This is a genomic window from Azospirillum sp. HJ39 (genome assembly GCF_041507355.1).
GTDB lineage: Bacteria > Pseudomonadota > Alphaproteobacteria > Azospirillales > Azospirillaceae > Azospirillum > Azospirillum thiophilum.
Window position 1 is genome coordinate 1,815,044 of record NZ_CP167911.1, and the last position, 55,758, is coordinate 1,870,801.

The following is a 55,758-nucleotide window of genomic DNA, read 5'->3' on the forward strand; positions in this document are numbered from 1 at the left end:
TCGGTCTTGGCCGCCGGGTTGGTCACGTCGTTGGCGCCGATGACGAAGGCGACGTCCGCCGTGCCGAACTCCCGGTTGATGTCCTCCAGCTCGAACACCTCATCGTAGGGGACGTTGGCCTCGGCCAGCAGCACGTTCATGTGGCCGGGCATGCGGCCCGCCACCGGGTGGATGGCGTATTTGACGCTGACGCCTTCATGCTTGAGGGTGTCGGCCATCTCGCGCAGCGCATGCTGGGCCTGGGCCACCGCCATGCCATAGCCGGGGACGATGATCACCGACTGGGCGTTCTTCATGATGTAGGCGGCATCCTCCGCCGAGCCGGCCTTGACCGAGCCCTGCGGACCCTTGGCCCCAGCCACGGCACCCGCCGCCTCGCCGCCGAAGCCGCCGAGGATGACGTTGAAGATCGAGCGGTTCATGCCCTTGCACATGATGTAGGACAGGATCGCACCCGAAGAACCCACCAGCGCGCCGGTGATGATCAGCAGGTTGTTCTGCAGCGTGAAGCCGATGCCGCAGGCCGCCCAACCCGAATAGCTGTTCAGCATCGAGATGACCACCGGCATGTCCGCCCCGCCGATGGGGAGGATCAGCAGGAAGCCCAGCGCCAGCGCCACCAGGACGATCATCCACATGGCGGCGGTCGAGTTCGACTGCACCAGCCAGACGATCAGGATGACGGTCAGCACGCCGAGCGCCGCGTTCAGCGGGTGCTGCATCGGGAAGACCAGCGGCTTGCCGGTGACCAGCCCCTGGAGCTTGGCGAAGGCGACGATGGAACCGGTGAAGGTGATGGCGCCGATGGCGGTGCCGAGCGCCATCTCGACCAGCGAGCCCTTGGCGATGGCGCCGGCCGTGCCGATGCCGTAGGCCTCCGGGGAATAGAAGGCGGCCAGCGCGACGAACACCGCGGCAAGGCCGACCAGCGAGTGGAAGGCGGCGACCAGCTGGGGCAGCGCCGTCATCTCGATCTTCTTGGCGACGACATAGCCGATGGCGCCGCCGATGGCGATGCCGAGCACGATCATCCAGTAGGACTGGACGATGGGCGAGGCCAGCGTGGTCAGGATGGCGATGGTCATGCCGACCATGCCGTAGATGTTGCCCTGGCGCGAGGTTTCCGGGCTGGAGAGCCCGCGCAGCGCCATGATGAAGCAGATCGAGGCGATCAGATAGAGAAGGGCCGACAAGGTTTCCATGGTCTTACTTGCCCTTCTTCTTGAACATGGAGAGCATGCGCTGGGTCACCAGGAAGCCGCCGAAGATATTGACGGACGCCAGGATGACGGCGAGGAAGCCGAGGACCTTGGAGAAGCCGAAACCGGCCGGGCCGGCGGCGACCAGGGCGCCGACGATGATGACCGACGACACCGCGTTGGTGACGGCCATCAGCGGCGAATGCAGGGCCGGGGTGACGCGCCAGACGACGTAATAGCCGACGAAGCAGGCCAGCACGAGCACGGTCAGGCCGGTGACGAAGAAGCTGCCATGGCCGCCGGCGGCTTCCGCCGCCGGCTGGGCGGCATGGGCGACCTGGGCGGCGAGCTGGTCGGCCTGCTGGCCGAGCGCCGCGAGGTTCGCCTTGAGCTCGGCGATACGGGCGGACAGTTGGGTCTGGTCCATTGCGATTGTCTCCTCGGGCGCCCGGTCAGCCGGCGAAGGCGGGGTGAACGACGGCGCCGTCGCGGGTCAGCGCGATGGCCTTGACGACCTCGTCGTCCCAGTTGACGGCCACGCCCGTCTCCTTGCCGTGCAGCGACGTCAGCAGCGCCAGCAGGTTCTTGGCGTAGAGCAGCGACGCGCTCTCGGCGATGCGGCTGGCGTAGTTGGCATGGCCGACGATCTTCACGCCGTTGGCCGTGGTCACCACCTCGCCCAGCTTGGCGCCCTCGACGTTGCCGCCCTGCTCGACCGCGAGATCGATCAGGACCGAGCCCGGCTTCATCGACGCCACATGCTCCGCCGTCACCAGGATCGGCGCCTTGCGGCCGGGGATCAGCGCCGTGGTGATGACGATGTCCTGCTTCTTGATGTGCTCGGCGACCAGCGCCGCCTGCTGGCGCTTGTAGTCGTCCGACATCTCCTTGGCATAGCCGCCGGCGGTCTCGGCCTGTTTGAACTCGTCGTTCTCGACCGCGACGAAGCTGCCGCCCAGCGACTGCACCTGCTCCTTCACCGCCGGGCGCACGTCGGTGGCCGAGACGATGGCGCCGAGGCGCTTGGCGGTGGCGATGGCCTGCAGCCCGGCGACGCCGACGCCCATGATGAAGGCGCGGGCCGGCGGCACGGTGCCGGCCGCGGTCATCATCATCGGGAAGGCGCGGCCATACTCGCTGGCCGCATCGACGACGGCCTTGTAGCCGGCGAGGTTGGCCTGGGAGGACAGCACGTCCATGACCTGGGCGCGGGTGATGCGCGGCATGAACTCCATGGCGAAGGCGTTCACGCCGGCATCGGCATAGGCCTTCACATGGTCGCGGCTGTTGTACGGGTTGAGGATGGCGAACAGCAGCGCGCCTTTGCGGATCAGCGCCAGCTCGTCCTCGCCGCCCTCGGCAGCAATGAGCGGCCGCTGCACCTTGAGCACGATGTCGGCATCGGCCAGCGCCGAGGCGGCATCGGCGGCGATGGCGGCACCCGCCGCCTCGAACGCGGCGTCGGTGATGCTGGAGCCGAGCCCGGCCCCGCTCTCAACCACCACGTCCAGTCCCAACCCCTTCAGTTTCTTCACCGTTTCCGGTGATGCGGCCACGCGAAGTTCGCCCGCACGTCGCTCCTTTGGAATGGCGACTTTCATTGAATACAACTCCCCTGCCTCAGATACGCCGATCCCGGCACCCCCCCTGGGTTATCGGCCCAGACGACGCGCATTCATGCCGGATCCGTGTGACTTTGTGAAGCCGAACACACCGATGGTAATACCAGCCTATACACCGCATCGCAACAAAGGGAATGGCCGCGTGCATCCATCGTACGATTGTTTCAGAAGGTAAGACAAATCAGCCACGAGCTGTTCACATGCCGGATGGATTCGGGGTTGTACGAAGGACCGGCCGCGACCCGGTGTCGCAGGCGGCAGCCCCTTCCCGGCCCCTGCCCCGGCCGCTGCATCCCCGAGCCGCGCATCGTCCGCTTGCCATTCCCCCCGCCCGCCGATATCGTCCCGCCCCGTTTACGAACACCCCCATCGTTTGAGGTTTTGCCATGTCCGACGTCGGCGGCATCGCGGCGGATCGCCTGAAATCCTTTGTCGAGCGCATCGAGCGTCTCGAGGAGGAGAAGCGCGGTCTCCAGGAAGACATCAAGGAAGTCTATGCCGAGGCCAAGGGCACCGGCTTCGACACCAAGATCATCCGCCAGATCATCCGCCTGCGGAAGATGGACAAGGCCGACCGCCAGGAACAGGAAGCGATCCTGGAACTGTACAAGGAAGCGCTGGGGATGGTCGAGTAACGGGCGGCGACCGGTTTCCGTCACCGCCCGCCCGACAGTCTGCCGGTATGCCGCGGCGGCCCTCAGGCCGCCGCTTCGCATTCCAGAACCGGCTCCTTGCGGCGCCCGGCCAGCGTTGCCATGACGTTGCCGATCAACGCCAGACCATGCCCGCCATCCAGGGTCAGGATCGATTCGGGATGGAACTGCACAGCCGCCAACGGCAGGCTGCGGTGTTCGACCGCCATGACGGTTCCATCCCCGGTTTCCGCCGTTACCAAAAGGTCCGAGGGCAGGCTGTCGCGCTTCGCCACCAGCGAATGGTAGCGGCCGACCCGCATTCCCTGAGGCAACCCGTCGAACAGCGCCCCGCCCCGGTGCAGCAGGGCCGAAGCCTTGCCGTGCATCGGCTCCGGCAACCGCTCCAGCGTCGCACCCAGATGCTCGGCCATGCCCTGCAGGCCCAGGCAGACGCCGAAGACCGGCACGCCGAGATCCAGCGCGGCCCGAACGCTGCCGCCGACGTCGAAATCCTCCGGGCGGCCCGGTCCCGGCGACAGCACCAGCAAGTCGGGCGGATCGCTGCGCAGGGCCGCCCGCGCATGGGTATGGCGCAGGGTCGTCACCATCGCGCCGGTCTGGCGGAAATAGTCGGCCAGCGTGTGGACGAAGCTGTCGTCATGGTCGATCAGCAGCACCCGCCTCCCCAGCCCGCTCTGCCGCCCGACCTCCGGTCTGTCCACCTGCGGAACGGACGGCGGCCGCCCGTCCGCGGCCGAGCGTACGGCATCGCGGAAGGCAGACGCCTTCAGGTGGCATTCGGCATCCTCCGCGTCCGGATCGCTGTCGGATAGCAGGGTGGCGCCGGCACGGATGAAGGCGATGCCGTCCTTCATGCGGATGGTGCGCAGCGTCAGCCCGGTGTCCATGCTGCCGTCGAAGCCGATGCGGCCGAAGGCCCCGCCATACCAGCGGCGCGGCGAGCGTTCGGTATCCTCCAGGAACTGCATCGCCCAGCGCTTCGGCGCGCCGGTCACCGTCACCGCCCAACTGTGGGTGAGGAAGGCGTCGAGTGCGTCGAAGCCGGTGCGCAACCGTCCTTCCACATGGTCCACCGTGTGGATCAGGCGGGAATAGAGCTCGATCATCCGCCGGCCGATGATGCGCACCGACCCCGGCTCGCACACCCGTGCCTTGTCGTTGCGGTCGACGTCGGTGCACATCGTCAGTTCCGCCGCGTCCTTGGCCGAGTTCAGCAGCGTCAGGATCTGCGCGGCATCGCCGAGCGCGTCGGCCCCGCGCGCGACCGTACCGGAAATCGGGCAGGTCTCCACCCGGCCCCGTGCGGCACCGGTGCCGACGCGGACAAACATCTCCGGACTGGCGGCGACCAGGAACTCGCCGTCGCCCAGATTGATCAGCGCCTCGTAGGGTGCCGGGTTGGCGGCGCGCAGACGGCGGAAAATCGTCGAGGGGCTGTCGGCACAGGGCTCGGCAAAGGTCTGGCCGGGCACCACCTCGAACAGGTCGCCGCGTCGGAAGGCCTCCTTGGCTGCCTCGACCACCTGCCGGTAGTCGCCCGGGGCATGGTCGCACCCCGCGGCGGCATTTGTGTCGGGCCGGTAGCCATGGACCCGACCGCCGCCGGCGACGCCATCGGTCGAGACGCCGTCCACCACGAACTCATAGGCGAAGCGGCGCGTCACCCCGGCGGCATGGTCGACCACCAGCAGCCGGTCGGGCAAATACAGGACGAGATCGCGCTGGTCGTCCGGCCGCTCCAGCCGCCGCCGGATCGGCTCGAACTGGAAGGCCAGATCGTAGCCGAAGGCGCCATAGAGCCCCAGGAACGGCTCGTCCGGGCTGGCGAACAGCGCCATCAGCGCCCGCAGCACGCTGAAGACGGAGGGCTGGCGGCTGCGTTCCTCCTCGGCGAAGACGCTGGACGGGCGACGGACCAGGGCGGTGACGCGCCCCTCCGCGACCTCCAGCCCCACCAGGGCCTCATGCCCGTCGAGTGCACGGACCACCGCCGGCAGCAGCAGCCGGCCGCGCGGGTTCAACCCATCGATGCGCACGGTGCGGCCGCGGGCAGTCACTGACAGCGGTGGATCGACGAAGCCCAGCGCCTGGCGGCGATAACGGCCGGGCGCCTCGACCCCGCCGGAGAGCAGCAGGCCGCGCCGCTCGTCCAGCGCCACGGCGAGCGCATCGAGTGCATCGGCTGGCTGCGCAACGGCCGGTTCGGCGCTGCGGTGGACCTCCAGCCCGCCGCCGGTTCGGGCGGCGAAGGGTTCGAGAAGGACCGGGTCTGCGAGGAAGAGATCGGGCGGGATCATGGCGGCGGGACTCCGGATGGGATGTCTGTCGGGGTGACGCCGCCCGGTGCTTCCGCTTGCCTGTCCGTCTTCCGCTGCATGACCCGCGATTGGGGGTCAGGAAAAAGGCCGCTCCGGATGCACCGGGCGGCCTTTTCGTTCAATCCGCGCTCACACGCGTCGCCAGGCCGGCCCGATCTGGACGGGCCGCCACCAACGCTGCGACAGGAGGAGCGAGGACATGTTCATGGGCCTTAGCCAGCCACAGACCCGCGGCTCCTGTCAAGCCGTCCCGCTCACTCGCTCTTTTGCGGCCCCTCCTGAACCGGAGCGACGGCATAGCTGCTGAGATCCTCCTTGCGGCGTTCGTCCGACGGCAGCCGGCCCTTGACCAGGAAGCTGATGTTCTCCGCCACGTTGGTGGCGTGGTCGCCGATGCGCTCTATCGACTTGGCGGCGAACAGCAGGTGGGTGCAGCCGGTGATCTGGGCCGGCGACTCCATCATGTAGGTCAGGAACTCGCGGAACAGGCTGGTGTAGGCGGCATCGACCTCACCGTCGCACTCGCGGACGGAAGCCGCGAGATCGGCGTCCTGCAGGCTGTAGGCCCGCCGCATGTCGCCGATCATCGCCTGCACCATGCGGCCCATCCGGATCAGCGAGGCGACCGGCGGAGCCACCGGCAAGGTCGAGAGCGTAACCGCCCGCTTGGCGACCGAGCCGGCGAAGTCGCCCATCCGCTCCAGGTTCGAGGCGATCTTCAACGCCGCGACGATCTCGCGCAGATCCTTCGCCATCGGTTGGCGGAGCGCCAGCAGGCGGACGGTCATCGCCTCCACCTCCATCTCCAGCCGGTCGATCTCGGTATCGCCCTTCAGCACCTCGGCCGCAAGGTCGGCATCGGGACCGGCCAGCGAATCGAGCGCCAGGGCGACCTGTCTTTCGACCAGTTCGCCCATGCGGTCGACGGCGGTCCGCAGGGCCGTAAGCTCGGCATCGAACGCCGCGATCGTATGTCCACCCGACATGGTCCCCAACTCCTTGCAGTGACAGGCATTCGGACACCCGCCGCCCCGGAGATGGGATCGCGGTGCCGCCGCGCCAAGCGGCTTCCGGAACTGGAGGCTCCTTAACCTTTGTCATAGATTATTCAGGGACACTGGTCTATCGATGGACCATGCAACCAGGCAGACCGGACGAAACCGATGACGCCGCACGAGTTGGTTGCCGTGCTTGAAAAGCACGAGCGCTGGCTGAAGAACAAATCCGGCGGTTCACGCGCCAACCTGACCATGGCGAACATGGAAGGCTCCAACCTGTCCGGGGTGAACCTGGCGCAGGGAAAGCTGTCGGGCGCCAACCTGTCCCATTGCGACCTGTCGAACGCCAATCTCAGCACGGCCGACCTGTTCGCCGCCCATCTGACGAAGGCGGATCTGTCCGGCTGCAACCTGTATCGTGCCGACCTGCGCGGCGCCCACATGCGCGGCGCCAAGATGAAGCGCGCGATCCTGAAGGAGGCCGACCTCCGCGGCGGAGCGCTGCTCTATGGCGGGCCGAACGGCGGCAAGGGCGGCGGCAAGGGACTGGATTTCGTCCGCTCCGACCTGTCCGGCAGCGATTTCGACGATGCGTCGCTGACCAACGCCAACCTGTCGGGCGCCGACCTGACCGACGTGTCGATGAACGGTGCCGATTGCGAGGGGGCGCTGCTGACCGGCGCCACGCTGATGCGCGCCAGCATGAAAAGCTGCAATCTAGCCCGCGCCGACCTGCGCGGCAGCAACCTGTCCGGCGTGAACCTGCAGGGGGCGGTGCTGCGCGACGCCAACCTGACCGGCGCCATGCTGGCCGGCGCCAACCTGCGCAACGCCGACCTCCAGGGCGCCAAGCTGGAAGGCGCCGACCTGACCGGAGCCGACACCACCGGCGCCAACCTGGCGCGGTCGGCAGACAATTTCTCGGTCCAGATCCAGCAGGCGCTGCACAGCCATTATACCTGGATCAACACCAACGGAACGATGGGCGCGCGGGCCGACCTGACCGGCGCCGACCTCAGCCACATCGACCTGTCCGGCGTGAACCTGTCCGGCGCCAACCTGAAGCGTGCCAATCTCGACGGCGCCAAGCTGCGCGAGGCGCTGCTGATCATGTGCGACATCTCCGAAGCGGTGCTTGCCGGCGCCGACTGCGCCGGGGCGATCCTGGACGGGGCCAACCTGCGCGGCGCCAACATGGACGGCGTGCGGCTCGATGGCGCCGGAGTCGGCTGGGTCGACATCAAGGGGCCCGACGGCCAGCCGACCGGTCGGCTGTGGGCGGCGAACCTCACCGGCGCGCGGCTGACCCGCAGTTCCTGCATTCGCACCAACATGCGCGGCGCCAATCTGGCGGGCTGCGATTTCAGCGACGCGAATTTGACCGGCGCGATCCTGAGCGACGCCAACATTCGCGACGCCAAATTCGCCGGAGCCAACCTGACCGGCGCCAGCCTGCCCCCGCCACCCGACCCGGATGACGACTGAATCCACAAGATGGGCCGGTACGGGTCAGGCCGGCGGAGGATGGCGAGGAAAACCTGAGGCCTGAGGCTTAAACCTTCAATCCTCTTCACCGTCCCGGGCCGCGGCCGAGGCGGCATTGAGGTTGGAACCGACGCGGCGCAGCACGTCCAACGTCAGTTCCAGTTCGCCCGGCGTGATTCCACTGATGGCGATCTGGGCGATCTCCGCGGCACTTGGCATCATCGCATTGCGCAGCGCCCGGCCCTTGTCGGTCAGGAAGACATTCATCTTGCGGCGGTCGTGGCGGTTGCGCACGCGCTGGACCAGCCCCTGGCTTTCCATCACGTTGACCGCGGTGACAGTGGTCGGCTCCATCATGCCGACACGGTGGCTCAACTCCCGCTGGGTCAGGCCGTCCTCCTCCCACAGGGCACGCAGGAAGAACCACTGCCCCATGCTGACGCCCGAGCGCGCGATGCGCATCTGCAGGGCGCGGGAAAAAGCACGGTTGACCTCCCTGACGACGAACGATAACGCACCGTCGGCAGATTCCGCCATATCCCCCGATTCATCGGGGCGCTCCGGCTCCCACCCCTTGACAGACGCCTCCATACCGACAATCTCTCTGCCGTCGTTCCCACGCCTGCAACCGCGCCCGCCGACCGGCTGCGCGCGCCGGGCTGTCGCCTGTGAGGCGCCGCGGCGACATCGCGTCCATCGGAATCACTTCGTCCCGGCCATACCACCTTGACACGAATGGGGGCGGCTGCGTCATCCAATCATAACGTGCTGCACGCAAAGCGCAAATCAATTGCGCGGGCTTCGGGCGGCGACATGCAATGATATGCCGGGATATGGCCGCCGATCGACGATCAGTCTAGACATAACGATTTGGTGGACTCTTCGCATGGCCGATCGGTGTCACCTCGATGTTTCCCATTTCGCGGGCCTCCTTCATATCCGCATATGATGAGAAACCCATTCATTGCCAATTGGGCCGGTTTTATTTGGCAATTCACACGGCAAGCTGCGAAAAATTAACATTTCTCTAAAGTTTTATGAATGCCCTTCCACCCGCTTGTATCCGCCGCGACCTATGGCCACACAGGGTTTGTCCGTCGTCCCTTCGTCCGTGAACAGGAGTCCCAAGTCAGCCATGACCGCTTCGCCGCCCGTTCCCTCGTCCCGTACCGTCACCGTCGCCGCGACCCAGATGGCCTGCAGCTGGGACCGTGCCGCCAACGTCAACGGAGTCGAATCGCTGATTCGCGAGGCCGCCGCCCAAGGGGCGCAGATCGTCCTGCCGCAGGAACTGTTCGAGACGCCCTATTTCTGCAAGGACCAGAAGCAGTCTCTGTTCGAACTGGCGGCCCCGGCCGAAGACCATCCGGTGATCGGGCGGATGCGCGCCCTGGCACGCGAACTGTCGGTGGTGATTCCGGTCAGCTTCTTCGAGAAGGCCCGCAACGCCTATTACAACTCGGTCGCCATGGTGGATGCAGACGGCAGCCTGCTGGGCATCTACCGCAAGTCCCACATCCCGGACGGCCCCGGCTATCAGGAAAAATTCTATTTCAGCCCCGGCGACACCGGCATCCCGGTGTTCAAGACCCGCTACGCCACCATCGGCTGCGCCATCTGCTGGGATCAGTGGTTCCCGGAAACCGCCCGCATCATGGCGCTGAAGGGGGCCGAACTGCTGCTCTATCCCACAGCCATCGGGTCGGAGCCCCAGGACTCCGCCATCGACAGCCAGGGCCATTGGACCCGGGTCATGCAGGGCCATGCCGGCGCGAACCTGATGCCGCTGGTGGCATCCAACCGCATCGGAGTGGAGCAGGGTGACAACTGCGCGCTGACCTTCTACGGCTCGTCCTTCATTGCCGGGCCGCAGGGCGAGATCGTGACTCAGGCCGACCGCGTGAGCCGGACGGTCCTGACGGCGACCTTCGACCTCGACCGCATCGCGGCCCAGCGCGCCTCCTGGGGCGTCTTCCGCGACCGCCGGCCGGAGTTGTACGGCGCCCTGCTGACGCTGGACGGCGAGACGACGCCCCGGCGGTGAGCGGGCGACACCCTGCGGCGAGGAGGGGGCATCGGCCGCGGCGCCCTCCTCAAACCGTCAGCCCAGCCCCCCGCCCTGCTCCGCTGCCCAATCCCTGCGCCGCACCATAGGCGGCAGCCGCGCGCGCCGCGGCGCCGTCACCTCCACCTCCACCGTCGCCACCCTGCCGGCGCAGTTCCGCCTGGGCCTGCAGCTTGGTCGCGTCGGCCTGTGCGGCGACCCGCATGTCCTGCGGCGAGGGATCGGCGGGAGCGAGCGCCGCGGCCTTCACCTGCTCCATCTTGGCGATGGTGGCGGCAGGCTCCGATTCGGCGCTGGCGTCGACCGGCACCTCGCCGGCTGTGGCGTAGTTCTTGCCGTCAGGTCCGCGGGTATAGGTGAAGGAGGCCCCGCCGGCATGGCTGCCGCCGGCCGCCTGATGCGCCGCCTCATGCCGGCGGACGTTGGTATCGGCCTGCTTGAGCTTCTGGACCTGCTGCTGTGCCGCATCCGACAGCGTGACCGTGTCGGTCGCCGAACCGGCCGCCGAACCGGTTGTCGATTCGGCGGCGCCCGTCCTGGCGGCGGACGCGCCCTTCCCGTCCTCCCGCAGCGGCTGGCTGCGGGGGGCGGAATAGGTCCCGATGGACAGGCTGGATATCGAGACGTCGGCAGCCAACGCCCGCGTCCTCAAGAAAGGGCTGAACCTCTCCTCAATCTAGGACGAATCGTCCGTGCCGGCAACGGTACGGCTTTCGTTGGAACGGCATTCGAAGCGAAGACCGGCCGCGTTCACCCGCCCAGGAAGCCGGTCAGCACGTTGGCGACATTCACCCCGAGGTCGTCGACGGCATAGCCCCCCTCCATCACGAACAGGGTCGGCAGGCCAATGCCGGCGATGGCCGCCCCCATGCGCAGGAAATCCTCCGACAACAGCCGGAACCGGGAAATCGGGTCGCCGCCGTAGGTGTCGGCGCCAAGCGACAGCACCAGCGCATCCGCCCCGAAACCGCCGATGCGCGCCGCCGCCGTCTCAAGTGCCCGGGCATAGCCGTCCCAGTCGGTGCCCCAGGGCAGCGTCAAATTCAGGTTGGCACCGTCGCCGGCTCCCGCCCCGGTCTCGTCGGCATGGCCGCAGAAATAGGGAAACTCATCGATCGGGTCGGCGTGCAGCGACACGAACAGCACGTCGCCACGCTCCCAGAAGATCTCCTGCGTGCCGTTGCCATGATGGTAATCGACGTCCAGCACCGCCACCCGCGTCGCCCCGCCGTCGCGCAAGGCCTGCGCCGCGATGGCCGCATTGTTCAGGAAGCAATAGCCGCCATAGAAGGCATGTCCGGCATGGTGTCCGGGCGGACGGCACAGCGCGAAGGCACTGCGGTCGCCGGCGCGAAGGCGGTCGGCGCCGGTCAGCGCACTGTCGGCCGCGGCGGTAGCGGCCCGCCATGTGCCGGCTGTGATCGGCGTCCCGGCATCGAAGGAGTAGTAACCGAGCCGCCCGTCGATCGAGCGCGGAACCTGCCGCCGCGCCATGCCCGGCGCCACCCAGTTCAGCGGCAGCGCATCGATGTCGGCGCCATGCTCCTTCACCCAGTCGTCCCAGGCGGTGCGAAGAAAGCCGAGATAGCCGGCGTCATGCACCCGTTCCAGCGGGGCGAGGCCGTGGCGGGTGGGTTCCACGACGGGACCCAGCCCCACCGCCTCGATCCGCGCGCGGACGATGTCGGCGCGTGCCGGCTTCTCGTAGCAGGGGACGAGTTGGCCGTCGTTGAGTTCGGATCGCCCGGCCTGAAGCCGGTGCTCTTCGCTGTGGATGACGATCACGCCGCTGGTATCCTCGATAGTCCGGCGCCGCGCGGCGCCGCCATGGTCCGGATGGCAGGAATAAGGCGAACGGTTCGGGCCGCATATCCGCCTGGGGCGGCATCATAGCCCCGCCTGCGGGGCTTCGGATGCCGCCCTTTTGCATGGCGCCCAGGATGCGCACCATTGCCTTTTCGACCAATACACGCAATAGTGTTCTTGAATCGCGATCCGCGCCGTGCGGGTGGTGGGACTGGTTGCTTGATATCCGATGTTTGCTGCTGCGCGCAGAATATTCGCCCTCCTGGCATTGGTGATGACGCCGTTGCTGTGGGCATGCGACGTGCTGGCCGCCGGGCCGCCGCGTGGCGATGCCGCGTTGCCGACATCCCCCTCGCCGCTGGAATCGGCCTTTTCCACCCGCGCCGGCGAACCGCTGCGTCAGTTCGGCTACGACCTGTTCGCCCCCGTCGGGGAACCCGTTCAGGCGGAGGGCGCGGCACCGGGTGCCATCCAGGGCGATTATGTGCTGAACACCGGCGACGCCCTGCTGGTGACGCTGCGCGGCCAGAAATCCTTCAGCAAGCGCTTCTCCATCGACCGCAATGGCCAACTGGTGGTGGACGATCTGCGGCCGGTCACCGCGGCCGGACTGACACTGGACGCCCTGCGGCAGGAGTTGACCGCCACCGTCGCCGCGACCTGGCCGAACACCGATGCCTTCGCGTCCCTGGCGGAGGTCCGCCGGATCGGCGTGATGGTGACCGGCGCCGTGCGGCGCCCTGGCCGGCAGGAGATCAGCGCCTTCGCCACCGTGCTCGACGCGCTGTCGGCGGCCGGCGGGGTCGAGCGCGGCGGCACCCTGCGCGCCATCCGGCTGATGCGGGCGGGTGCCGGGATGACGGTCGACCTCTACCCGCTGCAGACGGCCGGCCGGATGGATGGGAATGCCGGCAACGCCGACCGGCCGCTGCGCGACGGCGACCGGCTGTTCGTCCCGCCGCTGGGCGCCACGGTGGCCGTCGCCGGTCCGGTCAAGCGGCCGGGGATCTACGAGCTGCCGCCCGGCGCCGGCCCGCTGTCCGCCATGGAACTGCGCGATCTGGCCGGCGGCGCGCTGCGTCCCGGCCGTGCCCGGCTGCTGCGGTTCGGCATCGGCCCGTCCGGCGAGGAGATGACGGAGGATGTAGCCGACCCCGATGCCGGACGCTTCGCCGACGGCGACCTTCTGGTGCTGGCCCCGCAGCGCGAGGATCGCCGCGACGAGGTGCGGTTGGAAGGGCATGTCCTGCGCCCCGGCCCGCGCGCCCTGCCCCAGGCGAAGACCCTGGCCGGGCTGGTCGCCCGCACCGACCTGCGGCCCGATCCCTATCTGCCCTTCGCCGCCCTGGAGAGCGCCGACCCCGTTAGTGCCGCCCGCATCCTGCGCCCGGTCGACCTTGCCGCCGTGCTGGCCGGACGCGACCGCCGCCAACTGGCCGACGGCGATGCGCTGTATGTGCTGGGGGCCGCCGACGTCGATTTCCTGACCGCCGAACCAGTGCTGGCCCTGCTGCGCGGCGAACGCCAGCCGCCGCCCGACGCCTGCCCCGGGCTCGTGTCGTTGGCCCGCAAGCTGGCGGCGGAACCCGACGGCCCGCTCGCCACCGGCCCGCAGGCCCACGCCGCCGCCGGCCTGACCGGCGCGCGCACGCCCTGCACGCCCCTGTTCACGGCGGTGCCCGACCTGCTGCCGCTGGCATTGCGCCATGCCGTGCTCCGGCTGTCCGGCGTGCAGCGCCCGGGCTTTTACCCGGTTGCAGGCGGGGATGGGCCTGGAGCGGCAACCGGCGCCCGTGAGGCGATCGTCGAGTCGGAGCTGCCGCGCTATGAGCTGATCGGCCATGTCCGCCATCCAGGCACCCGCAGGCTGTCGGCCGGCGCCACGCTGCGCGGCGCGCTGGCAGGCGGCAAGGTATTGAAACGCGACGTCTATCCGCTGCTGGGCATCGTCGAGCGATTCGACCGGCGGAGCTTGACCCGCACATGGCTGCCCTTTTCGCCGCAGGAGGTCGTTGCCCGCCGCGCCGACCGCAGCCTCGCCGACGGCGACCGCATCCATCTGTTCGCCACGGAGGACATCCGCAGCCTCGTGCCGTCCGGTCATGCCGATGCCGCGCCGCCGGCCGATGAGCAGAGCGAGCCGCCGATGCTGGCCGCCCTGCTGGATCCGGCCGTCGTCGCCCTGATCGGCGAGCGGACGGTGCAGGTGCGCGGCGCGGTGCGCGATGCCGGCGGCTACCCGGTCGCCGACCGTACGCCGCTGCCGTCGCTGATCGCGGTGGCGGGCGGGCTGTCGGCCGACGCCGACCCGACGGCGGCGGAGCTGACCGCGGCGACCGGAAGCCGCAGCATCGTCGATCTCGGCCAGGATACCGGGCGCACCGTCGGCCCCGGCGACGCGTTGCGGGTCAACCCGCGGCCGCAGGCCCTGGAGGCGCGCGCCGTTGCCATCGAAGGGGCGGTGCGCCGTCCCGGCCGCTACGACATCGGGCGGGGCGAGACGCTGTCCTCGCTGATCGCCCGGGCCGGCGGCCTGATGGCCGACGCCTACCCTGCCGGAGCGGTCCTGACCCGCGAGAGCGAGCGCCGCCGCGAAAAGGAGCAGTTCCAGCGCCAGGCGCGCGAGCTGGAACGCACCCTGGCGCTGGAGGTCGAGAAGGGCGAGCCGGTGAAGGCGGAGAATGTCGCGCTTGCCCGCCAGATCGCCACCCAACTGCGCGGTGCCGAACCGCTGGGCCGCGTGGTGGTGGAGGCGGATCCCGCCGTGCTGCGCACCCGTCCGGAACTGGATCCGCTGCTGGAACCCGACGACCGGATCGTGATCCCGAAGCGGCCACTGACCGTGGCGGTGTCGGGCGAGGTGCTGCACCCCACCGCCGCGCAATTCGTCAGCGGCAAGAGTGCCGAGGATTATCTGGGAGAGGCCGGCGGCCCGACCCGCGATGCCGACACCGGCCGCAGCTTCCTGATCCTGCCCGACGGCCGGGCGCGGCCGCTCGCGCTATCCTCCTGGAACCACCGGGTGGACGTGATTCCGCCCGGTTCAGTCCTGGTGGTTCCTCGCGACCCGCGCCCCTTCGACGCGCTGGACGCGACCAAGGCTGTCGGCAGCATCCTGAGCCAGCTGGCCATCACCGCCGCATCCGTCTCGGTGATCGCGCGATGACGGCGGCGGCCCCAGGACCCGCCCCCCGCATGGCTCCCGGTCGCCCACCCCCAAGGCTGGCGATTCTCACCGTCGTGCGCGACGACCGGGCCGGGCTGGCCGACACCTGCGACAGCCTGCGCGGGCAGCTGGGTCCGGATGTCGTCTGGATGGTCGCGGACGGCGGCTCCACCGACGGTACCGCACAGTGGCTCGAAGAGCATGCGGAGCTTCTGCACTGGTGGCGCTCGGCCCCCGACTCGGGGCTCTACGACGCGATGAACATTGCCCTCGACGCCGCACGGGATCTCGGCTGCGGCCATGTGCTGTTCCTGAATGCCGGCGACCAGCTGGCGGAAGACGACACCGTTGCCATGCTGCTCGAGGCCATCGGCCGCCATCCCGACTGCATCCTTCTGTATGGCGACGCGCTGGAGCGGCAGCACGATGGACGTATCCTGTTGAAGCGCGCAAGATCCCATCGATGCGCGCCTTTCGGCATGTTCACCCATCATCAGGCCATGATCTATCGCGTCGCCGCCCTGCAGGGGCTCAGTTTCGACCTTCGGTTTCGGATCGCGGCCGACTATGCCATGACTGTGTCGGTCCTCGCCCGTGGAAACGCGGTCCGGTTGAACGCGCCCGTCTGTCTGTTCGCGCCGGGCGGCCTGTCACAACGTCAAGCCGCACGCGGGCGACTGGAACAGGCGCTGATTCGGCGGTCCATCCTTGGACATGGCTGGCTGCGCGTCGCGACGGTCGTCGCCGCCCAACGAGTCGCGCTGACGGTACGCCATCATTTTCCCGCCGCTTACGCGAAATTACGTTTCAGATGCCCCGAAACTTAATGTCTTTCGCATATGCATTCCCGCTTCCAACCAAACGGACCGTTGATGCGCACAAATGGTTGCATAGAATTTACTTTCTGAACTAAGCATTCTTGCGGCGCCTTCCCTCCGGCTTTCCCTTCGAGGTATGACTTATGAGCGCGACCAAGACCAAACTCGCCCCCGCCCACACTCTGTCGCGCCGCGGCGAAGGTCCGAATCCCATCGACATCCATGTCGGAGCCCGCCTGCGGCTTCGTCGCACCCTGCTTGGCCTGAGCCAGGAAAAGCTGGGTGAAGCGGTGGGGATCACCTTCCAGCAGCTCCAGAAATACGAGCGCGGGTCGAACCGCATCAGCGCCAGCCGCTTGTACAACCTGTCCCAGGTCCTGGGCGTGCCGGTGAGCTATTTCTTCGACGACATGCCGTCCCCCGACCAGATCGCCGCGGAAGTCCCGCCCGAGACCCCCAGCGAAACCGAAGAGTTCGAGTCGATGGCCCGCCGCGAGACGTTGGAACTGGTTCGCGCCTATTACCGGATCGAGGATCCGGGCGTCCGCAAGCGCACCTTCGACCTGTTGAAGGCGCTTGGCGGCGACCGCATCGCACTGGTCGAGGAATAAGGGGCTTCCGGAGAACGGCCATCCATGGCGCCCCCCACCGGCGACCCGATGGGCGGGGCTTGGGGCGGCGGGGAGTGAATGGACGGAATGCGGACGGAGGAATTCTGCGCCCTTGCGGTTGCCCGCATCTTGAGCCCGACCTGCCAGTAATAGAATGCGCGCGCCAACGCATGGTCCAGCCCGGCTGCGCCGTCGAGCAGGCCCAGGCGCAGGACGTAGGCATGCAGGAAGGCCCAGAGCGGGCGGGCGGGCAGGCGCTGGAACAGCCGTTTCAGCAAAGGCCGGCCGACCGGCCCGCAGCCGCGCGGTTCGCCGTCGATCAGGCGCTCCATCCGGCCGTCGGCACGCAGCGCCGCCTCCCAGTCGGAATAGCGGTTGTGACGATCGAACCAAGCGGACAACGGCTTGACGTCGCCATGATCCATCGGGTGGCGAAGCCGACCGGCCGTTCCCTCGCCCGAGGGCTGGTAGTGCCCCTCCACCTCCCACATGGCGGCAACGTCCAGGTCCGGCTGCTCGGGGTAGCGCATGCGCCGGCGATCGAGCAGCGCCAGCTTGCGGTTCCAGCAGCCGAAGCGCAGAGCGCGGCCATGCAGGACCGGCCGGCCGTCGATCCAATAGGCGGGGTGTGACGGCCCGTCGGCCATCAGCCGGGCGATCTCCGCCACGAGAGCCCGGGTCGGCCGTTCGTCCGCATCGACGAACAGCACCCAGTCATGGGCCAGCGGCAGGGCATCCAGGCACCATTGCTTCTTTTTGGGATACCGGCCATTCCAGTGGAAGGGCACCACCGGCACGCCATGCGCGCGGGCAATTTCAGCCGTGCCGTCGTCGCTGGCACTGTCGACAACGAAACACTCGGCGAAGTCGGCCAGCGCCGGCAGGCAGAGCGGCAGATTGGCCGCTTCGTTCTTGGTCATCACCACGACGGACACCGGGATGCGGCCCATCATCGTCGATCCTCCGCCGCCAAGCCGTCGGACGCCGCACCCTCGCGCAGGGCATGGCGGGCCGACAGGGCGAAGCCGGCGGCCACCAGCCCGGCCATCCCCGCTAGCGGCACTACCACCGCCGGATTGGGCCAGTCGGGCAGCGCGGGAGCGGATGGCGGCTGCACCATGTCGGCGGCGAAGGGAAGGTCAACGCCGATCATCATCGCCACCCGCTCCTGATCCAGCAGCAGATCGCTCAGCGCCTGCCGGTGCTCGGCCACGGTGATCGCCGCCAGCCGGGCCTTGATGTGGGCGATCTGGGCGGCGCTGCGCCGCGCCGCCTCCATCCGCAGGTGGGCATCGGTCGCCGACGCTATCCAGCCGATCAGGTCGAGCGCCGTCGCCCGGTCGGCATGGCGGAGCGTGATGCGCCGCATCGGTCCCGACCGCAGCATGTCGATCACCAGCCGGTCGCGCAGGGCGCGCGCCACCCGTTCCCCGTCCGGCTCCACCCAGTCCTCGCGCCCGACCAGCGCCAGCAGCATCCGCTTCACCGCCGGCAACAGCCCCGGCGGCGGACGCCAGCGTCCGGCCTCGCCGTCCCAGCGCTCCGGGAACAGCGCACGCAGCAGGGCGGGCTCGCGCGCCAGCCGGTCCGCCACCGGACCGGTCCCGAACAACTCCAGATAGCGGGCATAGTCGGACAGCGACTCGTCGCCGGCACCGGGCTCGGCCACCGCAGCCGATTCGCGCCCGCTGAGCGCCGGCACCCGCGCCCCCATGGCGGCGGAACCGACCCGTGCCGTCGGACCGATCACCATCGTCGCTGTGTAGGCCGGCGTCACCAGCCACAAGGTGCCGACCGCAAGCGCCAAACCACCCGCGAAGCCGGCCAGCAGCCAGCGCCAGCCGCCCGACAGCGTGCGGACGAAGCTGCGCAGATCGCCTTCCCCGTCGTCCGGCACCCGCAGACCCAAGGTCATGGCACCCCGCTGTGCGATGACGCCGTCAGGCATTGGGGACCGGCCTTCCTTCGACGGAACTTGCGGCAGCCTTTCCCATGACCGGCCGCACCGCCCGCTTCGCCGTCCCGCGGCCCCTTGCAGCACCGGCGGCCAGATCGGCAAAGGCGGCGGCTGCGTGGTCGGCGGTCCAGCCGGCGGCGCGGCGAGCCGCAAGCGCCCCCTCGACGGCGCGGCGGCCGGGATCGGCAGCATAGGCCCGCACCGCATCGGCGATGGCGGCACCGTCGAACGGGTCGATCGTCAGGCCGCAGTCCGCCACCTGCGCAGCCGCCTCGCCGCACCGCGGTCCCAGGAACAGGCAGGGCCGGCCGGCCGCCTGCACCCCGGCCAGCTTGCTCGGCACCATCATCCCGTCCGCCGCCGGGTCCATCGTCACCAGATGCAGATCGGCGGCGGACAGGCTCTCCGCCAACCGGCCGGCCGGCTGCCAGGGCAGGCGCCGCAGGTTGCGCAAGCCCCGGCTGCGCGCGGCCTCCTCCACCGCCGCAAAGCCGCGCCCCTCCCCCGTCAACAGGAACAGCAGCGCGGGATCGCTTTCCTGAAGCCGCGCGGCGGCATCGAGCACGCCGTTCATCGGATGGGCGAGACCGAGCGTGCCGGAATAAGCGACGAGGATACGCCCGTCCCCATCCTCCAGCCCCAACGAGCGGCGAAACCCATTGCCGGCCGCGGATTGCGGGCGAATGACGGGGTCGGGCCAGTTGGGCAGCAGGGCCAGGCGGTCAGCCGCAACGCCCATCGCGGCGATCCGGTCCCGCATGCAGCGGCCGATGGCGACGACCCGGTCATGGCGGCGCAGCGCCCGCGCCATGCCGTGCCTCGCCAGTCCCAGCACCGCCGCCGGCATTCCCACCCCCAGCACCGGCAGCAGGTCCGGGTAGAGATCGTGGCACCAATGCAGGGAGGCCGCGCCGTGCCGGGCCGCCAGCATCGGCCCGGCCAGGGCCAGCATCGGCGGATCGGTCATCGTCACGATCACGTCATGGCGCGGCAGGCGCAGCGCCAACCCGGTCAGCCGGCAAAGCGAATCGAGATAGGCGCGGACGGTCGGCCGTCCCCGCTCCGGCACCGCCCCGCCGGTGCGGTGCACGGCGATGCCGGCCGGAGCGTCCGGCCGAGACGTCTCCCCATCCGTAACCACCGTGACCCGCCAGCCCGCCGCCGCCAGCCGCCCGCCGAGGTCCGCCAGACAGCGCCCGGTTGCTCCACGGTCCGGCGGGAATACCCGATTTACGAACATGATGGACAAAGGATCGAGCGCCACGGTGCACCAGCACATGAATTGCACGCATAAGTATGACGATCCGCTAGCGCGTCGACAACCCTTTCCTGCATCCGGCAGCCAGAAGCATCAGCGACAGGAGAACGCCGGTGTCGAGATACTTAAAGCTGGTGTGGAGGCCGAGCGCCATCAGCAGCGGCGGCACCAGCGCCAGTGCCAGCGGCGGATCGTCGGCCAGCAGCCGGCACCAGGGCCGGACCAGCGCGCCCAAATAGGCGCCGAGCGCCAGCATGCCCAGCAATCCGGTCTTCAGCAGACTGTAGCTGACCAGCGTGTGGGTGTAGCCGACTCGCCAGCCGCCGACCGCCGGATTGGCGATGCGCGCCCCCCACCCGTCGCCGAACAGCAGCGCCCAGGGCGAGGCGGCGACATGGTCGATCACCGCCGCCGCCTCCTCCCATCGGGTGTTGGCGCCGGTCAGCCGGGTTTTCTCCGCCGCCTGCTGCCAGATGCCGGTCAGCGCATCGCCGGCCAGCGCCGCCGCCAGCCCGACGCCAAGCAGCAGTGGCAAGGCGAGCACGGGGCGCCGCCGCATCCACCACAGCGCGATCAGCGCCAGCGACAGCGCCGCCAGCCCCAGCGCAGTGCGGTGGACCGCCCCACCCAGCGCCCCCAGGCAAACCGCCCCGCCAGCGGCGGAGGCAAGCGCCACGGCCGGGCGCCACACCCTTCCCCCGGAGGCCAGCAGCGAAAGCGACAACGCCGGCAACGCCACAGCGGCGAACAGCACCGACGGCGCGTTCAGCAGATAGACGCCGCCATCCGCCATCGCCCGCAGGCCGACCGCGCCGAACCCCCATCCGGACTGCCGCCACCAGCGCAGCGCCAGCAGCAGCCCAGCCAACGCCAGCCCGCCCGCGAGCGCACGCACTCCCCATGGCCCGGCGCCCGCCGGGCCTAGTCGCTTCAGCGCCGGCACCAGCAGCACGGGCAGGAACAGGTAGAGGAGAGGCACCACGTCGCGCAGGATGTCCGCCGCCTCCCAGCCGAGCGCGGCCCCGCGCAGCAGCGGCGCCCACAGCAACCAGGCCAGCGCCGGGACCGCCACCGTCTGCCAACCGGCGTCCGACCGCACCCGCAACGCATGGCCGGTCATGACCGCCAGCGGCCGGCGCCAGCCGACTGCCAGCACCATCAGAAGTCCGATGGCTGCCTCGACCCAGCGCAGGGCCGGCGGCGCCGGGACGCTCAATCCGCCATAGACCAGCAGCGCGGCCGGCATCGCCAGCAGGGCGACCCCGCCGCCCCTCACCGCCGCATCCGGCGATGCGGGCGCCGGTTCAGGCCCAGCGCTGCAGGGCGCGGTCCAGCCGGTAGAACAGTCCTTCCTGCGGGCGCAGGCGCAACGTGCCGGCCAGGGTCAGCGGCTCGCGCGTGGCGGGCAGCGCGATGGAACTGTGGACATGGATCATGGTCGCCGGACCGGGACTCCGGCAGGCCGGGCAGCCCATCGGGTTGGCGGACAGGATGAAGCGGTTGTGGGTGGCGCCGTCCGACAGCGGGACCATGAAGCCGCGGACCGTTACCGCCCGCCCATCCAGTGCCGAAACCCTGACCGGGAATTGCGGATCGCCGGCGAGGCCGCCCAGCCGCACGGCGCCCAGGTCTCGCCAGATCGCCGTGGATTCGTCCAGCGGCAGATGGAAGGGGCCGGCAGGATGGCTCGGCGCATCCGGCGTCCCGGCGGCCCACACGGCCCAGCCGGCGACGGGAAGGACCGCAAGCGGCAACAACAACTGGCGGCGGCCGGGCATGGCCGCGCCAAGGCGGGTGGCGGTGGTCATGGTCGCTTCTCCCGTGCTTCGTTGCTTCGTCACCGGGTTTGCGAAATCGGGGCGCCGTGTCGTTTGGAAATCGTCGGTCCGGTCGCCTGGAAACAGCATGATCCGGTGCGGGGCGGCACCTTCTTCCGGGCGGCCGCCGATTGCGCGGAAGTCTCAGGCAAGCCAAGCTTGCGGTCAACCCGCATTTCGGCCGGCATTCCGGCAAATCGGGGCAGGGAATACGGCTCCGAAGGACAGGTTTCCCGCCCCCCGGCACACCCGCGGTTTCAAAAAAACGCAATCTGTTTGACGGGATGCGCCACGGCGTCCCATAGTCGACCCGCTGTGCCTGTTGCACCGCACACAGCCCAGAGCCAGCCGTTCCGGTGACGAGACGAGCCATGGAGACCTTCCGCTTCCAGCCGGGCGAAACCCCGGTCCTGCTCAGCATTCCGCATGTCGGGACCATGATTCCGCCGGACATCGCCGCTTTGATGACGGACGAGGGACGGGCGCAGCCCGATGTCGATCGCCATCTCGACCGGTTGTACCATTTCGCTCCGGCACTCGGAATCGGTTTCCTGACCGCGCTCTGTTCCCGCTATGTGGTGGATCTGAACCGCGACCCCGACGGCACCATGGCCCAGCCGGGACCGGACCCAACCGAGATCTGTCCGCTGACCACCTTCGCCCATGCGCCGGTCTATCTGCCGGGACGGCAGCCCGACCGGGCGGAAATCGACCGGCGCGTCGGCGCCTACTGGCGCCCCTACCATGAGCAGTTGCGGAGCGAATTGCAGGCTCTGCGCGACAGGTTCGGCGTCGCGATCCTGTTCGACGCCCATTCGGTGCGCAGCCGGGTTCCGCGATTCTTCGACGGCACCCTGCCCGACTTCAATCTGGGCACCGGCGAGGGCAGCAGCACCGCCCAGCCGCTGGTGGGCCGGCTGATGAATGTCCTTTCGGCATCGGAACGTTACTCCGCCGCATTGAACGGCCGCCTGCGCGGCGGCTACATCATCCGCAGCTATGGCCGGCCGGACGACAACATCCATGCCATCCAGCTGGAGCTGACCCAGTCCACCTACATGGACGAGGACGCCCCCTACGGCTTCCGCCCCGACCTCGCATCCCAGGTGAAGCCGCCGCTGGAAAGGCTGATGAGCGTCGTCGTCGAATGGGCTTGGCAGAAGGCCAGCGGCCGGCGCCGGGCGGCCTTCCTGTAGAAAGGCCGGCAGCCTTTTCGCAAAGAAAGAGTGGCCCTCCCCCGTCGCCGGGGAAGGGCCGAAGAACGGCCTGATCGGGGATGGATCAGATCTGGCCGCGCTCGCTGGCCTGACGCATCAGGACATATTGGCGCATCATCTGGTTGCGGAAGCGGTAACGCTCGCGGCCCGGCTCGATCACCGGGGCGAGGATGCCGCCATGATCGTCGCGGGTCAGGCGCTTCAACAGGTCGAGCATGGCCGGTCCCGGCGGCTCGCCATCCTCGCCGGCCAGATCCCTCGGGTCGAACGCGCCATAGGCATCGGCCGGACACAGGGCGGCGGCCAGCAGCGCGTCCTCAAGCTCGGCCCGGCGGTCGGCGGCCAGGGCGCGGGCATAGCTCTCGACGATGCCGCGTTCGGCCTCCTGAAGACAGCGGGCGACGGCATAGGCCAGATCGGGCCGCTCGACCATCCTGCTGCCGCGGCTGACAGCGCTGCGCGCCGCATGCAGGCCCAGAAGCTGGGCGTAATAGGGCAGCCCGCGGACGAACTCGGCGATCCGCCGCACCACGTCCGGGGCGAACTCGATCGCGGCGTTCTGGGCGCCGGCCTGGATCAGCCGGCCGATCTCCTGGTCGGTCATCAGCGGCAGATGCACCGGCACCAGCGAGCGCTGGATCGACGGGTGCTTGCCCAGCAGCTGGTCGAGATTCTCGGCGACGCCGACGACCAGCAGGGTGACGGGAATCGAGCTGTCGGTCAGGTTCTTGAACAGCTCCGCCAGCTTGTTGCGGAAATCCTCGTCGGTGACGCGGTCGTACTCGTCGAGGATCAGCAGCACATGGGTAGCGTGGATTCCCGACAGAACCTCGTTCAGCTCGGTGACGCTGAAGGTGCCTTCCGGCAGCAGCTCGTTGAAGCTGGCGAAGTTGCGCCGCGCCGCGAACGGGTTGTCGAGCGCCGAGCGATAATAGGTCGAGGGTATCTTCTTCAGGAAATGCCGGAAGATGTCCTCGAAGCTCAGCTCGCCGCTGCAGGTCAGCTTCAGCGACAGGTAGCCGGCCTGGCCGGCGATCTTCTCGATGGCGTTGGCCACCGAGGTCTTGCCGCGCCCGCGGTCGCCATAGAGGATGACGTGTGCCCGTTCCTCCTCGATGGCGGAGATGATGCGGCGCAGCGTGTCGTTGCGGCCGATGAACAGACCGTTCAGCTGCTGCTTCGGCCGGGTCGGGGTGAAGGCCTCGCGCAGCAGGCCGTTCAGTTCCGGGGTCAGCCCCTTCAGCATGGCCGGCGCGCCGCCCCCCATGCCGCTCCCTGGGCCGCCGCCCATGCCGCCGCGGTAACCGCCGTTCACCGACATGGTGAAGCGCGGCAGCTCATGTTCGCCCTCGGCCTCGCGGCCTCCCGGCTGCGGGAACATCAGGCCGCGGCGGTCGCCGGTGGCGTCGTTGTCGAGAATGTCGGGCGCCGCCAGGGCGGTCGGGCCGCGCATCGCGTCGAACCCGCCACGGTTGCCGTCGACCGGCCGCAGGTGCGCGCCCGCCGGACGGCCGAATCCCGGGGCATTGGTAAAGCCGGCTTGGCCGGGTCCCATCATCGTTTGACCGGCCGGAACCGGCCCGCCATGCACGGGCACCGGGTTGGCACCGAGGCCGGCACCGGTGATGCCGCTGCCGGGACCGGTCCCGCCGGCCGCCGGCATCCGCTCGTCCGCCACGGCGGCCGAGCGACGCTTCCGAAAGAAATTCCGCATCCGTCCGAATCCCCACGCGTTGTCGGCGTTCGCGGAGCCTATCCCGTTTCGGCTTCTCTGATCGGGCCAGGGACGGTTCCGCGTGTTCCCGATGTAAGCGCTGCGCCGGCCGGATGGACCTGGGATTTCGGATATCATACCGACGCGGCATCCCCCATTCGGGGAGCTCTTCCGAAGGGGTGGTCCCGTCCGGCTCCCATCGAGGCTTCAGCCGATCAGGATCGGACCGACCATGGCCCAGCCATAGAGCACCGCCAGGAACAGGGCGAGGGTCACGCACTCGCGCAGGAAAGCCAGAACCGACATGCCAACCTCCATCGTTCGCGTCTTGTTCTTTCTAGCTACCAGAACAGACGCGGAACGGCAACCAGTCAGTTCCCTCTATGTTCTTGTTATAGGCCTGGGTGTTCCATTTCGGACACAAGCCGAACCGTCAGGCCCTTATAAAGTTACGTGCTGGAAGAGCCTGGGCAGTCAGGCCGTATCGGCATCGTCGTAGCGGATCAGATCGGTCCAGGCACGTTCCAGCCGCCGCAGCGTGCGGTAGGTGGTTTCGAAATCGGCGCTGTCGCTGTCGTTGCGCAGCAGGCTGTCGGCCCGCATCGCCTCCAGCTTCTTCAGCGCCTCACAGGTGGCCAGCCCCTGGCCGGACAGCTTGAGCCGGGCGGCCCGGCGGTCGCGCTGCGAGGGGCTGCGGTCGACATAGCCGGCCTCGACCAGATGCTTCAGATTGTAGGAGGCGTTGGAACCCAGGTAATAGCCGCGCTCGAGCAGGTCGCGGACCGACAGTTCCTCGGTGCCGATGTGCAGCAGCATCAGGGCCTGGGTCGGGCTGAGGTCGGTCACGCCGACCCGGGCCAGTTCCATCCGCAGCACGTCGAGGAAACGCCGGGTGATGCTCTCCATGACGCGGCCTAGGTCGGTGTAGACCGCGGGGGCCGCCACGCTCTGCTGCATGCTCATCGTTCCTGTGCCAGTGGCGTGTCGCCGTTGGCCGGCCGCCGCGGCACCGCCGCGGCTGTGAACCGGCGGACCCGGGAAGCGGCGCCTCGGCACCCCTTCCCGCGGTCGTTCCTGAATGGCCTTTGACGATGGGCGGATTTTGATACGAATTGGAGGGACAAACTTGGGACGAGAGGACCGGGTGTTTTACAGCGTCCCGGGATAGCCGCCGCCATCCAGAAGGATGTTCTGGCCGGTCATGAAGCCGGACTGCGCGGCGCACAGGAAGGCGCAGGCCGCTCCGAACTCCTCCGGGTCGCCGAATCGGCCGGCCGGGTTGGCCTTGCGGCGGACATCCATCTCCTCTTCGATGGTCCGTCCGGCGGCCTTGGCCCCGCCCTCCATCGTCTTGCGCAGACGGTCGGTCTCGAAGGGACCGGGCAGCAGGTTGTTGATGGTGACGTTGTGTTTCACCGTCTGGCGCGACAGCCCGGCGACGAAGCCGGTCAGGCCGGTGCGTGCGCCGTTCGACAGGCCGAGGATCGGGATCGGCGCCTTCACCGCGGCGGACGTGATGTTGACGATCCGGCCGAACCTGCGGGCGACCATGCCGTCGACCGTCGCCTTGATCAGGAAGATCGGCGCCAGCATGTTGGCGTCCAGCGCGCGGATCCAGTCGTCGCGGTCCCAATCGTGGAAATCGCCCGGCGGCGGGCCGCCGGCATTGTTGATCAGGATGTCCGGCTCAGGACAGGCGGCGAGCGCGGCGGCCCGCCCCTCCTCCGTCGCGATGTCGCCGAGTGCGGTGGTGACGGTCGCGCCGGTTGCCTTGCGGATCTCCTCCGCGGTGGCCTCCAGCGCGTCGGCGCTGCGGGCGGTCAGCGTGACATGCACCCCTTCGCGGGCTAGCGCGAAGGCGCAGGCGCGGCCCAGCCCCTTGCTGGCGGCGCAGACGATGGCGCGGCGGCCGGCGATCCCCAGATCCATGTCTCATCCCTTCCTTCAGGTCGTTTTGGAACCGGATCGTTGCGGTTCCGTCTGTTGCAGCTCCAAAAGAACCTCGCGCGCCAGCGGCACCGTCACCCCGCGATGGGCGGCCAGCGACGCATGGTCGAGCGCCGCGACCAGACGGCGGGCGAAGTCGAGCGAGCGTTCCATCCGCGCCAGCAGATAGGTGACGACCTCCATCCCCGGCCGCAACTGGCGGTCGGCGAACAGCTTCACCAGCACGGCGGCCAGCAGCGCGTCGTCGGGCGGCCGCACCTCGACGGCCGGCGCGCCCTTGATGCGGGACCGCAGGTCGGCCAGCCGGGCACGCCAGCGCGACGGCGCCTTGCGCGACAGCAGCAGCAGATGCCCCTGCTGCTCGCGGGCCAGATTGTAGAGGTGGAACAGCGCCTCCTCCCGCGCCGGCTTGCCGGCCACGGCGTCGGCATCCTCGACCACCACCGCGTTGGCCGCCGCCAGCAGCCCCGGCAGGTCGGCCCGGTCGAGCGCATCGCCAGCCGTCACCACCGCATGGCTGCGGGCGCGCCAGACCTGGGCCAGATGGGTCTTGCCGCAGCCGGCCGGTCCGAACACCGTCAGTGCCGGCGCCGGCCAGGACGGCCAGCGGTCGAGCCACGCCACCGCGTCGGCGTTGCTGGGCGCCACCAGGAAATCCTCGCAGCCCATGGCCGTCCGGTGCCCGAGGTCGAGCGGTATCTGCGCCGGCAAGCTCATGCGGACACACCCATCAGCGTTCCGCGTCGGTGCCGCGGTAGTACGGGCTCGAGAGATACTGTCGCAATGCAAAGCGGGTCAACACGCCGATCACCGCAGCCACCGGAACCGCCAGCAGCACGCCGACGAAGCCGAACAGGCTGCCACCGGCCAGCAGGGCGAACATCACCCAGACCGCATGCAGTCCGACCTTGTCGCCGACCAGCTTCGGGGTCAGGACATTGCCCTCCACCGCCTGTCCGAACAGGAAGATGCCGATCACGATGCCGACGCGCCAGAACTCATCGAACTGAAGCAGGGCCAGCCCGGTGCTGGCGACGAAGCCGAACAGGCTGCCGACATAGGGGATGAAGGACAGCAGCCCGGCCAGCAGGCCGATGACCAGCCCGAAATCGAGCCCGGCCAGCGACAGCGCGAGCGCGTAGAAGACGCCGAGGACGACGCAGACCAGCGCCTGCCCACGCACGAAACCCGACAGGGTGACGTTCACCTCGCGCGCCTGCTCGCGGATCGTCTCCGCATGCTGGCGCGGCAGCCACGAATCGACCTTCGCCACCATCAGGTCCCAGTCGCGCATCATGTAGAAGGCGACGATGGGGGTGATGAACAGCAGCGTCACGATGTCGAACACCGCCACCCCGCCGGACAGGATGCGGCTGACCACCCGCCCGACCATGCCGGCGACCTCGCCCGCATAAGTGCCGGCGGCGGCGCGCAGCCGCTCCACATCGTCGGCCGGCAGCCGGTGGATCAGCCGGTCGAGCGCCGGGATCAACCGCTCCTTCACCAGCGTGGCATAGGTCGGCAGCACCTCCAGCAGATGGGAGACCTGTCCCTGTACCAGCGGCAGCAGAAGCAGCGACACCAGCACCAGCGCCAGCAGGAAGGACAGCAGGACCAGCGTGGTGCCGAGCCAGCGCGGCAGCCTCACCGCCTCCAGCCGGTCGACCAGCGGGTCCAGCAGATAGGCGATGGCAAGCCCGGCCACGAAGGGCAGCATCATGTCGGCCAGCAGCCAGAGCGCCAGGATGAAGAGCCCCAGCCCGATCAGCCAGAAGCGGATCTGCTTGCTCTCCGTCACGGCACGCCGCCCAGCCGGTTGAACAGCAGGGCGCCGCGCCGCGCGTACAGCAGGCCGGACAGCAGCGTCGTCGCGGTACAGGCGTACACCAGCAGCTCCACCAGCTCCCACCCGTACAGATGGATGTCCGGCAGGCCGAGTGCCGGCGGCGCCAGTACGGCGGCGGCCAGCGCGATCTGCACCACCGTGTTCACCTTGCTGACATAGAGCGGCTGCATCGCCAGCGTCTCCTTCAGGGTGAACAGCAGGATGACGCCGCCGATGATCATGATGTCGCGGAACACCACCATCATCGCCAGCCACAGCGGGATCGCCCCCACCCAGGCCAGCGCGACATACACCCCGATGATCAGCGTCTTGTCCGCCAGCGGATCGAGATAGCCGCCCAGCACCGTACGCGCCCGGAACATGCGGGCGATGGCGCCGTCCAGCGCGTCGGACAGCCCGGCGGCGACGAACAGCCAGAAGGCCCAGTCCATCCTGCCGGTCAGGATCATGTACATCGCGGCCGGAACCGCCACGATGCGCAGGAAGGTGATGATGTTGGGAACGCTCACGGCACGCTCTTGGCCGGCAGCGTTCCGAGGTTGCGCGGCGGGGCGCCCATCACGGTGCCGGCCGTGCCCGCGTCGAGCGGCGCCGACGGCGCGAGGCTGGTCGGCGAAGCAGCCGGCGAGGCGCCGGAGGGACTTGCGCTGGTGGAGGCCGCGCCCGACCCGCGGGGCAGCAGCGTGACCTGCCAGTCGGCGGACGGCGCTGCCGACGGTGCCGGCAGGGGCGCGCCCGGATAGCCGGCGGAGACCGCCCCGGGAACAGCGGCAGTGCGCGCAAGGCCGAGATCCTGGCGGACCAGCGCCTGGGCCAACTGGTCGGGATCGCCGCGATGGGTCAGGGCGACCAACGCCTCGCTGCGGCTGATCGACACCAGGTTGGTGCGCGTCACCGCATGGACGCCGGCAAGCCGCTTGCGCGTCTCGACCCAGTCGTTCACCGCGCTCAGCGGCACGCGGACCAGGGTGGTCTGCTCCGGCCCGGTCGCGGTGGTGTGCTCGCGCCGCCACGAGTCGTCGAGCTGGGCGCCTACCGCGGCGACCGCACGGGTCATCAGGTCCTCGGGGCTGCTGCCCTTCACCTGCACGGTCTGGGCGTCGCGCGTGCCGTCCAGGCCGTAGCGCACGACCTCCACCGTCAGGCCGCGCGCCGGGTCGGGCCCGTTCGCCGGCAGATCGGTACGGGCAACCACGACTCCGCCGGCCTTGTAGGCCTGGGCGATGCGGGCCAGCGCCTCGGCGTTGCCGCCGACCGCATCCTCGCCGCTGATCGCCTGGGCATCCGACAGCTCGCCGTCCGGCACCACCAGCGGCACCAGCGAGGCGGCGGGCTGACGCGCCTCCCACGCCTCGCGCCAGGGGGTGCGGTCCTGCCACAGGATGATCCGGCCATCGGTCTGGGTCACCGGCAGGATCACGAAGGGTTGTGCCGGCGGCTCCACATACTGGGTGGCGCCGCCGCTCTGGCCGAGCGCGTCGCGCACCGCGTTGGGACGGAAGCGAACGGTGATGGCGCCGAGATAGCGGCTGGCCGACACCTTCTCCTCGTCGATCTCGAAGCCCTGGACCAGCCGTGCGATGTCGTTGTCCGACAGTCGCGGCGGGTTGCCGCCGCCGGGCACCAGGCGCCGGTACAGCTCGGCCCAGGCCTTCGCCTGCGCCTCGCGGATCGCCTGGTCGCGGACGGTGGTCGGGTTGCTGCCGTTGATGTCGACCCTCACCCCCGTCACGGCGAAGGGATCGGCGGCGGAGTTGGTGGCGGAAGCGGCGGCGGCCGGCGGCGGGGAACCGGTCTGCGCACCCGCCGGCCCGGCCATGGTCAGGACCAGGACGGTGGACATGGCAGCAAGACCGGCGAGGAGCGGCGCGCGGCGGCGGTGGAGCATTGCAAAGCCTTCCGATTCGAGTATGTTCGGCCCGAGCCCAAGGGCCGGTATATAGCTCAGCCCAAGCGAGGATACCATCAGCACCCAGTCCTATAACATGTCCGACGCCTACAAGCAGGCCGGTGTGGACATCGATGCGGGCAACGCGCTTGTCGAAGCGATCAAGCCGCTTGCCCGCTCCACCGCGCGTTCCGGCTCCGACGCGGGCCTGGGCGGCTTCGGCGCCCTGTTCGACCTGCGCGCCGCCGGCTACCAGGATCCGCTTCTGGTCGCGACGACCGACGGCGTCGGCACCAAGCTGAAGGTGGCGATCCTCGCCAACCGCCATGACACGGTCGGCATCGACCTCGTGGCGATGTGCGTGAACGACCTCGTGGTCCAGGGCGCGGAACCGCTGCTGTTCCTGGATTATTACGCCACCGGAAAGCTCGACGTGGCCGCCGGCCGCGACATCGTCGCCGGCATCGCCGAAGGCTGCCGTCAGGCCGGCTGCGCGCTGGTCGGCGGCGAGACCGCCGAAATGCCGGGCATGTACTCGGAGGGCGATTACGACCTCGCCGGCTTCTCCGTCGGCGCGGTGGAACGCCAGCATGCGCTGACCGGCTCGGCCGTCCAGGCGGGCGACGTGCTGCTCGGCCTCGCCTCGACCGGCGTGCATTCCAACGGCTATTCGCTGGTGCGCAAGCTGGTGGAGAAGTCCGGCCTCGGCTATGACGCCGCCTGCCCGTGGGATGCGTCGAAGACGCTGGGCGAGGCGCTGCTGACCCCCACCCGCATCTATGTGAAGAGCACGCTGAAGGCGGTGCGTGCCGGCACGGTCCGTGCCATGGCCCACATCACCGGCGGCGGCCTGATCGAGAACATCCCGCGCGTCCTGCCCGACGGGCTTGGCGTGACGCTCGACGCTTCCAGCTGGACGCTGCCCCCCGTCTTCTCCTGGCTGATGAAGACCGGCGGCATCGTGCCTTACGAGATGGCGCGCACCTTCAATGTCGGCCTCGGCATGGTCGTCGTGGTTCCGGCCGACAAGGCGGACGAAGCGGCCGATATCCTGCGCGAAGGCGGCGAGACGGTGTTCACCGTTGGCAGCGTCACCGCGCTGAAGGACGGCGACGCCCGCGTGACCGTCACCGGCATGGATGCGGCCTGGACTGCGTAAGGGACGCCTGAAGGTACGGTGATGAGCAAGCTGAAGCTCGGTGTTCTGATCTCGGGGCGCGGCAGCAACCTGCAGGCGTTGATCGACGCCTGCGCCGCGCCGGATTTCCCGGCCGAAATCGCCCTTGTGCTGTCGAACAAGGCCGACGCCTTCGGGCTGCAACGGGCATCGAAGGCCAGGATCGCCACCGCGGTTGTCGACCACCGCGATTATCCCGGCGACAAGCCGGCCTTCGAGGCGGCGATGGACGCCACGCTGCGGCAGGCCGGCGTCGGGCTGGTCTGCCTCGCCGGCTTCATGCGCCTGCTGTCGCCCTGGTTCGTCGGGCGCTGGCAGGATGCGCTGATCAACATCCATCCGTCGCTGTTGCCCTCCTTCAAGGGGCTGCACACGCATGAGCGGGCGCTTGCGACCGGCGTCCGTTTCCATGGCTGCACCGTGCATTACGTGCGGCCGGAGATGGACGACGGCCCGATCATCGCCCAGGCCGCCGTACCGGTCCTGCCCGGCGACGATGCCGACAGGCTGGCCGGGCGGGTGCTCGAAGCCGAGCATCTGCTCTATCCCCACGCCGTCCGCCTGGTCGCCGAAGGCCGCGCCCGAGTCGAGGGCGATCATGTGCGGATCGACGGTCCCGACCCGGACCTTGCGACCATGGTCAATCCGCCGCTTTAGGCTGGGTCGCCCCGTATCGCCTACCCCTCCGGTATAGTTGACGGTTCCGCTCGGAATCTGTTGCGTTTCCATGCGCCTGCGTCAAAATTGCGGGCAAAAGAAACCATTGGAGGATTAATCGAAATGGCAGCCGTCAGTCCCAACCCGGTCAGTGAGGAAACCGTCCGCGCGCATCAGGCGGGCTGGATCGCCTTCACCCAGTTCATGAAGCTCAGCATCGCCGGAGTCATCGCGGTGCTGGTGCTGCTGGCGATCTTTACACTGTAACGCTGAGTTTCGCGGCACTTTTGCCCCTCCCCATCCCTCCCCCGCTTCGCAGGGGAGGGGTCAGGAGCTTTGTGGAAATGCGGCGGCAGTCCCCTCTCCCGCAGTAGCGGGGGAGGGCTAGGGAGGGGGCAAAAGCGCTGCTGCCCCCTCAACTCTTGCCGGTCGATCACCCGGCCAGCATCTCCAGCGCCTTCTGCAGCTTGTCGCGGGCCTGGTCGGCGGCCTCGCGGCGGTCTCGCTGCTCCTCGATCACCTCTTCCGGAGCCTTGGCGACGAACTGCTCGTTCGACAGCTTGGCATCGATCTTCTTGATCTCGCCGGTCAGCTTGTCGATCTCCTTGGACAAGCGCGCCTTTTCCTTGTCGAGGTCGACGATGCCTTCCAGCGGCAGCACCAGGGTCGTCTCGTCGAGCACGGCCTGCACGCTGCTCTTGGGAACGTCGCCCTGCAGCGGTTCGACGCTCGACAGGCGGGCCATGCGCAGGATCAGGTCGCGATGGGTGTCGAGCCGTTGCAGGCTGATCCCGTTCGGATCCTTCAGCTTCAACTCGATCTGCGCCGCCGGCGGGACGTTCATTTCCGACCGCATCGACCGGACCGAGGTGATCAGCCGCACCACCCAATCCATCTCGTCGCGGGCCGCCGGATCGACGATGCCGGCGGCGAACTCCGGCCATTCCGCCGAGATCAGGCGGTTGGCGCGGGCCGGCGACAGCTGCTCCCACAACTCTTCGGTGATGAAGGGCATCAGCGGGTGCAGGATGTGCAGGATCTGGTCGAGCACCCAGGCGGTCGTCGCCCGCGTCTCCGCCTTCGCCGCCTCGTCGGACCCGGCCAGGATCGGCTTGGTGAACTCCATGTACCAGTCGCAGAAGCTGCCCCAGGTGAACTGGTAGGCGGCGCCGGCAGCCTCGTTGAACTTGTAGGCGTCGATCGACTCGGACACCTTCTTCGCCGCATCGGCAAGCGAACCGACGATCCAGCGGTTGACCGTCTGGGTCAGGCCGACCGGCTGGTATCCGGCGACCGGCTCGCAGCCGTTCATCTGGCAGTAGCGGGCAGCGTTCCACAGCTTGGTGGCGAAGTTGCGGTAGCCCTCGACCCGGTTCACCGCCAGCTTGATGTCGCGGCCCTGGGCCGCCATCGCCGACAGGGTGAAGCGCAACGCATCGGTGCCGTACTGGTCGATGATCTCCAGCGGGTCGATGACGTTGCCCTTCGACTTCGACATCTTCTGCCCCTTCTCGTCACGGACGAGGGCATGGATGTAGACGGTGCGGAAGGGCACATCCTTCATGAAGTGCAGTCCCATCATCATCATCCGGGCGACCCAGAAGAAGATGATGTCGAAGCCGGTCACCAGCACGTCGGTCGGGTAATAGCGGTCCAGCTCCGGCGTCTGGTCCGGCCAGCCGAGCGTCGAGAAGGGCCACAGCGCCGACGAGAACCAGGTGTCGAGCACGTCCTGGTCGCGCGTCAGCTCGACGTCCTTGCCATAATGCGTCGCCGCGGCGGCGCGCGCCTCCTCCTCCGTCTCCTCGACGAAGAAGGTGCCGTCCGGCCCGTACCAGGCCGGGATCTGATGGCCCCACCAGATCTGGCGGCTGATGCACCAGGGCTGGATGTTGCGCATCCATTCGAAATAGGTGTTCTCCCACTGCTTGGGCACGAACACCGTCTTGCCGGTTTCCACCGCCTCGATCGCCGGCTTGGCAAGCGTCGCGGCGTCGACATACCACTGGTCGGTCAGCCACGGCTCGATGGCGACGCCGGAGCGGTCGCCGTGCGGCACCATGTGGGTGTGCGGCTCGATCTTCTCCAGAAGCTCCAGCGCTTCCAGCTCGGCGACGATCTTCTTGCGCGCCTCGTAGCGGTCGAGCCCGCGATAGGCCTCGGGAACATTGTCGTTCAACCGGGCATCGCGGTCCATGATGTTGATCTGTTCGAGGCCGCAGCGCTTGCCGACCTCGAAGTCGTTGAAATCATGGGCCGGCGTGATCTTCACCGCACCGGATCCGGTCGCCGGGTCGGCATACTCGTCGCCGACGATGGGGATCAGACGGCCGACCAGCGGCAGGCGGACCATCCTGCCGATCAGATCCTTGTAACGCTCGTCCTCCGGATGCACCGCAACGCCGGTATCGCCCAGCATGGTTTCCGGACGGGTGGTGGCGACAGTGATGAAACGCCCCTCCTCCCCGTCGATGGGATAGCGGAAGTGCCAGAGGTTGCCCTTGATCTCCTTCTGCTCGACCTCGAGGTCGGAGATCGCGGTGTGCAGCTTGGGGTCCCAGTTGACCAGCCGCTTGTCCTTGTAGATCAGGCCCTGCCGGTGCAGCTCGACGAACACTTTGCGGACGGCGCGGCTCAGCCCTTCGTCCATGGTGAAGCGTTCGCGCGGCCAGTCGGGCGAGGCGCCCAGGCGGCGCAGCTGGCGGGTGATGGTGCCGCCCGATTCGGCCTTCCATTCCCACACCTTGTCGATGAAGGCGTCGCGGCCGAAATCATGGCGAGTCTTGCCGTCCTTCGCCAGGTTGCGCTCTACCACCATCTGGGTGGCGATGCCGGCATGGTCGGTGCCGGGCTGCCACAGCGCGTCGCGGCGGCGCATGCGGTTGTAGCGGGTCAGCACGTCCTGGATGGTGAAGGTCAGCGCATGGCCCATATGCAGGCTGCCGGTGACGTTCGGCGGCGGCATCATGATGGTGTAGGGCTTGCCGTTCGACCGCGGATCGGCGGCGAAGGCGCCCGACTCCTCCCACAGACGGTAATGCTTCTCCTCGACCTCGGCGGGCCGGTACGTCTTTTCCAACATCACCCGAACTTTCGCTTGAAACGTCTCAACCGGTTCTGACGACCATGCACCGGAATTCTAGAATTTCTGCGACCGGCGGATCATCCGGTCGATCTCCTGCTGGACCAGCCGCTCGACCACGGTCGGCAGATTCTCGTCGAGCCACTCCTTCAACAGCGGCTTCAGCAACTCGCGCACGACCTCCTCCACCGTGCGGATGCCGATGGGCATCGGACCGATCGACAAATCGTCGCCCAGCTCGCGCGCCAGATGGGTCAGGTGATGCGAGGCATCCTCCGCCGTGCGGCGGGAGATCAGCCCAGCATCGGGATCGGCACTGCGGCGGCGCGGACGCGGCGGCGGCGGCTCGTCATCCTCGAACTCGTCGAACACCGGCATCGGCCGGCGGGCTTGACGCGGCGGCGGCGGCGGTTCGGGGTCCGGCTCATTCCAGCGCGGCGGCGGGGCCGGCGGCTCGGGAAAGGCCGGCTCGTCCGGCCACGGCTCGGGTTCGGGTTGGCCGAAATCCGGTCGCTCGTCCGGCTCGTCCTCCACCATCTGGGTGAGTTCCAGAACGTCGTCGTCATCCTCGTCCACCATCGGCGGAGGAGGAGGAGGAGGCGGGGGCGGCGGTGGAGGAGGCGGGGGCGGAGGGGGTGGCGGCGATGGCGCCTGGGTTTCCGACTTGGCAGGCTCGCCGTCCTCGGAAATGATCCGCCGGATGGAGGCGAGGATTTCCTCCATCGAAGGTTCTTGCTGGCCCTTATCGCTCATCGTGGCAACCCGAGACGTCAACCTGACCCAAACCTAGGGCAGGACCGACAAAAAAGCCATAATACAAAAACGGCCCGCTTGCGCGGGCCGCTTCGTTCATTCGGTCACCGAAGTGCCCAACCATTTGCCCCGCGTCTTGTCGTAATTGGCTTGCGGGTCGTATTTCTGGACCGGGAGATTGAGCCGGTCGGCGGTCAATTGGCCGCTGGCCGACAGGACATTGAAGGCCGCGACCATTTCGTCGTGCTGGGCACGGACGAGATAGACACGGGCGTTCAGCAGTTCCTGCTCCTGGTTCAGCACGTCCAGCACGGTGCGCGACCCGACCTGGGCCTCCTGCCGGACGCCTTCCAGGGCGATCTGCGCCGCCTTGATCTGCGCCGAATAGGACTCGATGCTGGCGCGCGCGGTCTGCAGGGCCTGCCAGGCGCTGACCGCCGATTCGGTGACCTGGCGGCGGGTCTCCTCGATCTGCAGGCGGGCCTGGTTGGCCGTCTGCTTGGCCTCGCGCACCAGCGCTTCCGGCTGGCCGGCCTGATAGAGCGGGATGGTGACCTGGGCGGTGATCTGGGCGCTGTCGGAGCGGTTCAGGTCGACGCCCGAGGAACGGCCCGGATCGTAGGTGCGGCTGCCGGTGGCCGACAGGTTCACCGACGGCAGCAGGCGGCCGAACTGCTGGTCCACCGCCTCGCGCTGGGCCGCCTCGGTGTAGGAGGCGGACAGGACGTTCGGGTTGTTGGCGCGGGCCAGCTCGACCAGCTCGTCCAGGTTCTTCGGCAGGCGGAAGGCCGGCTTGGGCGCCTTCAGTTCGCCCGGGGCGGCGCCGACCAGACGCTCGTAGGTCGCGCGCGAGGCGCGCAGCGTGCCTTCCGCCGAGATCTTGGAGGCGATGGCGGCGGACAGGCGCGACTCGGACTGGCTGACATCGGTGCGGGTGTATTCGCCGACGCGGAAGCGGTCGCGGGCGGCGTCCAGCTGGCGGCGCAGAACCTGCTCGTTGTTGGTCTGCAACTGCAGGATGGCCTGGTTCTGGACGATGTCCAGGTAGGCCTGCGCCGCGGCGAGCAGCACCGACTGTTCCGACGCGATCAGGGTGGCGCGCTGCGCCTCGACCAGCCGTTCGGCACGGCGGACGGCCGGGGCGACGGTGGCGTCGTAGAGCGGCTGGGTGGCGGTGACGCCGACGGTCTTGGGATTGGCTTCCGACCCCGTCGAGCCGCCGTCGAACTTGCTCTCCCCCGTCGAGCGCGAGATGCCGGCGGTGACCCGCGCCGTCGGGCGGTAGCCGGACAGCGCCTGGGGCACGCCTTCGTCCACGGCACGCAGGCGGGCGCGCTGGGCGCCGATGGTCGGGTTGTTGGCATAGGCCTGGGCGAGGGCCTGCTCGAGCGACTGCGCCTGTGCCGCGCCGGAACCGCCGGTCAATGCCGTGGTCATGGTGGCGGTCAGGGTCAGGGCCGTCGCCAGCAGCCAGCGGCGCGCAAAACGGCTTTGCACGGTCATGTTCAGTAGACCTTCATGTTCGGGTCGATTCGGCGCGCCCACGCATCGACGCCGCCATCCAGGTTGATGGCACGGTCGAAGCCCTTGGAACGCAGCCACATGGTGACCTGCGCGCTGCGGCCACCGTGATGGCACACGACGACGACGTCGCGATCCTTCGGCAGCTCGTCCACGCGACCGGGAAGCCCGTTCATCGGGATGTGCAGGCTGCCGTCGATGGCGCACAGCGCAAACTCCCACGGCTCGCGCACATCGAGGAGGACCGTCCCGTCGCCGGCCTTGCGGCGGCGGTCCAGCTCTTCAACCTCGATCTCAAACGGCGCGGCCATGGATGCTCACTTTCGTGCAAGGGCGACGGCGACGGTAACGCAGAACCGCGCAGAGGTAAACTGCACGGTTCAGTTCAAAGCACCTTCGACCGGAAAAACCGGTCAGAACACGAAGGACGCCTTCTTCTCGAAGCCTGGCAGCGCGTGGGGCTGGGCCTCGAACAGGATGCGGCTCGACACCACGCCGGCGGTCCGCTGGAACAGGCGCGCTTCACCGACACCGTGGCCGCCCTGGACGACGGCGACGAGACGGCCATCCTCGGCCAGTTGCGCGGCCAGCGCGGCGGGAACCTCCGGCACGGTACCTTCGACGACGATGACGTCGTAAGGGGCGCCTTGGGCGTACCCCTCCGCCAGCGGGCCGGTGACGACCTTGGCGTTGGCGATGCCCTGCCCGGCCAGCGCGGCGGCGGCGGCGGCGGTCAGGTCCTCGTCGCAGTCGAGCCCGACCACCGACCGGGCCAGACGGGCCAGCACCGCGGTGGAGTAGCCGCCGGCGGCGCCGACATCGAGCACGCGGTCGGTTTCCTGCACGCCCACCGCCTGCAGCATGCGGGCGAAGACCATCGGCTCCAGCACGAAGCGGCCCTTGCCGATGGGAAGATCGTCGTCGACGTAAGCGACGCCACGCGCCGACTCAGGAACGAAGGCTTCGCGCGGAAGCTCCGACAGGACATCGACGAGACGATGGTCCGTCACCTTGTTGGGGCGGATCTGTCCCTCGACCATGAAATAGCGTGCGGCGGCGAAATCGGTCATGGCGGTCGCTTATTGATGTGTTGTGACGACACCGGCACCAAGCCGAACAGCGGACGGCTTCCTGCCATGGCGGTATATAGCCGGAAAGCCTTGGCGAACACAACGCCACAGGGGCACGGGACAGGCTCTGCGCGGCGTCGGCGGGAGGCTTTGCCGCAGACCGGAAAGCCGCAGACAGCCGGGCAGTGGAGGTCTGCGGGGGCGGCCGGCGGCGTCATCCGGCGCGACGAGCGAAAATGGTCACCATTCGCCTTGACCGCCCCGTTCGAGATCGCTATACCACCGCTCCACACCGAGGGCGCTCCGGAAACGGCGGCGCCAGTGCCGGTCAGGATGGCGCGGTGGCAGAGTGGTGATGCAGCGGACTGCAAATCCGTGTACGTGGGTTCGATTCCCGCCCGTGCCTCCATACCTGATCATATGACGGACCGCGACGTTTTTCCGTGCGATCCGTGACTGTGAAAGCCCCGCCCCTGGCGGGGCATTTTGCGTTTGGGGCTTGTTTTTGCTGCCGAAACGCCCGCCCTCCCTGCGTCCGAAAAGAAATGCGTTTTTCTCGCTGAATGGGCTTGGCAGCGCCGGATGGTTCCGCTATACACCCGCCACGCCAACAACGGCGGCCGCCGAAAGGCCGGTCACCGATCCCGGTTAGCTCAGTTGGTAGAGCAGCGGACTGTTAATCCGCTTGTCGCTGGTTCGAGTCCAGCACCGGGAGCCAGATCGAAAAGGCCGGATGCCCAGCGCATCCGGCCTTTTCTTCTTTCCGCCTTCTTCCGCCTTGACTGTGGCTCCTCAGTACCCAAATTCGGTTTAAAGCGGCCGGACTAGGACCGACGGACGGCGGCTAGACCCAAAAGACGATACAGACTTGCCGGAAGCGAAGTGCCGCGCGCCTTCGCATGGCGTTAGACTTAGACTTGATAACAATTCCGGGCCGAGCGATCGGCCGGGCGTCTCCAGCCGATGGAGGACCGCCGTGCTTTTGCCGATCCACTCCGAACGCTTCCATACCGCTCCGCCACTCAACGGCAACGGGTCGCACGAGTCCGGCGACCGGCCGGTACGGACCGTCGATTGCGTGACGGCGGTGCTGCTGTTCGCGGCGGCCGTCCTGCTCACCCTTCTGGCCTTCAGCGTCGATTGGACCGCGACGCTGCCCGATGCCAAACCGCAGGCCTACGAAAACACGCCGGTCATGGTGATCCCGCCTCACCCGCGATGAGATGGGCGCGCTGAGGTGGCCAGGATGAGATGGCCGCGTTGAAACGCGCCTATTCGACGAGATCGTCATAGATGTTGCCGGGATCGGCCGGATCGCCGCTGCCGGGGGCGACGGCCACCCGCTTCCACTCGCCACACCAATCCGTGGACAGGGTGATGGGGAAATCGCCCTCGGGGCTGCGCGGGGTCACCACCGGCGGATAACGCCGGCAGGTTCCCTTCGGCCCGCGCTGGCGGAGCCCCTGCCCTTCCCAAAAGCGGCAGGTGTAGCAGGTATCGAGTCGCTTCATCGCGGACCGGTCTCCTCATCATGTCCGACCGCTTGGCCGCCCGATCAACTGGCCCGATCGGTTGGCCCGATCAGCTGGATGGCGGCTTGCCCGGCCGCAGCGTGTCGGCGCATCTGGCGTAATACGCCTTGATGTCCGCGTCCAGAACCCTGCGGCGGCGGCCGTCCGCAGATTCCTCCGGCGCGTCGGTCAACCGCTGGAACTCCTGGACGGCGCGCTCCAGATCCTGTTCGCTGGTGATGGGCATGATCTCGCCTTTCCTTGTCATTTCCGGGCTCAGGACAGGACAACAGCCGGCGGCACCCGTATGTTTCCGCCCCGATGGTCAAGGGCGCGGCCAAGGCTGCGGCCGGGTCGAGATCGACCATGACGAGATGACCGCTTGATGCACCGCGACTCCAGAGCAATGTCATGCTCCTGTCACCCGAGTCGCGACGGACAAGGCTGCGCGGCGACGGGGTTTCCCTCGGGTCCTGCCTTGCCTGGGAGGGCGGCGTCATGCGGGTCGTCTCAACACCGGCCATCGGTAAATCGGGCCTGCCACGGTGGGCGGCCGGCATAGTTTTCCTCGTCCTGGCGCTGGCGCCCGGTCCGGCGCCGCTGGACGGATTTGCCCGGGCGGCGGAACCGGAACGGCTCGATCCGGAGCGGGTCGTGCGCTCCGTCGTCGGCATCCGCGCGGTGGTGCCGCCCGACAGCCAGAGCGCCCGCACCCTCGGCACCGGGCGCGAGGGCAGCGGCGTCGTCATCGACGGCTCCGGGCTGATCCTGACCATCGGCTATACCGTCATGGAGGCCTCCCAGATCGAGGTCACGGTGGCCGACGGTCGCCGCTATCCGGCCAACATGGTCGCCTATGACCCGGTCAGCGGCTTCGGCCTGCTGCGGGCGGAGATGGGATTCGCCGCCCCCTGGCTGCGGCTCGCCGATTCGGCGGCGGTGAAGGAGGGCGACACGCTGCTGGCGCTCAGCGGCGGCGACAATCGCGCGGCCGTCGCCGTGAAGCTGGTCAGCAAGCGCGAGTTCGCCGGCTATTGGGAATATCTGCTGGACGAGGCGCTGTTCACCTTCCCGCCGATCCGCGCCTTCAACGGCGCCGCCCTGGTCAACCGCGAGGGCCGGCTGGTCGGCGTCGGGTCGCTGCTGGTGATGGAGGCGGTGGAAGGGCGCGGCCTGCCCGGCAACCTGTTCGTTCCCATCTCGGCGCTGGAACCGATCCTGGCCGACCTGCTCGCCTACGGGCAGCGGCAGGAACCGGCGCGCCCCTGGCTGGGCGTGACCCTGCGCGAGGAGTTGGGACGGCTGATGGTGGAGAAGGTCTCGCCGCGCGGCCCCGCCGAGTCGGCCGGCCTGCGCCCCGGCGACTGGATCGTCGGGGTCGGCGGGCAGCGCTTCAGCGGGCTGGCGGATTTCTACCGCAAGCTCTGGGGCCTGGGGCCGGCCGGGATCGTCGTGCCGCTGGAGGTGATGCGCGGCACCACATTGACCCCGGTGCCGGTGCCGTCGGCCGACCGCGTGCGCTTCCTGCGTCTGAACCCGACCCTGTGAGCGGAAGGCTTGTGGCGCTCGTCCCGGCGGCGCACCCTGCCGGAAACCGCCACGCATCGGACACGGAAGGGAACCGCGCAGATCATGAACCATCCCGACATCGAGATCGTCGACAGGAAGACCGCGTACAAGGGATTTCTCACCGTCGACGTCTACCGTCTGCGCCACAGGAGATTCGACGGCACCTGGACCGACGTGTTGCCGCCGCGCGAGGTATGCGACCGCGGCCCGGCGGTGGCGGTGCTCCTCTACGATCCCGACCGCGAAGCGGTGGTGATGATCGAGCAGTTCCGCGTCGGTTCCGCGGCCGCCGGCGGACCGGCCTGGATGACCGAGATCGTCGCCGGCATGGTCGGTGCCGGCGAGACCCCCGAGGAGGTGGCCCGTCGCGAATCGATGGAGGAGGCCGGCTGCACCATCCGGGAGATCGAGCCGATCTGCGACTATTACGTCAGCCCGGGCGCCTTTACCGAGGTGGTTTCCGTCTTCTGCGGCCGGGTCGACAGCCGCGGCCTCGCCGCCACCGGCGGCCTGGAGGAGGAGCATGAGGACATCCGCATCCTCGTCCTGCCCGTCGACGAAGCCATCCGCATGATGGACGAGAACCGCCTGCGCAATTCCGTCGCCATCATCGCGGTCGGCTGGCTCGCCCGCCACCGCGATAGCCTGCGCGAACGCTGGCTGCCAGAGGGATGAGAGACGGGGGCCGCGGTGCGGCGGCCCTTCTTCCGGCCATATTCAACACTTCCAGATCGTTCAATGCAGCATTCCACACCGCCGCCTTGAAACCCTTTGCCGCAATCCTGATAGTATCGAAGCAATCGACACCAGACCTTAGGAGTACCCGCCTTGGACATCCGCAACGGCTTCATCGGCGCCATCGGCAACACGCCGCTGATCCGCCTGGAAGGCCCCTCGAAGGAGACGGGCTGCGAGATTCTGGGCAAGGCGGAGTTCCTGAATCCGGGCGGGTCGGTGAAGGACCGCGCTGCCCTTGCCATCGTGCGTGACGCTGAGCAGCGCGGGCTGCTGCGCCCCGGCGGAACCATCGTCGAGGGAACGGCGGGCAATACCGGCATCGGGCTGGCGCTGGTCGGCAACGCGCTGGGCTACCGCACCGTCATCGTGATGCCGGAGACCCAGAGCCAGGAAAAGAAGGACATGCTGCGCCTGATCGGCGCCGACCTGCGGCTGGTCCCGGCGGTCCCCTATTCCAACCCCGACAATTACGTCCGCTACTCCGGCCGGCTGGCCGAGGAACTGGCGAAGACCGAACCGAACGGCGCGATCTGGGCCAACCAGTTCGACAACACGGCCAACCGCGAAGGCCACCGGCTGACGACCGGGCCGGAAATCTGGGAGCAGACCGGCGGCAAGGTCGACGCCTTCACCTGCGCGGTCGGCAGCGGCGGCACGCTGGCCGGCGTCGCGCTGGCGCTGAAGGAGCGGAACCCCGGCATCCGCATCACGCTGGCCGACCCGATGGGTGCCGCCCTGTTCAGCTACTACACCACCGGCAAACTGAAGTCGGAAGGCAGTTCGATCACCGAGGGGATCGGCCAGGGCCGCATCACCGCCAACCTGGAGGACGCGCCGATCGACGGCGCGCTGCAGATCCCGGATGAGGAGGCGCTGCCGATCATCTTCGACCTGATCAAGACCCAGGGCTTGGTGCTCGGCGGATCGAGCGGCATCAATATCGCCGCGGCGATGCGGGTTGCGCGCGACCTCGGCCCCGGCCACACCGTGGTGACCATCCTGTGCGACGGGGGGCAGCGTTACCAATCGAAGCTCTTCAATCCCGACTTCCTCCGTGAGAAGACTCTTCCTGTGCCAGACTGGCTGGCCTGATTTCTCCCGAGGGGACATGGACGCGCTTTTCCGCGAGGACTCATACGCCCGCAGTTGCATCGCCACCGTCACGGCGGTGGACGAGCGCGGCATCCGGCTCGACCGCACCGTCTTCTACCCGACCGGCGGTGGCCAGCCGGGCGACATCGGCCTCCTGCGCTTCGACGGGCTGGAGGTCCGCATCAAGGACACGGTGAAGGGTGACGGCGGCCCCGACGACGTCATCCATGTGCCGGAGGACGGCCAGGAGTTGCCGGCCCCCGGCATCGCGGTGGAGGCGGAGATCGATTGGGACCGCCGCCATCGCCACATGCGCATGCACACGGCGCTGCACCTGCTGTGCGCGGTGGTGCCGGGATCGGTCACCGGCGGGCAGATCGGGGCGGACAAGAGCCGGCTCGATTTCAACGTCCCGGCCGAAAGCCTGGACAAGGACGCCATCGCCGCGGCGGTGAACCGGCTGATCGCTGCCGACACCCCGGTCGGCACGCGCTGGATCACCGACGAGGAGATGGCGGCGACGCCGGAGCTGGTGCGCACCATGTCGGTGAAACCGCCGAGCGGCCATGGCCGGGTCCGTCTCCTGGATGTCGAAGGCGTCGATCTGCAGCCCTGCGGCGGCACCCATGTCGCCCGTACCGGCGAGATCGGCGGAATCGAGGTGACGAAGATCGAAAACAAGGGCAAGCAGAACCGGCGCATCGTCATCGCGCTGAAGGACTGAACCGCCCCCAACGATCCTTGTTTCAACGATCCGCTGAAGGACGCGCCCCATGAGCGATACCACCGTAGAGCCGCTGACCGGCCCGGTCGTCTCCACCGATTGGCTCGCCCGCAACCTCGGCCGGCCCGGCCTGAGGATCCTCGACGGATCCTGGCACATGCCGGCGCTGAAGCGCGACATCCGGGCGGAGTTCGCCGACCGCCACATCCCCGGCGCCCGCCTGTGCGATGTCGACGAGGTGGCGGCGCCCGACACCCACCCGCTGCCGCACATGGCGCCCGACGAGGCGATTTTCGCCGCCCGGGTCGGCGCGCTGGGCATCGGTGACGGCGATACGGTGGTGGTCTACGACACCGCCGGCATGGCGACCGCGGCGGCGCGGGTGTGGTGGCTGTTCCGGCTGTTCGGCTTCGACCGGGTGGCGGTGCTGGACGGCGGCCTGCCGAAATGGCTGGCCGAGGGCCGACCGACCGACTCGGGCGAGGCCGCGCCGGCCACGCCGGGCAGCATCACCGCGCGCAAGCGGGCCGACCTGATCCGCAGCGCCGATCAGCTGCTCGCCAACATCGACGTCCGGCAGGATCAGGTGACCGACGCCCGCGCCCAGCCCCGCTTCGAAGGCGCGGTGGCCGAGCCCTGGCCCGGACGGCGCAGCGGCCGGATTCCCGGCAGCTTCAACCTGCCGCACACCGACCTGATCGACCCCGACAGCAAGACGATGCTGCCGCCGGACGTCATCGCCGCCAAGGCGCGCGCCGCCGGGCTGGACCTCGACCGGACGATCGTCGCCTCCTGCGGCAGTGGCATCACCGCCTGTGTCATCGCGCTGGGGCTTGCCACCGCCGGCAAGACCGACGTGGCGATCTATGACGGCTCCTGGGCCGAATGGGGGCTGCGAGCGGATCTGCCGCTGGAAACCGGTCCCCGTGACGGTGGTGGCCAGGACGGTCGAGCAGGACAATCGTGACCGATCCCGTTACCGTCCGCCCGTGCACGGCGGAGGATCGCGACGCCGTGGTGGCGCTGTGGACCGCCTGCGGTCTGGTGGTGCCGTGGAACGACCCGGCGGCGGATTTCGCGCTGGCCTTGTCGAAGGACAATTCCACCGTGCTGGCCGGCTTGGTCGGCGGCCAGACCGTCGCCAGCGCCATGGTGGGGCAGGACGGTCATCGCGGCTGGATCTACTATGTCGCGGTCGATCCTTCGCACCAGGGTCGGGGTCTCGGCAAACACATGGTGGCGGAGGCCGAAGCCTGGCTCGCCGCCGCCGGCATGCCGAAGGTTCAACTCCTGGTTCGGGAGACCAACCAAGCTGTCCTGGCCTTCTATGAGCGGCTGGGCTATGCCAAGTCGCCCGTCACGATGATGCAGAAATGGCTGACCAACCCTTCTCCCTGACCCGCCCCGCCCTCCCCGCCCCCAGCCGGCCCGGCCATCTGCCGGTCATCGTCACCTATCTGGAGATGACGGCACCGCCGGCCCGCGAGCCCGTGCGCCGGCCGGACGGCGATCTGGCGCTGCTGCGGGCCAACCCGCCGACCTGGTCCTTCTACCGCTACCTCTACGACACGGTGGGCGAGCCCTGGCTGTGGCACGAGCGCCGCCGCATGCCGCGCAAGGAGCTGGAGCGCTCCATCCATGACCCGCTGGTCGAGGTGTGGGTGCTGCATGTCGACGGCACGCCCGCCGGCTATGCCGAACTGGACCGGCGGACTCGCGAGACCGACCTCGCCTATTTCGGCCTGATCCCCGACTTCATCGGCCGCAAGCTCGGCCCCTGGCTGCTCGACAGCGCCATCCGCAAGGCCTGGGACGGCGGCGCGAAGAAGCTGGTCGTCAACACCTGCAGCTTCGACCATCCCAAGGCGCTGCCGCTTTACCAGAGCATGGGTTTCGTGCCGACCCGCCATGTGATGCGCGAGGTGCGCGACCCGCGGTTGGACGGCGTCCTGTCGCGCAGCGCCGGGCCGCATATCCCGATCACGGAGTGACGGGCCGGAATGCAAAGGATGATCGGAAGGGGAGGTCCCGTCGCCTCCCTGCCCCCTTGACCGCCCCGGTTGCCCAGCCCCATCTACCGCGCAGGCGCCGGAACCCAGCGGGGGCGGGTGGCGTTCCTGAAGCCGGGGCGGAAGCTCCGCCGTGACGAGCAAGAGGTGGGCCTTGGTGGGCTGGATCATTCGGACGCTGGTTCTGTGCTTTGCCGTCGGCTTCGTGCTGTCGTTCCTGCGCATCGATCCGGCCAGCATCCTGACCAACAGTTGGGAAACGGTGCAGGACATCGTGGCGCTGGCGGTCGAGGCCGGACGCTGGGCCCTGCCCTACATCCTGATCGGCGCCGTGATTGTGGTGCCGCTATCGCTGATCGGGCTGATCCTGCGCTGGAACCGCTCCCGCCCGCCGTCCTGACTCTGCGCAAGGCCGCGGACAAAAAAACAGGAGGCTCCGGAACCGGGGCCTCCTGTGAAACAGGGAGGGTTAGAGACAGCCATAGGTCTACGCTCCCTCGCCGCTTCCCGCTTTGATGCATGTCAACGAGTGGCATTCATTGGGGGCCGGCTCAGATCCAGGCTTTCGATCGCTTGCCTTGTCCCGCGACATCGGTCGGGACGTTTCCCTCATCGAACGTCTCTAGAAACTATAGGTCATCCCAACGAGCCCGAGGGGCTGCGTCTTCCGCTCGACAAGGGGGCTATCCCCAGCCTTGCCGAGCAAATGGGTAAGGCCGATGGAAGCAACCGCGCTTATGCTGTCTGTGATGCGATAGCTGGCATTGATGCGGAAGGTGACGTCCTTGAAACCACCCGTGGGTTCATAGCGGGCAAGCCCCGAGCGCGCCGCCTCGGACGAATCGATGCCAAAATAGCCGTTCATGTATTTGCCATTCGCCCAGGACGCACCAAGGCCCGGCGTAATCTTGAAACGCTCGGTCACACTTATCGGGTAAGCGACGCCGATATTGACGAGCAATCCGCGATCCTTATCGGTGACAGCCTGGGTGGCCGCAAGCGTGGTCACCAATCCCTTGAAACGCGCAGATGCGAAAAGGCGCGCCCCTAAGGCACTGTCCACCCCCTGGATACCCTTGGGCACGTCATCCTCATCGTAGCCTTGCATCCAGTTGACGCTTGCTCCCACCGTGAATGTGGACGTTTCGATGATGGTGATGCCAATTCCGTCGTCGACCTTCGCGAAAAATCGTCCGTATTTCACGTCAACGAGCGGTAGAGGCTGAATTTTGTACTCATCGGCTCCCTGGAAACGTGGCGCCACCGCCATGCCGGCGCCGAGCGTCCAATGGTCCGAGCCCTTCCGCTCAGGCTCGGTTGCACCGGGAGTCGCTCCATCCGGTGGTTCCACCATGACATCCGAGCCCGCCTGTGCGGGAGATGCGATGCCGAACGCCTGCACGGCCACGGCAAGCCACACACCGGCGGCAACCGGTCGCATCGACGCAGAAGGTCTTGTCACGTCGGCACTCCTCTAATAAGATGCTTATATGCATCTTATTGCGGCCGAAACCCACTGCCGTCAAGATGCAAAGATGCATCTTATTAACGGGGAAGCCGTTTTTATGAAGGAACGCCGTCGCGGTGCGGATCTCGAAGAGGCACTCCTGGATGCCGCTTGGGAGGAGTTGGAGGAACATGGATATGCCGGGTTGACGATGGAAAGCGTCGCCGCCCGGGCCGGCACGAGTCGGCCCGTGCTCGCCCGGCGATGGGACGGAAAAGCCAAACTCGCGATTGCGGCGATCCGGCAGCAGATGGCAAGGCACCCGCTGGAGGTGGAGGATCGTGGCGATCTTCGCGCCGAACTGTTGGAATTCCTGGAGCGCCTGTCCAACAAAACCAAATTCATGGCCGCCGTATTCAGTCTTTTCTCAAGTGAATATTTTGAGGCGGAGCGGTCGACGCCACAGGATTTGCGCACCACTCTTCTGGAGGGAAGCACAAGCGCTTTAGATAAAATCCTTGACAGAGCTGTTGGCCGCGGGGAAGTTAACTCAGAAAAATTATTTCCTCCCATCACCACGCTCTTAGGCGATCTATTTCGCCACCATGCCATAATGACTTTTACTCCTCCGTCACCAACCTTACGGACGGCCTGGGTCGATTCAATCTTCCTGCCTCTTGTCAGGACAGATTGCGCAGATCCGAACAGAAACTCTCATCCTCCAACTCCGTGAAAATGCTTTCGCCAGACACGATGGAGAGAACTCCTATCCCGTTGCTGCTCAGCCTTATTCCGGAGAAGCCGTCTCCGGCATAAAAAAACCGGAGCCATCCATGCGGAGGCTCCGGTTCAGTGATACAGGGAGGTTAGAGACAAGAAGAAATCTATCCTCAACCTCATAGACCGTTCGTTGATCCACATCAAAAGAGATGAAAATCCTTCCAATTCACTCGCGCTGATCTATGCGCCGGATCACCCCAGAATCTCGGCAAGCGCGACGATCAGCGCCTTGTTCTCCTCCTCGCGGCCGATGGTGATGCGCAGGCAGTCGGGCAGGCCATAGTCGGACACCGGTTTCACCAGGATGCCGCGGCGGGCGAGATGGTCGACCACCGCCTGGGTGCCCAGCGACGGATCGGTCGGCACGCGCGCCAGCACGAAGTTGCAGACACTGGGATAGACCCGCAGCCCCACCCGCTCCAGTTCGCGCGACAGCCAGGGCAGCCATTGCGCATTGTGGGCATAGGTCGCCTCCTCATGCTCCGCATCGGACAATGCCGCGGCGGCGGTCACCTGGGCGGGCAGCGAGACGTTGAAGGCGCCGCGGATCGCGTTCACCGCATCGATCACGGCGGTCGGACCATAGCCCCAGCCGACCCGCAGACCGGCCAGCCCATGCATCTTCGAGAAGGTGCGGATCAGCAGGACATTGTCGGAATTCTCGACGATCTCGGTCCCGTCGCTGTAATCCGGCTGGCGGCAATAATCGGCATAGGCCGAATCCAGCACCAGCAGCGTGTGCGGCGGCAGGCCGGCGCGCAGGCGCTGCACCGCTTCGGTCGGGATGTAGGTACCGGTGGGGTTGTTGGGGTTGGCGAGGAAGCAGATCCGGGTGCGCTCGCTGGCGCGGTCGATCATCGCCTCCACATCCACGACCATGTCGCGTTCGGCCGCGACGACGGCGGTGGCGCCGGTGGCGCGGATCGCCTTCAGGAAGCCGCGATAGCCGCGCTCGTGGCACAGCACCTCGTCACCGGGACCGGCGAAGGCCTGGGCGACCAGATGGATCAGTTCCTCCGACCCTGCGGTGCAGACGATGTGATCGGCATCGATGGCGTGGCGCCGGGCAATGGCATGGCGCAACGGGCTCTGGTCCCAATCCGGGTAGTTGTGGATCCGTCCGGCCGCCTCGCAATAGGCATCGAGCGCCAGCGGGCTGGGACCGAGCGGATTGTGGGTAAGCGAAAGATCGATCCACCGGCGGCCGTCGCGGGGCGGCCGGGGGGGGCGGTACGGCTTGATCTGGCCGACGCTGGGACGGGGGCAAAGCAAGTCCATGACCTCGGTCTCCGTGAGCGTTTCAGGCGAAAAGCACGTCACGCGACCGATTGAACCGCAAACCGGCGCGCAACGCCACAGGACATTGCGCCGCGCACCGGGAGTCGAGGTTTTTTATTTCTGAATGGCGGGTCGGATGGAACTGCCGGCCCGCCACCGCGGTCAATGGTTCAGGATTTGGCTGAGGAAGAGGCGCGTGCGCTCCGACTTCGGATTCGAGAAGAAGGCGTCGGGCGTGTCCTGCTCGACGATCTCGCCGCGATCCATGAAGATGACGCGGTCGGCGACCGACTTGGCGAACCCCATCTCGTGCGTCACGCACAGCATGGTCATGCCGTCTTCCGCCAGCCCGATCATGACGTCCAGCACCTCCTTGACCATTTCCGGGTCAAGGGCGGAGGTCGGCTCGTCGAACAGCATCACCTTCGGGCTCATGCACAGCGACCGCGCTATGGCGACGCGCTGCTGCTGGCCGCCCGACAGCTGGCCCGGATATTTCAGGGCCTGCTCGGCGATGCGCACCCGCTTCAGGTAGCTCATCGCGATCTCCTCCGCCTCGGCCTTCGGCTTCTTGCGGACCCAGATCGGCGCCAGCGTGCAGTTCTCCAGCACGGTCAGGTGCGGGAACAGGTTGAAGTGCTGGAACACCATCCCGACCTCGCGGCGGACCAGCTCGATGTTCTTCAGGTTGTTGGTCAGCTCGATGCCATCGATGACGATGGTGCCCTTCTGATGCTCCTCCAGCCGGTTCAGGCAGCGGATCATCGTCGATTTGCCGGACCCCGACGGGCCGCAGACGACGATGCGCTCGCCCTTCTGGACGCTGAGATCGATGTTCTTCAGGACGTGGAATTCGCCGTACCATTTGTTGACGCCCGTGCAGCGGATGATCTCCTCGCCGCTCAGAGTGTGCTTCGGTTTGACGGCGCCCTGGGACATGGCCTGGGACATGGGTGGTGGACTCCCTTGACGGCGTGGGATCTAGCGGCGGTGGCCGCGATTGAGATCGCGTTCGAGCTTCTGGCTGTATTTCGACATGCTGAAGCAGAAGACCCAGTAGATCACGCCGATGAACAGATAGGCCTCGCGGTAGAAACCGCGCCAGGACGGATCGGACAGCGCGGCCTTGGCGGTGCCGAGCAGGTCGTACAGGCCGATGATGATGACCAGCGAGGTATCCTTGAAGAAGCTGATGAAGGTGTTCACCAGCGGCGGGATGGCGACGGCCAGTGCCTGCGGCAGGACGATCTTGCGCATCTTCTGCCAATAGGACAGACCCAGCCCGTCGGCCGCCTCGTACTGGCCCTTCGGGATCGCCTGCAGGCCGCCGCGGATCGCCTCGGCCATATAGGCGGCGGCGAACATGATGAAGGCGATCTGTGCGCGCAGCAGCTTGTCGATGGACACGCCGTTCGGCAGGAACAGCGGCAGCATCACCGACGCCATGAACAGCAGGCTGATCAGCGGCACACCGCGGATCAGCTCGATGTAGGTGACGCACAGCACCTTCACCGCCGGCATGTTCGACCGGCGGCCGAGCGCCAGCAGGATCGCCGCCGGGAAGGCCACGGCCAGACCGATCACCGACAGGATGAGGGTCAGCGGCAGGCCGCCCCACAGCGTGTTCTCGACATAGGTCAGGCCGAGCACGCCGCCCCACATCAGGACCGCCACCAGCGCCAGCCCGGCGGCCCAGACCAGCCCGAGCCACGGCTTCCAGAAGCGGCGGTCGCAGCTGACGACCAGCAGCGCGATGATGACGCAGATCGTCACCAGCGGCCGCCACTGCTCATCCCACGGGAACATCCCGAACATGATGAAGCGCAGCTTTTCGCTGATGAAGCCCCAGCAGGCGCCGCCCGCATCCTGGCGGCAGACGGTGGAGGCCGCGTCGAAGCCGTGCGCCCGCACCAGCAGCCAGTTGACGAAGGGCGGGACCGCCGTCGCCAGCAGCCCCAGCACCAGCACGGTCAGGATGGCGTTGTACCAGCTGTTGAACAGGTTGTTGCGCAGCCACGCCAGGGGGCCGACGATGTTGGACGGCGGACGTTCGTCCGGCAGCCCGACGCTTTGCGCGTTTTGCACGTTGTCGGTCATGGCGGTTACCGCTCCACCAGCGCGATGCGCTTGTTGTACCAGTTCATGAAGATCGAGATGCTCAGGCTGATCACCAGGTAGGTTCCCATGATCATCGTCACGCCCTCGATCGCCTGTCCGGTCTGGTTCAGCGTCGTGTTGGCGATGGACACCAGATCCGGATAGCCGATGGCAAGCGCCAGCGAGCTGTTCTTGGTCAGGTTCAGATACTGGCTGGTCAGCGGCGGCACGATGACCCGCAGCGCCTGCGGCAGGATCACCAGACGCAGGGTGGGACCGCTGGGCAGCCCGAGCGCGCGCGCCGCCTCGGTCTGGCCCCAGTTGACCGCGGTGATGCCGCTGCGAACCACCTCGGCGATGAAGGCGGAGGTGTAGATGGTCAGGCCGGTCAGGATGGCGAAGAATTCCGGCGAGACGGCGGCGCCGCCGGTGAAGTTGAATCCGGTCAGCTTCGGCACGTCCATCGCGATCGGCGCCCCACCGGCCAGCCAGGCCAGCAGCGGCAGGCCGAGGATCAGGCCGAGCCCGGTCCAGCCCATGGGGAAAGGCTGCCCGGTGCGCGCCTGCCTCGCCTTTGCCCAGCGCGAGATGCCCCAGGTCAGCAGCAGCGCCACCAGCAGGGCGATGCCCATGGTGGTCCAGACGGGATCGGGCGCCGGTACCGGTACGCGCAGGCCGCGCTGCGACAGGAAGACGCCCGGAACCGGGTTCAGCGCCTGACGCACCGGCGGCAGGCTTTCCGACACCAGTGCGTACCAGAAGAACAGCTGCAGCAACGGCGGGATGTTGCGCACGATCTCGACATAGGTCGAGGCGAGTCTGGCGATCAGCCAGTTGCTCGACAGGCGGGCGACGCCGATCACCGTGCCGATGATCGTCGCCAGCAGGACGCCGATCACCGACACCTTCAGCGTGTTCAGCACGCCGACGAGGAAGGCCCGGCCATAGCTGTCCTTGGGCGAATAATCGATCAGCGACTCGCCGATGCCGAAGGCTGCCTCACGCTCGAGGAAATCGTAACCGGTCGCGATCGACCGCCGCGCGAGGTTGTCGAGCGTGTTGGAAATCAGGAACCAGCCGACCAGAACGACCGCGCCGACCACCAGGATCTGGTAGACGATGGCGCGGAACGTCGGGTCGCTGAGGGAAAACGATACGCCACCCGGCGGCGGAGCGCCTTGGGTGGTCCGGGTCTCGGTCGCCACGGACTACTCTCCCCCAACTGTCGCGCCCCAGACGGTGCCCACGCGGTCCCGGACGTTCTTCCGGGCATTTCCCACACCGTTTGGATGCGACATGTCTCCCAATGCGGCCTGTTGCGCGGGCGTTTCATCGACACCCTTCGCGACCGCTCCTCAATCGGAAGGCCGCCCCCGTTGGACTGCTGACGGGCGGCCTTCTGTCGATAAGCTTACCGGAACGGCTGGGCGTACATCAGGCCGCCCTTGGTCCACAGGCCGTTCAGGCCGCGTTCCAGCTTGAGCGGGGTGCCCGGACCGACGTTGCGGTCGAAGATCTCGGCATAGCTGCCGACCTTCTTGACGACGTTGTAGGCCCACTTCTCGTCAAGGCCCAGGGCCTTGCCCATGCCCGGCGTGGTGCCGAGATAGCGCTGGATGTCCGGGTTCTTGGAGTTGGTGAACTCGTCGATGTTCTTCGAGGTGATGCCGAACTCCTCGGCCTGGATGGTCGCGAAGACCGTCCACTTCACGATGTCGAACCACTGGTCGTCGCCATGGCGCACAGCCGGGGCCAGCGGCTCCTTGGAGATGACTTCCGGCAGGATGACATGGTCGTCCGGAACCGGGGCGACACCGGCGCGGGTGCCGGCCAGGCCGGACACGTCGGTCGTCAGCACGTCGCAGCGGCCTGCGAAGTAGGCGGCGTTCACCTCGTCGTTCGACTCGATGACGACCGGGTTGTAGGTCATGTTGTTGGCGCGGAAATAGTCCGCCAGGTTCAGCTCGGTCGTGGTGCCGGACTGGACGCAGACGGTGGCGCCGTTCAGCTCCTTGGCGCTCTTCACGCCCAGCTTCTTCGGAACCATGAAGCCCTGGCCGTCATAATAGGTGACCGGGGCGAAGTTGAGGCCGACCGACGTGTCGCGGGTCAGCGTGGCGGTGGTGTTGCGCGACAGCAGGTCGACCTCGCCCGACTGGATGGCGGGGAAGCGCTGCTGCGCCGACAGCGGGGTGAACTTGACCTTGTTCGGATCGTTGAAGATGGCGACCGCGACGGCACGGCAATAATCGACGTCCAGGCCGGTCCAGTTGCCGGCACTGTCGGGGTTGCCGAAACCCGGCAGGCCGGCGTTCACGCCGCACTGCACGAAGCCGCGCTGCTTGACGGTGTCGAGCGTGGCGGCGCCGGCGGCGACACTGGCGGAAACGACGACGGCCGCCGCGGCGGCGGCCAGGAACCCTGACTTCATATTATGAACTCCACCCTGTTCTTGCGTTCTTCGCATTGAGCGGTCTGATGACGCGCCTGACCACGCCGGCCGCCCAACCCTGTGGGGATCGCGACACAGCCATGCGCGTGGGACAAGAGTGCATCAACTTGATCCGGCTTGTCGAATCCTCCGTGCATCGGTGGTGTTACCAGAATCTCCCGAAAGCGAATGCGCGGTCCGACGCAATCGGCGATGGCCGCGGCGCGTCCGGGATGACACAATGTTCGGCCCCGCCGTTCCGCCCCTGCGGAGCCGGTCGCCGCCCCAGCCAAACGGACAGTCGATGAAGGACGTCACCCAGGACACGATTCTCGTTCACGCCGGCCGAGACCCGCGGAACAACCACGGCATCGTCAATCCCCCGGTCTATCATTGCTCGACCGTGCTGTTCCCGACGCTGGACGCGCTGGAGGACAGCGACCGCAACACGCTGGAAGGCGTTCATTACGGCCGCATGGGCACCCCGACCACCTTCGCCTTCGAGGAGGCGGCGGCGGCGCTGGAGGGCGGCTACCGGGCGGTGAACACCGGCTCAGGCCTCGCCGCAATCGCCATCGCGCTGTCTGCCTTCACCAAGGCGGGCGACCATGTGCTGATCACCGACAGCGCCTATGGCCCGACCCGGCGCTTCGCCCGCGAGACGCTGGCTCCCTACGGCGTGGAGGTGGAGTTCTTCGACCCCTGCGTCGGCGCCGGCATCTCGGCCCTGCTGCGGCCGAACACCAGCGTGGTCTTCCTCGAATCGCCGGGGTCGCTGACCTTCGAAATCCAGGACGTGCCGGCCATCGCCGAAGCGGCGAAAGCGGTCGGCGCCACCGTCATGATGGACAACACCTGGGCGACGCCGCTGTTCTTCCGGCCCTTCGACCAGGGTGTCGACATCTCGATCCATGCCGCCACCAAATACATGGTCGGCCATGCCGACGCGATGCTGGGCGTCGTCACCTGCAAGGACGAGGCGACCTGGACCGCGGTGAAGAAGACCGCCACCCGATTCGGCGCCTGCGCCGGGCCGGACGACCTTTATCTCGGCCTGCGAGGCTTGCGCACCCTGGCGGTGCGCCTGCGCCAGCACCAGGACAGCGCCCTGGCGCTGGCCGACTGGCTGGCGGCCCGGCCGGAGGTGAAGCGCATCCTGCACCCCGCCCGCCCCGACTTTCCCGGCCATGCCCTGTGGAAGCGCGACTTCACCGGATCGAGCGGCCTGTTCTCCATCGTCATCGACCAGGTTCCACGCGCGGCGCTGGCGGCGATGCTGGACGGGATGGAACTGTTCGGCATGGGCTACAGCTGGGGCGGCTTCGAGAGCCTGATCCTGCCGGCACGACCCGCCGCCGTCCGGTCTGCCACCCGCTGGACCGAGCCGGGGCAGGTCCTGCGCCTGCATGCCGGGCTGGAACACCCCGACGACCT

General features: G+C 68.0%; 54 protein-coding genes and 2 tRNA genes (2 of these 56 only partly in view). 23 read left to right on the forward strand and 33 right to left on the reverse strand.

Features of this window, described 5'->3' with window-relative positions:
• The 3 genes in view from ABMY26_RS21850 to ABMY26_RS21860 are tightly spaced (at most 25 nt apart) and all read right to left on the reverse strand, a layout consistent with a single transcriptional unit that may run on beyond the window.
• Positions 1-1,202 carry the 5' portion of an NAD(P)(+) transhydrogenase (Re/Si-specific) subunit beta gene (locus tag ABMY26_RS21850; RefSeq protein ID WP_372396748.1) on the reverse strand. The gene continues 193 nt to the left of window position 1, outside the view, so the window shows 1,202 of its 1,395 coding nt (coding positions 1-1,202); its start codon is at positions 1,200-1,202; its stop codon lies off the left edge, out of view.
• A gap of 4 nt (positions 1,203-1,206) precedes the next feature.
• Positions 1,207-1,626, reverse strand: a complete 420-nt coding sequence (locus tag ABMY26_RS21855; protein ID WP_045582195.1) for an NAD(P) transhydrogenase subunit alpha — start codon at positions 1,624-1,626, stop codon at positions 1,207-1,209.
• 25 nt (positions 1,627-1,651) lie between these two features.
• Entirely contained in the window at positions 1,652-2,800 is a 1,149-nt protein-coding gene (locus ABMY26_RS21860; protein ID WP_372396749.1) for a Re/Si-specific NAD(P)(+) transhydrogenase subunit alpha, read from the reverse strand.
• Between the two features lie 407 nt (positions 2,801-3,207).
• Between ABMY26_RS21860 and ABMY26_RS21865 the strand changes: the two genes are divergently transcribed.
• Entirely contained in the window at positions 3,208-3,456 is a 249-nt protein-coding gene (locus ABMY26_RS21865; RefSeq protein WP_012973951.1) for a DUF2312 domain-containing protein, read from the forward strand.
• A gap of 62 nt (positions 3,457-3,518) precedes the next feature.
• Here the strand turns inward: ABMY26_RS21865 and ABMY26_RS21870 are convergent, their stop codons facing one another.
• Together ABMY26_RS21870 and phoU are read right to left on the reverse strand one after the other, a co-directional pair.
• On the reverse strand, positions 3,519-5,774 hold the full coding sequence (locus ABMY26_RS21870) for an anthranilate synthase (RefSeq protein WP_372396750.1): 2,256 nt from the start codon (positions 5,772-5,774) through the stop codon (positions 3,519-3,521).
• A 275-nt stretch (positions 5,775-6,049) separates the two neighbouring features.
• A complete protein-coding gene (gene phoU, locus ABMY26_RS21875) occupies positions 6,050-6,781 on the reverse strand; it encodes a phosphate signaling complex protein PhoU (protein ID WP_372396751.1) in 732 nt (243 codons plus the stop codon).
• A gap of 177 nt (positions 6,782-6,958) precedes the next feature.
• On the opposite strand from phoU, the gene ABMY26_RS21880 reads away from it, so the two are divergent.
• Positions 6,959-8,278 (forward strand): pentapeptide repeat-containing protein, encoded by a 1,320-nt coding sequence (locus ABMY26_RS21880; protein WP_372396752.1) that lies wholly within the window; start codon positions 6,959-6,961, stop codon positions 8,276-8,278.
• A 75-nt stretch (positions 8,279-8,353) separates the two neighbouring features.
• Here ABMY26_RS21880 and ABMY26_RS21885 read toward each other — a convergent pair whose 3' ends face one another.
• Positions 8,354-8,815, reverse strand: a complete 462-nt coding sequence (locus tag ABMY26_RS21885; protein ID WP_372396753.1) for a MarR family winged helix-turn-helix transcriptional regulator — start codon at positions 8,813-8,815, stop codon at positions 8,354-8,356.
• Between the two features lie 598 nt (positions 8,816-9,413).
• On the opposite strand from ABMY26_RS21885, the gene aguB reads away from it, so the two are divergent.
• Positions 9,414-10,322: an N-carbamoylputrescine amidase gene (gene aguB / locus ABMY26_RS21890; RefSeq protein WP_372396754.1), complete on the forward strand. Its 909-nt coding sequence runs from the start codon at positions 9,414-9,416 to the stop codon at positions 10,320-10,322.
• 49 nt (positions 10,323-10,371) lie between these two features.
• Here the strand turns inward: aguB and ABMY26_RS21895 are convergent, their stop codons facing one another.
• Positions 10,372-10,980: a putative metalloprotease CJM1_0395 family protein gene (locus ABMY26_RS21895; RefSeq protein ID WP_372396755.1), complete on the reverse strand. Its 609-nt coding sequence runs from the start codon at positions 10,978-10,980 to the stop codon at positions 10,372-10,374.
• Positions 10,981-11,093: 113 nt separating this feature from the next.
• Positions 11,094-12,128, reverse strand: coding sequence for a histone deacetylase family protein (locus ABMY26_RS21900; protein WP_372396756.1), 1,035 nt, complete (start codon positions 12,126-12,128; stop codon positions 11,094-11,096).
• Between the two features lie 295 nt (positions 12,129-12,423).
• On the opposite strand from ABMY26_RS21900, the gene ABMY26_RS21905 reads away from it, so the two are divergent.
• The 3 genes from ABMY26_RS21905 to ABMY26_RS21915 all read left to right on the forward strand — a co-directional run bounded on the left by ABMY26_RS21905 (position 12,424) and on the right by ABMY26_RS21915 (position 16,744).
• Positions 12,424-15,315 carry an SLBB domain-containing protein gene (locus ABMY26_RS21905; RefSeq protein WP_372396757.1) on the forward strand — a complete coding sequence of 964 codons (2,892 nt, stop codon included), beginning with the start codon at positions 12,424-12,426 and terminating at the stop codon, positions 15,313-15,315.
• Between the two features lie 29 nt (positions 15,316-15,344).
• On the forward strand, positions 15,345-16,142 hold the full coding sequence (locus tag ABMY26_RS21910) for a glycosyltransferase (RefSeq protein ID WP_372396758.1): 798 nt from the start codon (positions 15,345-15,347) through the stop codon (positions 16,140-16,142).
• Between the two features lie 134 nt (positions 16,143-16,276).
• Positions 16,277-16,744: a helix-turn-helix domain-containing protein gene (locus ABMY26_RS21915; protein ID WP_045582184.1), complete on the forward strand. Its 468-nt coding sequence runs from the start codon at positions 16,277-16,279 to the stop codon at positions 16,742-16,744.
• Here the strand turns inward: ABMY26_RS21915 and ABMY26_RS21920 are convergent.
• From ABMY26_RS21920 to ABMY26_RS21940, 5 genes are all read right to left on the reverse strand, one after another.
• On the reverse strand, positions 16,654-17,697 hold the full coding sequence (locus tag ABMY26_RS21920; RefSeq protein ID WP_372396759.1) for a glycosyltransferase family 2 protein: 1,044 nt from the start codon (positions 17,695-17,697) through the stop codon (positions 16,654-16,656). The genes ABMY26_RS21915 and ABMY26_RS21920 overlap by 91 nt on opposite strands.
• On the reverse strand, positions 17,694-18,692 hold the full coding sequence (locus tag ABMY26_RS21925) for a hypothetical protein (RefSeq protein WP_372396760.1): 999 nt from the start codon (positions 18,690-18,692) through the stop codon (positions 17,694-17,696). The genes ABMY26_RS21920 and ABMY26_RS21925 overlap by 4 nt, the downstream gene beginning before the upstream one ends.
• Positions 18,685-19,941, reverse strand: a complete 1,257-nt coding sequence (locus ABMY26_RS21930) for a glycosyltransferase family 4 protein (protein WP_372396761.1) — start codon at positions 19,939-19,941, stop codon at positions 18,685-18,687. The genes ABMY26_RS21925 and ABMY26_RS21930 overlap by 8 nt, the downstream gene beginning before the upstream one ends.
• A 67-nt stretch (positions 19,942-20,008) precedes the next feature.
• Positions 20,009-21,235, reverse strand: a complete 1,227-nt coding sequence (locus ABMY26_RS21935) for a hypothetical protein (RefSeq protein ID WP_372396762.1) — start codon at positions 21,233-21,235, stop codon at positions 20,009-20,011.
• 28 nt (positions 21,236-21,263) lie between these two features.
• Complete coding sequence (locus tag ABMY26_RS21940; RefSeq protein ID WP_372396763.1) at positions 21,264-21,767, reverse strand: hypothetical protein; 504 nt, start codon at positions 21,765-21,767, stop codon at positions 21,264-21,266.
• Positions 21,768-22,147: 380 nt separating this feature from the next.
• On the opposite strand from ABMY26_RS21940, the gene hutG reads away from it, so the two are divergent.
• Positions 22,148-22,972, forward strand: coding sequence for an N-formylglutamate deformylase (hutG, locus tag ABMY26_RS21945; protein ID WP_372396764.1), 825 nt, complete (start codon positions 22,148-22,150; stop codon positions 22,970-22,972).
• A gap of 85 nt (positions 22,973-23,057) precedes the next feature.
• Here hutG and ABMY26_RS21950 read toward each other — a convergent pair whose 3' ends face one another.
• The 7 genes from ABMY26_RS21950 to ABMY26_RS21980 all read right to left on the reverse strand — a co-directional run bounded on the left by ABMY26_RS21950 (position 23,058) and on the right by ABMY26_RS21980 (position 30,343).
• The gene (locus ABMY26_RS21950) at positions 23,058-24,707 is read right to left on the reverse strand and encodes an ATP-binding protein (protein ID WP_372396765.1); all 1,650 of its coding nucleotides are present in this window, start codon (positions 24,705-24,707) and stop codon (positions 23,058-23,060) included.
• A gap of 474 nt (positions 24,708-25,181) precedes the next feature.
• A complete protein-coding gene (locus ABMY26_RS21955; protein WP_372396766.1) occupies positions 25,182-25,670 on the reverse strand; it encodes a MarR family winged helix-turn-helix transcriptional regulator in 489 nt (162 codons plus the stop codon).
• A gap of 186 nt (positions 25,671-25,856) precedes the next feature.
• On the reverse strand, positions 25,857-26,636 hold the full coding sequence (locus ABMY26_RS21960; protein WP_372396767.1) for an SDR family oxidoreductase: 780 nt from the start codon (positions 26,634-26,636) through the stop codon (positions 25,857-25,859).
• Between the two features lie 15 nt (positions 26,637-26,651).
• Positions 26,652-27,371 carry a DnaA ATPase domain-containing protein gene (locus tag ABMY26_RS21965; RefSeq protein WP_372396768.1) on the reverse strand — a complete coding sequence of 240 codons (720 nt, stop codon included), beginning with the start codon at positions 27,369-27,371 and terminating at the stop codon, positions 26,652-26,654.
• 13 nt (positions 27,372-27,384) lie between these two features.
• Positions 27,385-28,452, reverse strand: coding sequence for an AI-2E family transporter (locus ABMY26_RS21970; RefSeq protein ID WP_372396769.1), 1,068 nt, complete (start codon positions 28,450-28,452; stop codon positions 27,385-27,387).
• Complete coding sequence (locus ABMY26_RS21975; protein WP_372396770.1) at positions 28,449-29,009, reverse strand: CDP-alcohol phosphatidyltransferase family protein; 561 nt, start codon at positions 29,007-29,009, stop codon at positions 28,449-28,451. Before ABMY26_RS21975 ends, ABMY26_RS21970 begins: the two co-directional genes overlap by 4 nt.
• Positions 29,006-30,343, reverse strand: a complete 1,338-nt coding sequence (locus ABMY26_RS21980; RefSeq protein ID WP_372396771.1) for a DUF2066 domain-containing protein — start codon at positions 30,341-30,343, stop codon at positions 29,006-29,008. The genes ABMY26_RS21975 and ABMY26_RS21980 overlap by 4 nt, the downstream gene beginning before the upstream one ends.
• Positions 30,344-30,485: 142 nt before the next feature.
• Here ABMY26_RS21980 and purM point away from each other — a divergent pair, with 142 nt between their 5' ends.
• The 3 genes from purM (at position 30,486) to ABMY26_RS21995 (ending at position 32,489) form a co-directional block, all read left to right on the forward strand.
• Complete coding sequence (gene purM / locus ABMY26_RS21985; protein WP_372396772.1) at positions 30,486-31,547, forward strand: phosphoribosylformylglycinamidine cyclo-ligase; 1,062 nt, start codon at positions 30,486-30,488, stop codon at positions 31,545-31,547.
• Positions 31,548-31,568: 21 nt separating this feature from the next.
• Positions 31,569-32,222: a phosphoribosylglycinamide formyltransferase gene (purN, locus tag ABMY26_RS21990; protein WP_372396773.1), complete on the forward strand. Its 654-nt coding sequence runs from the start codon at positions 31,569-31,571 to the stop codon at positions 32,220-32,222.
• Positions 32,223-32,345: 123 nt separating this feature from the next.
• A complete protein-coding gene (locus ABMY26_RS21995) occupies positions 32,346-32,489 on the forward strand; it encodes a hypothetical protein (RefSeq protein ID WP_158511063.1) in 144 nt (47 codons plus the stop codon).
• A gap of 166 nt (positions 32,490-32,655) precedes the next feature.
• On the opposite strand, the gene ABMY26_RS22000 is transcribed toward ABMY26_RS21995, so the two are convergent.
• From ABMY26_RS22000 to ABMY26_RS22020, 5 genes are all read right to left on the reverse strand, one after another.
• Positions 32,656-35,304, reverse strand: coding sequence for a valine--tRNA ligase (locus ABMY26_RS22000; protein WP_372396774.1), 2,649 nt, complete (start codon positions 35,302-35,304; stop codon positions 32,656-32,658).
• Positions 35,305-35,361: 57 nt separating this feature from the next.
• Positions 35,362-36,057, reverse strand: coding sequence for a DUF2497 domain-containing protein (locus tag ABMY26_RS22005; RefSeq protein ID WP_372396775.1), 696 nt, complete (start codon positions 36,055-36,057; stop codon positions 35,362-35,364).
• Between the two features lie 96 nt (positions 36,058-36,153).
• Positions 36,154-37,560, reverse strand: coding sequence for a TolC family outer membrane protein (locus tag ABMY26_RS22010; protein WP_372396776.1), 1,407 nt, complete (start codon positions 37,558-37,560; stop codon positions 36,154-36,156).
• Between the two features lie 2 nt (positions 37,561-37,562).
• A complete protein-coding gene (locus tag ABMY26_RS22015) occupies positions 37,563-37,889 on the reverse strand; it encodes a rhodanese-like domain-containing protein (protein ID WP_372396777.1) in 327 nt (108 codons plus the stop codon).
• A 102-nt stretch (positions 37,890-37,991) separates the two neighbouring features.
• Positions 37,992-38,648 carry a protein-L-isoaspartate O-methyltransferase gene (locus ABMY26_RS22020; protein ID WP_372396778.1) on the reverse strand — a complete coding sequence of 219 codons (657 nt, stop codon included), beginning with the start codon at positions 38,646-38,648 and terminating at the stop codon, positions 37,992-37,994.
• A gap of 335 nt (positions 38,649-38,983) precedes the next feature.
• Between ABMY26_RS22020 and ABMY26_RS22025 the strand changes: the two genes are divergently transcribed.
• From ABMY26_RS22025 to ABMY26_RS22035, 3 genes are all read left to right on the forward strand, one after another.
• A tRNA-Cys gene (locus ABMY26_RS22025) sits at positions 38,984-39,057 on the forward strand.
• A gap of 233 nt (positions 39,058-39,290) precedes the next feature.
• Positions 39,291-39,366, forward strand: a tRNA-Asn gene (locus ABMY26_RS22030).
• Positions 39,367-39,624: 258 nt separating this feature from the next.
• Positions 39,625-39,870, forward strand: coding sequence for a hypothetical protein (locus ABMY26_RS22035; RefSeq protein ID WP_372396779.1), 246 nt, complete (start codon positions 39,625-39,627; stop codon positions 39,868-39,870).
• A gap of 49 nt (positions 39,871-39,919) precedes the next feature.
• On the opposite strand, the gene ABMY26_RS22040 is transcribed toward ABMY26_RS22035, so the two are convergent.
• Both ABMY26_RS22040 and ABMY26_RS22045 read right to left on the reverse strand, forming a co-directional pair.
• Entirely contained in the window at positions 39,920-40,159 is a 240-nt protein-coding gene (locus tag ABMY26_RS22040; RefSeq protein ID WP_372396780.1) for a hypothetical protein, read from the reverse strand.
• Between the two features lie 70 nt (positions 40,160-40,229).
• The gene (locus ABMY26_RS22045) at positions 40,230-40,406 is read right to left on the reverse strand and encodes a hypothetical protein (protein ID WP_167543374.1); all 177 of its coding nucleotides are present in this window, start codon (positions 40,404-40,406) and stop codon (positions 40,230-40,232) included.
• Between the two features lie 251 nt (positions 40,407-40,657).
• On the opposite strand from ABMY26_RS22045, the gene ABMY26_RS22050 reads away from it, so the two are divergent.
• The 8 genes from ABMY26_RS22050 (at position 40,658) to ABMY26_RS22085 (ending at position 46,691) form a co-directional block, all read left to right on the forward strand.
• A complete protein-coding gene (locus ABMY26_RS22050) occupies positions 40,658-41,707 on the forward strand; it encodes a S1C family serine protease (RefSeq protein ID WP_372396781.1) in 1,050 nt (349 codons plus the stop codon).
• 84 nt (positions 41,708-41,791) lie between these two features.
• Entirely contained in the window at positions 41,792-42,403 is a 612-nt protein-coding gene (locus ABMY26_RS22055; protein WP_372396782.1) for an NUDIX domain-containing protein, read from the forward strand.
• Between the two features lie 153 nt (positions 42,404-42,556).
• A complete protein-coding gene (locus ABMY26_RS22060) occupies positions 42,557-43,558 on the forward strand; it encodes a cysteine synthase A (RefSeq protein ID WP_372396783.1) in 1,002 nt (333 codons plus the stop codon).
• A 16-nt stretch (positions 43,559-43,574) separates the two neighbouring features.
• Positions 43,575-44,282 carry an alanyl-tRNA editing protein gene (locus tag ABMY26_RS22065; RefSeq protein WP_372396784.1) on the forward strand — a complete coding sequence of 236 codons (708 nt, stop codon included), beginning with the start codon at positions 43,575-43,577 and terminating at the stop codon, positions 44,280-44,282.
• 49 nt (positions 44,283-44,331) lie between these two features.
• On the forward strand, positions 44,332-45,249 hold the full coding sequence (locus ABMY26_RS22070; RefSeq protein WP_372396785.1) for a sulfurtransferase: 918 nt from the start codon (positions 44,332-44,334) through the stop codon (positions 45,247-45,249).
• The gene (locus tag ABMY26_RS22075) at positions 45,246-45,680 is read left to right on the forward strand and encodes a GNAT family acetyltransferase (RefSeq protein ID WP_372396786.1); all 435 of its coding nucleotides are present in this window, start codon (positions 45,246-45,248) and stop codon (positions 45,678-45,680) included. The genes ABMY26_RS22070 and ABMY26_RS22075 overlap by 4 nt, the downstream gene beginning before the upstream one ends.
• The gene (locus ABMY26_RS22080) at positions 45,656-46,273 is read left to right on the forward strand and encodes a GNAT family N-acetyltransferase (protein ID WP_372396787.1); all 618 of its coding nucleotides are present in this window, start codon (positions 45,656-45,658) and stop codon (positions 46,271-46,273) included. Before ABMY26_RS22075 ends, ABMY26_RS22080 begins: the two co-directional genes overlap by 25 nt.
• A gap of 151 nt (positions 46,274-46,424) precedes the next feature.
• Positions 46,425-46,691, forward strand: coding sequence for a hypothetical protein (locus tag ABMY26_RS22085; RefSeq protein WP_372396788.1), 267 nt, complete (start codon positions 46,425-46,427; stop codon positions 46,689-46,691).
• Between the two features lie 222 nt (positions 46,692-46,913).
• Here the strand turns inward: ABMY26_RS22085 and ABMY26_RS22090 are convergent, their stop codons facing one another.
• Positions 46,914-47,753 carry a MipA/OmpV family protein gene (locus ABMY26_RS22090; protein WP_372396789.1) on the reverse strand — a complete coding sequence of 280 codons (840 nt, stop codon included), beginning with the start codon at positions 47,751-47,753 and terminating at the stop codon, positions 46,914-46,916.
• Positions 47,754-47,781: 28 nt separating this feature from the next.
• Between ABMY26_RS22090 and ABMY26_RS22095 the strand changes: the two genes are divergently transcribed.
• Positions 47,782-48,471: a TetR/AcrR family transcriptional regulator gene (locus ABMY26_RS22095; RefSeq protein ID WP_372396790.1), complete on the forward strand. Its 690-nt coding sequence runs from the start codon at positions 47,782-47,784 to the stop codon at positions 48,469-48,471.
• A gap of 239 nt (positions 48,472-48,710) precedes the next feature.
• Here the strand turns inward: ABMY26_RS22095 and ABMY26_RS22100 are convergent, their stop codons facing one another.
• From ABMY26_RS22100 to ABMY26_RS22120, 5 genes are all read right to left on the reverse strand, one after another.
• Positions 48,711-49,796 (reverse strand): histidinol-phosphate transaminase, encoded by a 1,086-nt coding sequence (locus ABMY26_RS22100; protein WP_372396791.1) that lies wholly within the window; start codon positions 49,794-49,796, stop codon positions 48,711-48,713.
• 162 nt (positions 49,797-49,958) lie between these two features.
• Positions 49,959-50,747 (reverse strand): amino acid ABC transporter ATP-binding protein, encoded by a 789-nt coding sequence (locus ABMY26_RS22105; protein ID WP_372396792.1) that lies wholly within the window; start codon positions 50,745-50,747, stop codon positions 49,959-49,961.
• 30 nt (positions 50,748-50,777) lie between these two features.
• Positions 50,778-51,893: an amino acid ABC transporter permease gene (locus ABMY26_RS22110; protein WP_372396793.1), complete on the reverse strand. Its 1,116-nt coding sequence runs from the start codon at positions 51,891-51,893 to the stop codon at positions 50,778-50,780.
• A 5-nt stretch (positions 51,894-51,898) separates the two neighbouring features.
• Positions 51,899-53,098 (reverse strand): amino acid ABC transporter permease, encoded by a 1,200-nt coding sequence (locus ABMY26_RS22115; RefSeq protein WP_372396794.1) that lies wholly within the window; start codon positions 53,096-53,098, stop codon positions 51,899-51,901.
• A 206-nt stretch (positions 53,099-53,304) separates the two neighbouring features.
• Positions 53,305-54,324, reverse strand: a complete 1,020-nt coding sequence (locus tag ABMY26_RS22120) for an amino acid ABC transporter substrate-binding protein (RefSeq protein WP_045582152.1) — start codon at positions 54,322-54,324, stop codon at positions 53,305-53,307.
• A gap of 304 nt (positions 54,325-54,628) precedes the next feature.
• On the opposite strand from ABMY26_RS22120, the gene metC reads away from it, so the two are divergent.
• Positions 54,629-55,758 carry the 5' portion of a cystathionine beta-lyase gene (metC, locus tag ABMY26_RS22125; RefSeq protein WP_372396795.1) on the forward strand. Its footprint extends 49 nt past the window's final position, so the window shows 1,130 of its 1,179 coding nt (coding positions 1-1,130); it begins with the start codon at positions 54,629-54,631; its stop codon lies beyond the right edge, outside the window.

Excerpts from the sequence above, each read along its gene's own strand:
- ABMY26_RS21855 (WP_045582195.1), bottom strand. The coding sequence starts at position 1,626 with ATGGACCAGACCCAACTGTCCGCCCGTATCGCCGAGCTCAAGGCGAAC.
- ABMY26_RS21860 (WP_372396749.1), bottom strand. The coding sequence starts at position 2,800 with ATGAAAGTCGCCATTCCAAAGGAGCGACGTGCGGGCGAACTTCGCGTG.
- ABMY26_RS21865 (WP_012973951.1), top strand. The coding sequence starts at position 3,208 with ATGTCCGACGTCGGCGGCATCGCGGCGGATCGCCTGAAATCCTTTGTC.
- ABMY26_RS21870 (WP_372396750.1), bottom strand. The coding sequence starts at position 5,774 with ATGATCCCGCCCGATCTCTTCCTCGCAGACCCGGTCCTTCTCGAACCC.
- phoU (WP_372396751.1), bottom strand. The coding sequence starts at position 6,781 with ATGTCGGGTGGACATACGATCGCGGCGTTCGATGCCGAGCTTACGGCC.
- ABMY26_RS21880 (WP_372396752.1), top strand. The coding sequence starts at position 6,959 with ATGACGCCGCACGAGTTGGTTGCCGTGCTTGAAAAGCACGAGCGCTGG.
- ABMY26_RS21885 (WP_372396753.1), bottom strand. The coding sequence starts at position 8,815 with ATGGCGGAATCTGCCGACGGTGCGTTATCGTTCGTCGTCAGGGAGGTC.
- aguB (WP_372396754.1), top strand. The coding sequence starts at position 9,414 with ATGACCGCTTCGCCGCCCGTTCCCTCGTCCCGTACCGTCACCGTCGCC.
- ABMY26_RS21905 (WP_372396757.1), top strand. The coding sequence starts at position 12,424 with ATGACGCCGTTGCTGTGGGCATGCGACGTGCTGGCCGCCGGGCCGCCG.
- ABMY26_RS21910 (WP_372396758.1), top strand. The coding sequence starts at position 15,345 with ATGGCTCCCGGTCGCCCACCCCCAAGGCTGGCGATTCTCACCGTCGTG.
- ABMY26_RS21915 (WP_045582184.1), top strand. The coding sequence starts at position 16,277 with ATGAGCGCGACCAAGACCAAACTCGCCCCCGCCCACACTCTGTCGCGC.
- ABMY26_RS21920 (WP_372396759.1), bottom strand. The coding sequence starts at position 17,697 with ATGATGGGCCGCATCCCGGTGTCCGTCGTGGTGATGACCAAGAACGAA.
- ABMY26_RS21925 (WP_372396760.1), bottom strand. The coding sequence starts at position 18,692 with ATGCCTGACGGCGTCATCGCACAGCGGGGTGCCATGACCTTGGGTCTG.
- ABMY26_RS21930 (WP_372396761.1), bottom strand. The coding sequence starts at position 19,941 with ATGTTCGTAAATCGGGTATTCCCGCCGGACCGTGGAGCAACCGGGCGC.
- ABMY26_RS21940 (WP_372396763.1), bottom strand. The coding sequence starts at position 21,767 with ATGACCACCGCCACCCGCCTTGGCGCGGCCATGCCCGGCCGCCGCCAG.
- hutG (WP_372396764.1), top strand. The coding sequence starts at position 22,148 with ATGGAGACCTTCCGCTTCCAGCCGGGCGAAACCCCGGTCCTGCTCAGC.
- ABMY26_RS21950 (WP_372396765.1), bottom strand. The coding sequence starts at position 24,707 with ATGCGGAATTTCTTTCGGAAGCGTCGCTCGGCCGCCGTGGCGGACGAG.
- ABMY26_RS21955 (WP_372396766.1), bottom strand. The coding sequence starts at position 25,670 with ATGAGCATGCAGCAGAGCGTGGCGGCCCCCGCGGTCTACACCGACCTA.
- ABMY26_RS21960 (WP_372396767.1), bottom strand. The coding sequence starts at position 26,636 with ATGGATCTGGGGATCGCCGGCCGCCGCGCCATCGTCTGCGCCGCCAGC.
- ABMY26_RS21965 (WP_372396768.1), bottom strand. The coding sequence starts at position 27,371 with ATGAGCTTGCCGGCGCAGATACCGCTCGACCTCGGGCACCGGACGGCC.
- ABMY26_RS21980 (WP_372396771.1), bottom strand. The coding sequence starts at position 30,343 with ATGTCCACCGTCCTGGTCCTGACCATGGCCGGGCCGGCGGGTGCGCAG.
- purM (WP_372396772.1), top strand. The coding sequence starts at position 30,486 with ATGTCCGACGCCTACAAGCAGGCCGGTGTGGACATCGATGCGGGCAAC.
- purN (WP_372396773.1), top strand. The coding sequence starts at position 31,569 with ATGAGCAAGCTGAAGCTCGGTGTTCTGATCTCGGGGCGCGGCAGCAAC.
- ABMY26_RS21995 (WP_158511063.1), top strand. The coding sequence starts at position 32,346 with ATGGCAGCCGTCAGTCCCAACCCGGTCAGTGAGGAAACCGTCCGCGCG.
- ABMY26_RS22000 (WP_372396774.1), bottom strand. The coding sequence starts at position 35,304 with ATGTTGGAAAAGACGTACCGGCCCGCCGAGGTCGAGGAGAAGCATTAC.
- ABMY26_RS22005 (WP_372396775.1), bottom strand. The coding sequence starts at position 36,057 with ATGAGCGATAAGGGCCAGCAAGAACCTTCGATGGAGGAAATCCTCGCC.
- ABMY26_RS22010 (WP_372396776.1), bottom strand. The coding sequence starts at position 37,560 with ATGACCGTGCAAAGCCGTTTTGCGCGCCGCTGGCTGCTGGCGACGGCC.
- ABMY26_RS22015 (WP_372396777.1), bottom strand. The coding sequence starts at position 37,889 with ATGGCCGCGCCGTTTGAGATCGAGGTTGAAGAGCTGGACCGCCGCCGC.
- ABMY26_RS22020 (WP_372396778.1), bottom strand. The coding sequence starts at position 38,648 with ATGACCGATTTCGCCGCCGCACGCTATTTCATGGTCGAGGGACAGATC.
- ABMY26_RS22040 (WP_372396780.1), bottom strand. The coding sequence starts at position 40,159 with ATGAAGCGACTCGATACCTGCTACACCTGCCGCTTTTGGGAAGGGCAG.
- ABMY26_RS22045 (WP_167543374.1), bottom strand. The coding sequence starts at position 40,406 with ATGCCCATCACCAGCGAACAGGATCTGGAGCGCGCCGTCCAGGAGTTC.
- ABMY26_RS22050 (WP_372396781.1), top strand. The coding sequence starts at position 40,658 with ATGCGGGTCGTCTCAACACCGGCCATCGGTAAATCGGGCCTGCCACGG.
- ABMY26_RS22055 (WP_372396782.1), top strand. The coding sequence starts at position 41,792 with ATGAACCATCCCGACATCGAGATCGTCGACAGGAAGACCGCGTACAAG.
- ABMY26_RS22065 (WP_372396784.1), top strand. The coding sequence starts at position 43,575 with ATGGACGCGCTTTTCCGCGAGGACTCATACGCCCGCAGTTGCATCGCC.
- ABMY26_RS22070 (WP_372396785.1), top strand. The coding sequence starts at position 44,332 with ATGAGCGATACCACCGTAGAGCCGCTGACCGGCCCGGTCGTCTCCACC.
- ABMY26_RS22080 (WP_372396787.1), top strand. The coding sequence starts at position 45,656 with ATGGCTGACCAACCCTTCTCCCTGACCCGCCCCGCCCTCCCCGCCCCC.
- ABMY26_RS22095 (WP_372396790.1), top strand. The coding sequence starts at position 47,782 with ATGCATCTTATTGCGGCCGAAACCCACTGCCGTCAAGATGCAAAGATG.
- ABMY26_RS22100 (WP_372396791.1), bottom strand. The coding sequence starts at position 49,796 with ATGGACTTGCTTTGCCCCCGTCCCAGCGTCGGCCAGATCAAGCCGTAC.
- ABMY26_RS22105 (WP_372396792.1), bottom strand. The coding sequence starts at position 50,747 with ATGTCCCAGGCCATGTCCCAGGGCGCCGTCAAACCGAAGCACACTCTG.
- ABMY26_RS22110 (WP_372396793.1), bottom strand. The coding sequence starts at position 51,893 with ATGACCGACAACGTGCAAAACGCGCAAAGCGTCGGGCTGCCGGACGAA.
- ABMY26_RS22120 (WP_045582152.1), bottom strand. The coding sequence starts at position 54,324 with ATGAAGTCAGGGTTCCTGGCCGCCGCCGCGGCGGCCGTCGTCGTTTCC.